Genomic DNA, 57,671 nt, shown 5'->3' with positions numbered 1-57,671 from the left:
ACGGGCGGAAGGCGCTCGCGCTTCCACCGGCGTGCGGGAAGCAGATCAAGCGATGCATCGATTTCCATTTCTGGGCAGCACTGAATTGCCCTTCGGGCCTCTTGGGAATGGTGCGTAATTCATTTTTCAGCGGTAGACTGGAGCCTCCAGTAAGGGAGGTTGATAGTTTCATGGAAAAGGCCAGGACATTTCCGATGCCCCGCGCCTGCCCTTTCTCGGCACCGACGGAATACGCCGATCTGCGCACCGAGGGGGCAGCTTCCCGCGTGGTGCTGCCGACCGGCAGGCACGCCTGGGTGGTCACCGGATACTCCGACGTTCGCGCGCTGCTGGCCGACCGGCGGGTCAGTGCGGACGTGCGGCACCCCAATTTCCCCGCGTTGACCGAGGGTGAGCAGGAGGTGGGCGCCCGAATCCGGCCGTTCATCCGGATGGATCCGCCGGAGCACACCGCCCACCGCAGGATGCTGTTGCCGGAGATGACCGTCCGCAAGGCTCGCGCGATGCGGCGGGCGGTGCAGCGCATCGCCGACGAGCGGGTGGACGAGTTGCTGCGGCACGGCCCGCCGGTCGACCTGTTGCCCCAGTATGCTCACACCGTCTCCAGCACGGTGATGTGCGAGATGATCGGGGTGCGCCGGGCCGATCCGTTCTTCCGCCGCATCACCGGAGCGCTGGGATCTCAGCAGATCGGTGGCGGCGCCAGTGACGCCAGCAGCGCGACCGAGGGCCTCGATGCATTGTTCGAGGTCTTCGACGACCTGGTCACCGAACGAGAACGCGACCTCGGTGACGACCTGCTCAGCCAGCTCATCGCCGATCAGCTGCACACTGGAGCGGTGACTCGCGACGATCTGCTCGCCACTGTGGCGATCACCGTCGTGGCCGGGCGGGAGACGACCACCAACATGATCGGTCTCAGTGTGCTGGCGTTGCTCGACGACGACCGGAGGCTGTGGAAGCAGCTCGACGCCAATCCCACCCTGATGCCGGCCGCTGTCGAGGAATTGCTGCGCGCCCTGTCGGTCGGTGACTCCATCGCGTTGCGGACCGTGACCGAGGACATCACGATCGGTGACGTCGTGATCCCGGCCGGCGACGGGGTGATACCGCTTCTGGCCGGCGCCAATCACGACCCGGCGGTGTTTCCCGAGCCGTCGGTCATCGATTTTCAACGCGAGGGCCGTACCCACATCGGCTTTGGATATGGCGTTCATCAGTGCGTAGGACAGAACCTCGCCCGGGTCGAGTTGCAGATCGCATTGGGCACGCTGATCGACCGCGTTCCCGGTATGCGCCTGGACACAGCGTTGTCCGACATCGCTTTCAAACACGACGGAATCGCCTACGGCCCGGTCCGGGTTCCGGTTACGTGGTGAGCGGGACACGCAGCACCGCGGCGTAGGGCAGGCCGTCGAGTGGCTCGCAGGTGAGGCCGGCCTCGGCCGCGACCTGCTCGACGGTCAAGGTGTGCCACAGGTACGAGTCACGGACCTCCCGCTGCATTTCGCCGTCCCGGAGAACTCGCCAGGCCGTGTCCAGCCGCATCCGGCCGGGGCCGGCCGGCTCGCCCGACATCCACCACTCGTACCGCTGCGCCCCGAGTATCCGGGTGGCCAGCCGCACCGGGGGCATGGTCACCGGCGTCGTGAGACCCATGAGCTCCACCACGATCGGTGCGCCGGGCGCCAGCCTCCTGCCCAGCGACAGCAGCAGCTCGCGCCGGGCGTCGGCGTCCAGGTGACCGAGCACGCCGCACAGCACCGCCGCCGACAGCCGGGGCGGTAGCGGCAACTCCTCGGCGCTCGCCGCGACCACCGTCACCCGTTCACGCAGAGCGGGAATGCCGTCGACGCGGCTGGTCAGCACGGCGCGCATAGCCGGGTCCGGCTCGCTCGCCAGAACGGTGGCCGCCGGAAAGGCACGCGCCACCGCCTCGGTGACCAACCCCGTGCCGGCTCCGATGTCGAGGATCGGGCCGTCGGCCGGGTCGATCGCGGCCAGGGCCGCGACCACCGCCGGCCCGCTGCGCCCGGCGTGGTCGCGGGCGGCCAGGTCGAAGAACTCCGCTGACGCGGTGTAGCCGGACGCCGCCGGCTCCGGATTGCCCAGCCGATCGGCGGTCAGCGGCACGGGCCTCGGTGGGCTGATCAGCTCGGGCGGCCCGAGCAGGGCGGCGAGGTCACGCCACCAGCCCGCCATGGCCAGGTCCGGTTGCCCGCCGCGCAGCGGGTCCGTGCCGGCCTCTACGGCCGCCGCGAACTCGGTGAGCGCCGACCCGATCGCGTCGGGCCACAGATGGTCGAATGCCTGCAGGTACGTCGGCTGCCGGGTCGCCCCGAGCACCGACGTGGTAGGCAGGTCCAGCGCCGGGTCGGTCACCACGAGTCGGCCGTGGGCGTCGCGCGGCGCGTGCAGGCGGGGACTCCACAACACCGGGCCGTGCGTATCGGCCAGGGTCAGCACCCCTCCGTCGCTGCCGAGCGAGATGCGGTGCCAGAACAAGGCGTGGTTGTCTCGATCGGCAGGGTCGAGCTGGTTCTGCACCCGCAGCGTGAGCGGAACCCCGGCCAGCTCACCATGCAGGGTGCGCAGCGGCGCCGAGTCTGACACCGGTGAGAACCTGCGGGGGCGGGCCGCGCCCAGCGCCCGTACGAGGATGTCGGCCAAGGGCTGCAGCACATGAACCGCCGAGGCGGCGTCGGCGAACAGCAGGCCGCGCTGCTCCCGCAACCGGGCGGCGGCACTCAGGAAGGTGCGCACGGCGGGCAGGTGCCGGTAGTGGGTGTTGACACGGTACTGCACCCCGCCGGCCCGCGCCGCTCGCAGGCAGGCCGCGATCTCGTCGGGATGCGCCGGGTGCTCCTGCAACACGTGTACGCCCCGGGCAAGGAGAGCCCGCGCGAGGTCGGTTCCCGGGCCTCCGCTCACCGCGCCCGGCACGACCACACATGCCACCTGGATGTTCTCCGGAAGCCGGTCGACAGCGGTGTACGACGGCACGCCCAGGGAACGCGCGTACTCCTTGGAGTACGCGCTCCCGGTGGACAGCACTCCGGCGAGTTCGAAGCCGGGGTGCTCGCGGATCGCCCGGATGTAGAACCGTCCGAAGTTCGTGCCGCACACGATGGTCCGCAGCCGCGTCACAGGACGCCCTCGTCGACATCGTCGAGGACGGCGATCTCTGCGGCACCGGTCCGGTTGATCTCCTCGACCGCCCAGCCGGGATCGAGGACGTCTCCGCCGAAGTGCAGTCCTGCGGGGAGCGCGCCGTCCATGACGGCCCGGACCGCCAGCACACCGACCGCGGCAGTGAGCCGGTAACTGGAATCGGCCGAGACGACGGCCGTGTGCCCACTGCCCGGCCCGCCGAGAGTGAACCTCATGCGGTAGTAGGGATCCCGTCCGGCCAGATCCACGTCACCCGCAGTGACGATCCGCTGGACCAGGTCGTCGCGTCCCTCGGCGGCCAGCAAGGGCAGCCGCGCGAACAGGGCCCGGACCCGCGGCCCGGGATACACATTGAAGAAGTCGAGTTCGTCGAGCCTCAGCATGACCGCCAGCCGCTCGGACTCGGCGGTCAGGATGGGCTGCAGCATCGCCCGGTCGGGGAAGTCGGGCAGCTCCTCGTCCTCCACGGTGCGCAGCGCCCGCAGCGCCCTCCGGCCGTTGCGCCATGCCGCCAGTGGCATGCCGAACGGTTCGCCGTGCGCCCCGCCCACGGACAGCGACAGCAGGATCTCCTCGGCCACCGTCGGGGTGCATTTCTCCAGTCCGCCGGCGTGACACACCAGACGGTCGCCGTCCGGCCACCGGGCCGCCAGCCATCGCGGGACCAGAGCCGACAATCCCGGCAGAGCGCCCGCCGAAAGCACCACCGTCGCGTCCCCGCGGACGGCCCCGGCCGCGGCCAGTCTCTCGTGTACCGGGTCGTCACCGCCCACGTCCACGTAGTGCGCGCCGGCGGCCAGGGCTGACAGCGCCATCCGCTCCTGCAGCGCGTACGTCGGCCCCGCGCAGTTGATCAACACGGTCAGCCCGGCACAGAATTCCTTCAGCGATCCGGCGTCGGTCACGTCGACCGTACGCACCTCACCATCGGCAGCGGACAACGACGAGGTACGCCGGGCGCCCAGACGCAGTGGGCCGGTGCCGCTGTTCCGCAACGCCCGCACCGCCTCCCGCCCCACCGCACCGGACGCACCCAGTACGCCGATCATGCGCGGTCCAGCCCGTCCACGAGCTGGGTCAGGTGGCCGAAGACCGTCGAGACGTGCGCGCCGGTCATGCAGGTGAAGTGCTGGCCGGGAATGTCGCGGCTGGACAGGTCACCCAGGCACAGTTTGGCCCAGTGCTCGGTGATGGTCGTCGCGCTGCCCGGGAACGGGTACGCGCCGTTGTGCCGCAGGAATGTGATGTCCCCGGCGTAGGGCTCGGTCCTGTGCCTGCTCAGCGCGAAGATGCTCTGCTGGTAGGTACGCAGGGTACGCAGCAGGCCCTCCGGCTCGTACGAGCCGGCCAGGTCCGGCGGCAACGCCTCGACCATCCGCGCCACCCGGCGCATGCGCGGCATGCTCTCCAGAGCCGCGAAGGCGGCGGCCACGTCAGCGAACTCCCCCTCCAGGTCGGCCAGGGAACCGTTGGCGATGGCGCCCGGTGAGGCAGCGAGCACCGCTCCGGCAGCCGCGCCGACCCGCTCGTCGTCGGTGGGAAACCCGATGGTCGCCAGGTCCATGCCCATCATCAGCGCGAAGCTGTACTCCGACAGCAGGTCGTCGTCGATGCGGAAGCTGGGGCTGTGACTGGAGATGACGGTCAGGCTGCGCACCGTGGCGCCCGACTCGGCCAGGCCGCGGGCCACCTCGGTGGCGATGATGCCACCGACGCAGTAGCCGACCACGTCGAACTCCCGCGCACCGGTGTCGAGCAGTGCCGTGGCGTACTGGGCGGCGAGCCGGTCGACGAGGCCGTCCGGGTCGGCGTTGAGGAACTCGTCCAGGGCCGGGATCTCCAGTCCCAGCAGCCCGTTGCGGCCGCCGGCACGGCGGATCTCGGTGATCAACGGCCGGTACGGCAGCAGGGTTCCGGTGCCGGCGTGGACCAGCACGGTCACCGGTCCGGACAGATCATCGATCAGCCGGACCACTGGGGACACCGTGTCCTGGCTGCCTGCCGTTCCGCTGGCCGCGTTGTCGCGCAGGTAGGCGGCCAGCCCTGCGACGGTCGGCGTGCGCAGCAGGTGGCGCAGCACGATCTCCCACTCGAGATCCCAGTCGCCGGGCAGGCCGTCGAGTCCCTCCCGTAGCTGCCCGACGAGACGGGCGACCAGTAGTGAATCGCCGCCCAGCGCGAACAGGTCGTCGTTACGGCCTACCCGCTCGATACCGAGTAGTTCCTGCCACAGCTGGGCGAGGCGGATCTCCAGCTCGTCCACCGGCTGTTCGTCCGCCTGTGGTGCGGCGCCGTCCGGGGCCAGCCAGGACAGCAGTGCGGCGCGGTCGATCTTGCCGTTGGCGGTCGTCGGCAGGGCGTCGACCACCTGCCACACCGCGGGCACCATGTACTCCGGCAGGCGTGCCGCGGCGTGGCGGGTGAGAGCGGCGAGGTCGACCGGCGACCGATCGGCCTTGAGGCGTACGGCGAACAGGCGCTGCCCGGCGCGGGCCAGCGGGCTTCCGTCTGCCGGCAGCTCGGCGACGACCTCACCACCCACGCCGTGCAACGCGTCGGTCCACTGACGAGGTTCGAGGAACGACTTGCCTGCGGCTGCGCGGGCGTCGGTGAACGGCCCGGCGTGCTCGGCCAGGAACTCGGTGGAGATTCGCACCGCCGGTGAGGCGTCGTCGGTGTTCTCCAGAATCAGCATCCATCCGCCCGGAGCCACCAGTTCCCGGAGCCGGGTCAGGGCCGCGTCGACGTCGGCGCTGTTGTTGAGCACCGAGGCGCAGATGACGACGTCCGCGGAGCCCGGCTGGAATCCCTGCTGACGCAATTCCCCGTCGAGGTCGAGAGTCGCGAACCGAGCGTCGTCACCGATGAGGTCTCGCGAGGCCGCCAGTCGCAGGGGTGAACTGTCGGTGCACAGATAGTCGACGTCGTGTCCGGCGAGCGCGGGCAGCAGATCGGCCGCCGCGCCACCGCTGCGGACACCGACCTCCACGATGCGCAGGGTTCCGGAGTGCGCGTCCGCCAGCGCCCGGACGGTGTCGGCCAAGGTGCCGTGGAGCACCCGGGAGACCGCGTTGCCGCGGTACGCGTCCTCGTGTGCCTCAGGCGACAGCAGAGCACCGACCTCGATCTCGGCGCGCAGCATCGGCAGAAGCTGCTCGGAGCAGGCGCGTACCGCGGCGAACAGGTCCTGGCTCCAGCCGCACTCCTTCTCCAGGGCTTCGGCCCGGTCCCACGCGGCGGCGAGATCACCGTCGGACGGTGCCGGACCGTCCGGAACGGACGCGACCCAGCGGTGCACCAGACGGCGGTGCCGATCGTGCACGCCGAGTTCGTCGCAGAGCTGGTCGGTGGAGCCGGTCCGGCCGGCCACGATCCGGGCCACCGACATCAGCGCGGCCCGGTGGAAGGCGTCGTAGAAGGCCACGAGGCGCTCGGTGTCACCCTCGGGCACCGTCAGCCGCAGCGCCGCCGTGACTGCCGCCGGCACCGGAGGGGGCGTGATCCGGGCCGGTTCGACGAAGGCGGCCAGCCGACGGAGCGCTGCCTGCGCGGCCGCGCCGGACTCGCCCTCGACCACGACCGCGCTCGCACCGACCGCCGGCACGGCGTCGAGGACCGCCTGGATCTCTCCGAGTTCGATGCGGTAACCACGGATCTTCACCTGGTGGTCGGCCCGACCGAGGAACTCGATGATCCCGTCCGGCCGGTACCGGCCCAGGTCACCGGTGCGGTAGAGCCGCCGTCCGTCCGGGTGCGTCACAAACCGCTCGGCGGTGCGCTGCGGATCACCGAGATACCCGTCGGCGAGTCCGAGACCACCGATGTACAGCTCGCCGACGACGTGGTCCGGGCAGGGGCGCATCGCGGAGTCCAGAACATCGAACGTCTGGTTGAGCAGCGGGGTGCCGTAGGGGATGCTCGCCCACCCGGGATTCACCGCACCGATCGGGAAGTGGATGGACCAGATCGACGCCTCGGTGGCGCCGCCCAGGGAGTGGACCTCCAGTCCGGGCAGAAGCGCCCGGATCTGGTCGGGCAGTTGCAACGGAATCCAGTCGCCGGACAGCATCGCCAGTCGCAGGCTCGGCAACCGATCCGGGGTGGTGCTCAGGTAGTCATGGAGCATCTGCAGCTGGCTGGGCACGGAATTCCAGAGCGTGACGCCCTCGGCGGCCACCGTCTCGGCCCACGCGGACGGATCGCCGCGCCGGGCCGGATCGGGCAGTACGACAGTGCCACCGGCAGCGAGCACACCGAAGATGTCGTACACGGACAGGTCGAATCCGAGCTGTGCCAGCGCGAGGATCCGGTCGCCGGACCCGACGGTGAAACGCTGGTTGATGTCGGCGACGGTGTTCAGCGCGGCACGATGGCTGATCATCACGCCCTTCGGCGTGCCGGTGGATCCGGAGGTGTAGATGACGTACGCCAGATCGGCCGGATCGGTGACCGGGGTGGGGATCGGGGCACCGGTCGGCGGCAGGGTGTCCACCGCGATCGGCTGGACTCCGGCAGGCAGCTCCAGTTCGGCGGTGAGCCAGCTCTGTGTCAGCGTGACACGGACCGCCGCGTCACTCAGGATCGCCTGCCGCCGCAGCGGTGGCTGGGTCAGATCCACCGGCAGGTACGCCCCGCCCGCGAGCAGGACACCGAGCACTCCGGCGACCTGTTCCCAGCCTTTCGCCATGGTCACCGCGACGAGTTCGCCGGAGCCGATGCCGTGTGCGTCAAGTGCCTGGGCCACGACCGCGGCGCGGTCCAGCAGTTCCCGGTAGGTCAACGACGCGTCGCCCGAGCGGACGGCGACCGCGTCCGGTGTTCGCGCTGCCGTGGCCACCACGGCGTCGGTGAGCAGCCCTGCCGGTGCCGGCGCCTCGGTCGCGTTGACCTTCGCACGCACCCGCGCGGTGCGCGCCGGCAGCCGGACCGTGGCCGGCGCCGTCCAGGTCTCCTCATCGGCGAGCGTTCTGACCAGGACGACGAACGCCTCGAACATGTCGCCGGCGGTGTCACCCGCGAGGACCCCGTCGCGCACGTCCCAGCTCAGTGACAGCCCGCCGGCACGTTCCATCACCTGGCAGTCCAGCCACACCTGCGGTGTGCGGCTGACGGCGTGCCGGACGGCAGCGCGGGTCTGCCGGGTGGTCGCCGAACCCAGAGTGCTGGTGAACACCACGGGCATCAGCACGGTCTCCGACTCGCTGCGCCGGGTCAGCTCGGCTAGCACGTCGCTGCCGGAGAACAACGGGTGCGCGAGGTCCTCCAGGAGGGTGCCGTTGATCTCGCGGACCCGGTCGGCGAACGGGCGAGACGTGGTCAGATCGACCTCCAGCAGCTCCACCGCGGTGAAGTCGCCGACGAGACGGCCGACGTCCGGATGCAGCGGCAGCCGGTCGAACACCGGCACATTAAGCAGGAACCGGGGGTTACGGCTCCACCGGCCGACCACCTCGGCGTACGCCGCGAGAACGGCCGACGACACCGACACTCCGTGTGCGGCCGCCCGGTTCTGGATGGCCGCCCAAGTCTGCGGGTCGATCGCCGCCGCCAGGTGCGCGAAGGTGGCCGGTCCGTACGGGTCGCCGGTGATCGGCAGGTCAGGCGCTCCGGGCAGGGCGTCGATGCGGCCCAGCCAGTAGTCACGGTCGCGGGCGTACGCGGGGGTCTGCCGCTGTCCGCGCCGCGCCAGGACGTAGTCACGGAAGGTCGCATCGAGGGCCGGCAGTTGCTCACCGTGGTACAGGTCCTCCACCTCGGCCAACACCCGCTGCAGGCTCGCGTAGTCGACGACGAGCAGGTCGACGGACAGGTGCAGGAGCAGTTCGGTGTCGGTGACGGTGACGTGTACCTCGTGCAGCGGCCAGCGGTCGGTGACCGCGACGTGCCCACTTAGTTCGCGACGCACCCTCTCGATGGCGGCACCGACCAGGGCGCTGTCCTGCCCGCGTAGGTCCGCGACGGGGATGTGCGGCGTGGTGGGATCGGCGAGGACCTGCTGATACCCGTCGCGGTGCACGATCGCGCGCAGCATGTCGTGGCGTTGCACGACGGCGTGCCATGCGGCGACGAGCCGTCCGGCGTCGGTGCCGGCCGGGAACGCCAACTCCACGTAGGTCTGGCACGGCACGTTGCCGTACGGGTACGCACCGGTGCGCCCCACCAGGTAGGCGCCCTGGATGTCGGTCAGCGGGAACGGATCGTGCCGGTTCTCCGGGTCCGGCGTCAGCACGGACCTGTTCCGCTGGTCGCGCAGCGCGGCGAGAACTGCTTCCTTGTTGGCGCGCAACAGTGCTTTGCGTTCGTCGGTCAGCGCGCCCTGCACGGCACGGAAACGCAGTTGACCGTCTTCTTCCCAGAGCCGGATGCCCTTCGCGGCGAAGTCGGCGATGAGAGTGCTGGCGTTCATATGGTCCCGGTCTCCAGAGGGGTCTCGGTGCGGGCGGTTGCGATGTGGGCGGCCAGGGCGGCCGTCGTCGGGGCGGAGAGGAACAGACGGACCGGGATGTCGACGGCGAAGGCCTCGTTGACTGCCGCCACCAGGCGCAGGGCGAGCAGGCTGTCGCCGCCAGCGGTGAAGAAGTTGGCGGTACGGTCGGTGACCGGCTCACCGACCTGGTCGGCCCAGAGCCGGGCGACCTCGGTCTCGATCGGCCCGTCCGGTGGGCGTACCGGCTCGGCGTCGCCGTCGGCCCGTGCGCTCAGCGCGGCCCGGTCGACCTTGCCGTTCGGGGTCAGTGGCAGCGCGTCTATCCGGACGATGCGGTGCGGGACGGCGTGCGCCGGCAGACGGTCGGCGAGATGTGCGGCGAGGCCGTCCAGCGGATCGTCGGCGACGACGAACGCGTGCAGCCGGCGTGTGCCCCGTCCGCCGGGAGCCAGCACCACCACGTCGGACACCGCGTCGTACGCGCGGAAGGCCGCTTCGATCTCGCCCAGTTCGACCCGGTGGCCACCGATCTTGACCTGGTGGTCGGCTCGGCCGAGGAACTCGAGCGTGCCGTCGCTCCAGTAGCGACCCCGGTCCCCGGTGCGGTACCAGCGGGTGCCGTCCGCCATGACGAACCGTTGTGCGGTGCGCTCCGGGTCGCCGTGGTAGCCGGCCGCCACCCCGGCTCCGCCGATCCACAACTCGCCGGGTGCCAGGTCGGGGCAGTCCTGTCCGAAGTCGTCGACCACGCGGTAGCGCTGGTTGGTCAGCGGCAGCCCGTACGGTATGGACGTCCAGTGCGCCGGCACCTGCTCGACCTCGCAAGCGTTGGACCAGATGGACGCCTCGGTGGCGCCGCCCAGCGCGGTGAACCGGCAGCCGGGCACCCGGTCGCGCAGCCGACCCGGCAGGTCGAGACCGACCCAGTCACCGGACACCAGCACGGCCCGAAGCCCGCTGATCCCCTTGTCCGGGGCATCCGGCTGCTCGGCCGCGGTGAGCAGCATGTCCAGCAGGACCGGCGCCGAGTTCCACAGCGTGACGGGATGCTCAGCGGCCAGGTCGAGCCAGGCGGCCGGATCCCGGCGGTCGGCGTCAGCCGGCAGCACCAGCGCTCCACCGGCGCCGAGCAGTCCGAAGATGTCGTACACGGACAGGTCGAAGTCGAGCGCGGAGACCGCGAGCACCCGGTCGCCCGGCCCGACCCGCCAGCGGGAGTTCACGTCAGCAACAGTGTTGAGCGCGGCCTCGTGGGTGATCGCCACCGCCTTGGGCTCACCGGTCGACCCCGACGTGAAGATCAGGTAGGCGAGTTCGCCGGATGCCCGCTCGACGGGCCGCGGCAGTGGGGTGTGTGCCCGCGCGGCGGTGACATCGACGTCGTCGCCTATCACCGCGCGCAGGCCGGCGACGTGGTGCATCCGTGCCCGGCGCAGCGCCGGCTGATCGACGCCGATCGGCACGTAGATCCCACCGGCGGCGAGTACGCCGAGCACAGCCGAGATCTGGTCGGGACCTTTGGGCAGGGTCACCCCGACGGTGTCACCGGGCCGCACGCCACGGTCGGCCAGTGCCGCGGCGATGCGCAGGGCCGCGTCGGCCAACTCGCCTCGGGAGAGGCGACCGCCGCGCCACAGCAGCGCCTCAGCCTCCGGTTCCCGCGCGGCCAGCGCGAAGAAGCGATCGTGCAGCAGGCCTGCCGGGAGGACGCCGGCGGTGCTGTTGACGGCGCGGCGCACCGCGGCCTGGCTCTCGGGCAGCACCGGCGGCGGTGGAGCGGTCCAGTCCGCGTCGGCCAGCCGGTCCACCAGCGAGGTGTAGGCGCCGAACATGGCGTCGAGAACCCCGGGAGCGAAGAGTTCCTCGACCGCGTCCCAGGAGATCTGAAGGCGGCCGTCCGCTTCGATGACCTGGTTGTCGAGCAACACCTGGGGTGACTGGGACACTCCCCGCACCTGCTCGCCGAAGGCCGGGGACAGCAGGGTACCGGCGTCGCCACCGACACCGATCGCGCTGGTGAAGACGACCGGGACGCCCGCGCCGACCGATCCGGTACGCCGGGCCAGCTCCCGCATCAGCCAGCCCGCCGTGACCGCTCGGTGGTCCAGGTCCTCGCCCATCGTGCGCTGGAGCCGCTCGGCCAGGTCCACAAAGGAGTCACCGTCCGCACGGCGGTGCCCGATCAGCGACAGTGAGGTGAAGTCGCCGATGACCCGGTCGATGTGCGGGTGCAGGGGCAGCCGGTTGAACAGGGTGAGGGTGACGGCGACGGCGGGCTGGCCGCTCCAGGCCCGCAGGATCTCGGTGTAGCAGGCCAGCAGAACGGTGGACGGGGTGACGCCGTGCCGGCGGGCGGCCTCGCGGACAGCCCGCCAGCGCTCACCGTCGAGCACATGCCGGCGGCGGGTGAACCGGGGCCGCAGCAACGTGGCCGGGTCGTCCGCGAGTGGGAGCGCCGGTGCGGGCGGCAGTTCGTCGAGCCGCCGGGACCAGTGGCTCCGCGACTGGTCCACGGCCTCCGGGCTGGGCTCGGCGGCCGGTACGTAGTCGCGGAACGACACGTCGATCGCGGGCAACCGCGTGCCCGGCTCGGTGTAGAGGGCGTCCAGCTCCCGGTAGAGAAGCATGATGGACAGGGCGTCGAACACGACGTAGTCGAGCCCGACCGCGATCCGGGTCCGCCGACGTCCGCCGGCCTGATAACGCACCGCCCGCACGTCGAACAACGGCCACCGGGTCACGTCGAGCCGCTGGTGCGACATGTCCTCGTACAGCCGTGCCAACTCGTCCGCGCCGTCGCCGGCGGCGTCCACCACGGTCACGGTGAACTCGGGCACGGACGGCAGGATCCGTTGCCGGCCGTCGTCGTCGAAGACCGCCCGCAGCATCTCGTGCCGGGCGATGAGAGTGCGCCAGGCGTTCTGGAAGCGCGCGAGGTCGACGTCGGCGCCGTCGAACTCGGTGTAGTGGTAGGTGCCGACGCCGCCCAGGGCCAGCCGGTCGTTGCGACCGATCAGGTAGGCGGTCTGCACGTCGGTGGCGGGGAACGGCTCGTACCGGTGCTCGAGGTCGGCGACCAGCCGACCGTCCTCGGCGGCGTCCTCGCCGGTCAGCGTGGCGACGAAGTCCCGCAGTACCGGAGCGGTGAACAGGGCCACGACCCGCGCGCCACCGATGCCCCGCTCCCGGAGCCGGCTCACCAGCCGAGTCGCCAGCAGAGAGTCACCGCCGAGAGCGAAGAAGGAGTCGTCGCGGCCGATCCTCTCGGTGCCCAGCAACTCGGCCCACACCTCGGCGACCAGACGTTCCCTGCCGTCCCGCGGCGGGTCGGCCGGTGCGGGCGCGGCCACCGTCGAGGCGAATGCGGCAGCCACCGCGGCCCGGTCGAGTTTGCCGTTGGCGGTCAGTGGCATGTCGTCGGCGATGATCAGGTGCTCGGGCACCATGTAGACCGCGAGCCGGTCGGCCAGCCATTGCCTGAGCGCCGCCGGCTCCAGCACGGTGCCGCCGGTCGCCACATAGAGGCCCAGTTGCCGGGTGGCGCCGGTGACCACGGTCGCCACGGCGTGCGTGACCACGGGATGGGTGTCGGCGGTGGCTTCGACCTCGCCGAGCTCGATGCGATGGCCGCGGATCTTCACCTGGTGGTCCGCGCGGCCGAGGAACTCGAGCAGGCCGTCGCCATGGAATCGGGCCCGGTCGCCGGTGCGGTACCAGCGCCGGCCGTCGTACTCGACGAACTTCTCCGCGGTACGCTCCGGGTCGTTCCGGTAGCCGTGCGCGACACCGGGGCCGCTGACCCACAGTTCGCCGGGAACGAAGTCGGGCCGGTCGCGCGACCGGTCGTCGGCCACCCGCAGGCGCATGTTGCGCAGCGGCACGCCGTACGGAATCGAGCGCCACGCCGGGTCGACGTCACCGACCTCGAAGACCGTGGAGTGGATGGCCGCCTCGGTCATGCCGCCCAGCGCGGCGAACCGGGCACCGGGAACGAGCGCCCGCAGCCGGGCGGGCTGGTCCAGGCCCACCCAGTCGCCGCCCAGCATCACCAGGCGCAGGCTAGGCGGCAGGCCCGCATCGGACGCCGCGGTCAACAGCATGTCGAGCAATGCCGGTACGCAGCTGACCACGGTGACCCGGTGGGCACGGATCAACTCGGCCCAGCGGTGCGCGTCACGGCGAGCCGCTTCATCCACGACGACGACCGAACCACCGGTTCCCAGCAGCGCGAACATGTCGTATGCCGAGAGGTCGAAGTCCAAGGAGGACAACGCGATCGTACGGTCGTCGCGCCCGACGTCGAACACGCCGGCGACAGCGTCGAGAGTGTTGACGACGGCGCGGTGCGGAACCTCCACTCCCTTGGGCTCGCCGGTCGACCCGGAGGTGAAGATGATGTACGCGCATGTCTCCGGGTCGACGCCGGTGATCTCGGCGGGCGTTTCCCCGCCGGCCCGGCGGACGTCCACCAGAGGCGGACCGCCGTCCAGGGGCCGGTGGGCGCTGTTGGTCAGCACGGCGGAGACAGCGGCGAGACTGTACAGCCGCTGCTGCCGGGCGGGGGGATGGTCGACGCCCACGGGTACATAGGTGGCGCCGGTCGCGAGTACGCCGAGCACCGCCACGATCTGGGCGTTGCCTTTGGGCAGAGTGACGGCGACGGTGTCGCCCGGTGTCACTCCGTGGCGGCGCAGCAGGGTGCTCACGCGGCGGGCGGCGGTGGCGAGTTGCCCGTACGTCATGTCGCCGTCATGTCCGCCGACCAGCGCGATGCGGTCGGGTTCCCGCTCGGCCCACGCGAAGAAGCGGGTGTGCAGGGTGTCGGCGGGTACGTCGTCGCCGGTGTCGTTGATGCGTTCCCGCATCGCGAGTTGCGTGGCCGGGACGAGTTGCCCGACCGGTTTCGTCCAGGCGTCCGGGTGACGGAGCAGGTCGTCGATCAGTGTCGTGTACGCCGTGAAGGCGGCCTCCACCACGCCGGGTTCGAACGCGTCGCGCCGGACGTCCCAGTTGAGCAGCAGGCCGCCGTCGAGTTCGGTCACCTGGGCGTCGAGCCAGACCTGCGGGCCTTGCGAGATGATCCAGACCGGTTTGCCGAAGCGGCTCTGAACCCGTTCGTCATAGATCTCGCCCAGCCCGAGCGCGCTGGTGTAGACGACGGGGGCGAGCACCGGGCTGCCGTCACCGAGTCGCGACAGGTCTCGCAACACCTCGACACCGGGGTAGGCGCCGTGGGCGATCGCCTGGCGCAGCGCGCCCTGCAGCCGGTGCGCCTGCTCGGCGAAGGGCAGCGCCTCGGTGAGGTCGGCGTCGAGCAGGACGGAGCTGCTGAAGTCGCCGACCAGACCCGCCGCACCGGGAATGCCGAGGTCGCGGTCGAACAGTGGCAGGTTGAGCAGAAAGCGTTGCTGTCCGCTCCAGACGGCGAGCACTTCGGCGAACACCGTGGCCAGCACGGCGGCGGGGGTGAGCGAGTGTTGCCGGGCCAGTTCGCTCAGCCGGGCACGTCCCGCGGGCGAGATGCTGTGGTGCCACCGTGTGGTGCGGTGGTACGCCGGGGTCGCGGATTCCGCCTGCAGTGCCGCGATCCTGGTGGGAAGCTCGGGTGCCCGGCTCATCTCCGGCAGTCGTCGGTGCCACCAGTCCCGAGCCGCCGCGCGCTCGCCGGCGCGCTGGGCAGTGCGACGTGCCAGGTATCCGGCGTAGCTGCCGACGATGGCCGGCAGCGCGGTGTCCGGTGAGTCGTAGAAGTGGCGGAGTTCGTTCATGAGCACCCGCAGGCTCGCCGCGTCTGCCGCGATCATGTCCAGGTCGATGTGCAGGCGGGTGGCACCGCCGGGCAGCAGGGACAGCTCGACGACGAGGACCTCACCGTCCTCGACCCGCATCCGCCGGTGGGTGCCGGTGTCACGCAGCCGGTCGAGCCGGATCCGCAGTTCGTCGTCGCCGAGAGTGCGCAGATCGTGCACGGCGAGGTCGGCGGTGATCTCGGAAGCCGGCCGGATGCGTTGGGTTCCGTCGTCGAGGATGAGCGTGCGCAGCATGGCGTGGCGCCGCCGCAGCAGGGTGAGAGCGGTACGCAACCGGTCGGGCTCCACCGCGTGGCCGTCGAACTCGACGTAGAAGTGCGCCCCGACGCCGCCCAGCGGCTGGCCGTCCTGGCGTCCGATCCAGTAGGCGTGCTGCATCAGACCGAGTGGGAAGCGTTCGTCGTCGACCGGCGGGGCGGACGACGGCTCAGTGGCCGACAGTGTGGTCGCTCCGGTGCTGAGCAGACGGTGCCAGGCGTCGATGGTCGGTGTCTCGGCGAGGGTGTCGAACCCGACCTCCAATCCGAGCCTGCGCCAGGCGGACGCGAGTTTGATCAATCGGAGGGAGTCCAGTCCGAGTTCGAAGAGGTCGTCGTCGAAGGCGATCTCCTCCGCGGGAAGGCCCAGTTCCGCTGCCGTGGCGGCACGGATGTCGGCCTCGGTCAGGGAGGTCGTTCGGAGTTGTGGTGCCTGCGGCACGATCCGGTTCACCCTTCCGTCGTTGCAAATGAACATCATTCTCGACTAGCGTCACTGTAAGGGTCGCGACGGTAGTTTCGCCACCCTCGGGCGGCGCTGAGGAGGATCGATGTCACAGGTGACTGTGGACTGGCCGGGCTGGCCTGCGGAAATCGCCGAGAGTTACCGGGCAGCGGGATGGTGGCGCGGCGAGACGTTCGGCCATCAGCTGTCCGGATGGGCGGAACACTTCGGCCCCCGCACCGCCCTGATCGACGGCGAAGACCGCATGACGTACGCCGAACTGGACGCGACCGCACACCGGCTCTCCCGCGCCCTGCACAAGCTCGGACTGCGCCGTGGCGACCGGGTCGTCGTCCAGTTGCCGAACCGGGCCGAGTTCGTGGTCCTGTGGTTCGCCCTCGTTCGCCTCGGCGTCGTCCCGGTGCACGCCATGCCCGGGCATCGGCGCTCCGAGGTGGGCCACCTGATAGCCCAGTCGCACGCCGTCGCGTACGTCGGCCCGGATCGGCATGCCCGCTTCGACCACCGGCAGCTCGCTGCCGAGTTGCAAGCGACGTTTCCGCACCTCGCGTACGTGGTCATCGACGGTGAAACTGGAGGCTGGGACGGTTTCCGGTCACTGCGTGAGCTGCTGCAGACGGAGGCGGCTCCCATCGACCACCCCGACCCTCCCACCGCCTCGGACATGGCCTTGCTGCTGCTCTCGGGCGGCACGACGGGGACACCCAAGCTCATCCCGCGTACGCACGACGACTACGCCTGCAACGCCCGGCTGGCCGCGGAGATCTGCGAGCTCGGGCCGGGCAGTGTCTATCTGGCGGTGCTGCCGATGCCGTTCAACTTCACCATGAGCTGCCCGGGGATTCTCGGAGTACTGCAGGCCGGCGGGACCGTCGTGGTCGCACGCGATCCCAGCCCCACCACGGCGTTCCGGCTGATCGAGCGGGAGCGGGTCACGATCACCGCACTCAACCCGCCGCTGGTGCCTCTGTGGCTGCAGGAGCGGACGGAGTCGGCAGCGGATCTGTCCAGCCTGGAACTGCTCCAGGTGGGCGCCGCACGGTTGAGCGACGACCTCGCCCGCCGCATCCGCCCCGAGCTGGGCTGCCGGCTGCAGCAGGTCTTCGGCATGGCGGAAGGACTGCTCAATCTCACCCGCTCCGAGGACAGCGAGGAACTCGTCTGCACGACGCAGGGACGGCCGATCTGCCCCGACGACGAGGTGCTGGTGGTGGACGAGGCCGGCGCCGAGGTGCCGGCCGGAGAGGTAGGCGAACTGCTGACCCGGGGGCCGTACACGATCCGGGGCTATTACCGGGCCGAGGAGGTGAACCGCACCGGCTTCACCCCGGACGGCTACTACCGCACCGGCGATCAGGTGCGCCGCCTGCCGTCCGGGCACCTGAGTGTCGTCGGCCGGATCAAGGACCAGATCAACCGGGGCGGCGAGAAGATCGACGCGACCGAGGTGGAAGGACACCTCGCCGCCTACCCGGGGGTGCTGGCCGCCGCGCTGGTCGGCGCACCCGATCGTGACCTGGGTGAACGACCGGTCGCCTTTCTCGTCTGCGCCGGGGAGCCTCCCACGGTTCGCGCGATCGGCGCTTTCCTCCGCGATCGGGGGGTCGCGGCGTACAAGCACCCCGACCGGATCGGCGCCGTTCCGGCGACGCCTCTCACCGCGGTCGGAAAGATCGACAAAAGGGCACTCGTAGGTCTACTCTGATCGATCCTTGTTGAGAATGACAACGATTTCCGTCTAGGCTGCCGACAACACCGGCGCCGGTCCGGACTTGCCGAGGAGCAGACCGATGCGGGTCACCGCGAATGCCGACATCTGCGTTGGTGCGGGGCAGTGCGTGCTCGCCGCACCGACGGTCTTCGACCAGTCCGAAAAGGACGGCCGAGTCCAAGTGATCACTGCCGACGTCACCGACGAGCACGCCGAGGCCGTGCGGACCGCCGCCGACTGGTGCCCGTCCGGCGCTGTCGTACTGCTCTCCCGGTGATCCCGCCCGGGGAAAGTTCCCACACCCTGAGGAGCCCTTGCGTGTCCACACCCCCGACTGCCCCGAGCCGGCAGGTGCTGTTCGACGGCGACCGCTTCGTGGCGGCTGCCGCGCTCGCGGCCACCGCCTGGGAGCCGTACGTGGCATACGAATACCCCGAGGCGATGTGCTTCGCCGAGGGCGAGCAGGCGAGCATCACCGTGTCCGGCGGGATGACGACCCTGACCACAGACGAAGGACAGCGAACCTTCCCGGCGGGTTCCGGCCTGTTCGACGGTGTACGACAGGCGATCGAGGCACTACCGGGTGGCGCACGGCGTGTCTACGGCTGGGCCTCATTCGAGCTGATCGGCGAACCGGAAGCCGGCGAGGTCGTGCATCTGATGGTGCCGCGCCGAGAGATCCGGATCTACAACGGATGCGCCCTTCTGGCAGCGGAGACCGAGGTCGCACTGGACGAACTGAGCGATCGCCTGACGACGGCGGGCACCGCCACCGGGCAGGTCGTGCCACCGCGACGTGTCGAGGTCGAGCTGGCCGGGGAAGAAGCGGTGCTCTACCGCAAAGCGGTCACCGAGGCGATCGAGTCGATCCATGAGGGCGCCCTGGAGAAAGTGATCCTCTCGCGTGTCGTTGCCGTGCGGGACGAGATCGATCTTCCCGCAACCTATCTCGCGGGCCGCCGAGGCAACCGCCCCGCACGTTCCTTCCTCTTCGACCTGGGCGGCTGGGAGGCGGCGGGCTTCAGCCCGGAGATCGTCGCCCGGGTCACGGCGGACCGAACCGTCGTCACCCAGCCTCTGGCCGGCACCAGGGCGCTGGGCGGCAGCGCCGTCCACGACGCGGCCCGGCGCGAGGAGCTCTACCGCGACGCCAAAGAGGTGTTCGAGCACGCCATCTCCGTGCGTCTCGCCGCAACCGAGATGACCCGGGTCTGCACCCCGGGCACCGTCGGGGTCCGCGACTTCATGTCCGTCAAGGAACGCGGCAGCGTACAGCACCTGGCCTCCGAAGTCGTCGGCAGGCTGGCGGACGGCGTCTCCGCTTGGGACGCGTTGTCGGAGCTCTTTCCGGCCATCACCGCCTCCGGCGTCCCGAAGGCACCGGCCTGCGACCTGATCCGCACCGTCGAGCCCGAACGGGGCCTCTACAGCGGGGCGATCCTGACGGCCGACGCGGACGGCACCCTCGACGCGGCTCTTGTTCTGCGCAGTGTGTTCCGGCACGGCGGACGGACCTGGCTACGCGCCGGGGCCGGCATCGTCGCCCGGTCGAATCCGGAACGGGAGCTTGAGGAGACCCGGGAGAAGCTGCTCAGCGTGTCGCGATTCCTGGTCCCGGCCGGCGCGACGCCGGCAGAAGCCGCCTGAGGCTCTCGCCGGCCGCCCCGACCGGGCGCCCTGGTCCTGGAACCAGGGCGCCGACGTGCTCGACAACATCATCTTCCTGCGGCGGCAACCGTCCGGGGCCGACCCGAATCAGAAGCGCTGACCGGCGGAGATCAGTTTCCGGTAGAGCCCCGGGACGTCCTTCAACTCCTCATGCGTGCCGCGCTGGACCAGGCGCCCACGCTCGAGGACCAGGATCTGATCCGCGCCGGCGATCGTTTCCAGGTTGTGGGCGATGACCAGGACACTGCCCCGCTCCGCCAGCAGCCGGGCGGCGTCGAGCACCAGTCGGCTGTTCTCCGGGTCGAGGGCGGAGGTGGCTTCGTCGAGCAACGTCAGCCGGGCTCGTTTCAGCAGGGCCCGGGCGACGCAGACCCGTTGCCGCTGCCCCCCGGACAACCGGCTCCCGCCGGGGCCGACGGGATGGTCGAGGCCACCTGGAAGTGCAGCCACCATCGCTTCCAGGCCGGCGGCGCGGACGGCCTCGGTGACCTCCGCAGCGGTCGCGCCGGGCCGGGCGGTGCGAATGTTCTCCCCGATCGTCGTGTCCAGCAGGTAATCGTCCTGAAGAACAGTCGCCAGTTGCGCATAGAGCTGCTCGGCCGACATCGATCTCAGATCACGGCCGTCCAGTTCGACGCGCCCGACGGTGGGATCCCAGAACCGGGCCAGGAGCCGGGCGACAGTGGTCTTGCCGGAGCCGGACGGGCCGACGAGAGCGGTGAGACCGCGGTCCGGCAGCGTGAACGAGACATCGTCGAGCACGAGAGCACCGTCGTCATAGCGGAATCCCAGATCATGCACGGTGATCCCGGAACAATCGACGGGGTCCTGTCGCCCGGCGGGTCGTCCGGTCGTCAGCGGCTCGGCGTCGAGGACTTCGGCGATCCGATCAAGTGTGGCGCGCTGCAGGCGCAGCCCGGCGGCGAGCTCGGCACCGGTGGAGCCCACCGCGGTCAGCCGGGCAGCGACCACCAGAACACCGACCAGGACGTCGGCGGTGAGTGTCGCCTGGGCCAGCCACATGACGCCCAGGCCCGCGAGACAGGCGAAGAGCACGTTCATCGTGAAGCCGAACAGCAGCAGGCCGGGCAGCACCGTGCCGGCCGACCTTCGGGATGCAGCGGCGACCTCGTCGAGGGCACGGCTCAGGTCACCGGCGTCATCCGGGCGCTGGTCGGTGCGGATCACCGGCTGCCGGGTCGCGTACTCCATGATGCGGCTGGTCGCTTCGACCTCGACGGCATGCCGACGGGCGTCGACGGTGCGGGCGAGCCGGCCGCTGAACCGGCTGGTGTACCAGCCGATCGCGGTGGCGGCGAGGAGTGCGAGCGAGTAGCGCCAGTCGAGCAACGCGATGGTGAGGGCGGCGGCGAGCGGGGTCACCACGGCGGTGATCGTGGGGCGTAGCAGCAACGCGGGATAGGACATGATCTGCGGTACGCCGGTGGTGGCCAGGTCGACGACCTTCGCCTGCCGGATCGGTGTGAACCACCCGAGGGGCAGCCCGGCGAGATGGTCACCCATGCGGACGTGCAGGGCCCGCGCGGTCTCGCTGCCGACCCGGAAAGCGATCATCTGGGCGATCCACTGCACGACGAGGAACACCGCGACCGCGGCCAGGAGCGCGCTCAACCACGGCAGGATCCCCGTCGTGTCGGCGAGGAAGGCAGTGATCGTGGCGCCGGTGAGCCCGAGAGCGACACCGTGCAGGACCGCAGCGAGAGCCAGCCAGCAGGTCAGCAGGATCAGCTGGCGGGCCTCCCGGCGGGGCAGCAGCCGGTACAGCGTACGCAACATCAGTGACGTCCTTCGGCATGGGCGGTGCTGTCGCCGGTGAGGGCCTGGTAGGCCGGGCAGGTCATCGACAATTCAGCGGCGGTGCCGTCTCCGGCGAGCCGGCCGTCGGCGAGGACGAGGACCCGGTCGGCCCGGGCTGCGATGTCGAGCTGATGAGTGATCAGCAGAACGGACCGGTGCTCGGCCTGTGCCTCGAGCATGTCCAGCAGCACACTTCGGGAGGCCGCATCGACCGCGGAGAGCGCCTCGTCGAGCACCAGCAGACGGGGGGAACGCACCAGCGCGCGGGCCAGGCAGAGGCGCTGGATCTGCCCGCCGGACAGCTCGGTGTCGACGCCGAGTACGGTGTCGTAGCCGTGGGCAAGGGCGGTTATCTCGTCATGGATCGCGGCATCGCGGGCCGCGCCGGCCATTTCCTCGTCGGTGACTGCCCGCCCGCCGGTGAGGTTGTCCCGGACGCTCGCACGGCGCATCCCGGTGTCCTGGAACACGAAGGCGGTGTGGTCGTACAGAGCTTTCTCGGTGAGATCCGGTAGCGCGGTCCCGCCGATCAGAATCCGCCCCGAGGTGGGGTCGGCGAACCGCGCGAGCAGCGCGGCAAGGGTGCTCTTGCCGCTGCCGGAGGCCCCGACCACAGCGACCAGCCCGGTGGGAGGCAGGTCGAACGACACGTCGTCGAGGGCGAGCCGGTCGCCGTCGTAACGGTGGCTGATCCGCTCCAGCCGGACGGACCCCGCCGGCGCCGAGCCGCGCGTGCCGAACCGGAGCGCGGGCTGCTCGAGGAATTCCCGGATCGAGCTGAGCGCCGAAAGACCGGTGCGGATCGCCTGCAGACGCGGGCCGGCCACTGCGACCGGGGCGCTGATCGCCGGTCCGAGCAGCACACCCGCGACCATCGCCGACGGTGTCAACCACCCGGCGGTGACTCCGATCACGCCGAGGACGGTCAGACCTGTTGCGGTCAACCCCGGGGTGACGACGAGCCAGGACGCGGTCGTGACCACGGCGGTGCCGGACGACCACGCCCGGAAGAAGTCGTGGAAACCGGTCGCCGCGCTCAGGAAACGGGTTCGCGCACCGCCGGGCCCGCCGTAGACCTTCGCGACGGGTAGGCCCCGGACATAGTCGACGACGGCGGCGTTGATGCGCTGCTGCGCGACGGCGTACTCGGCGAACTGCGCACCCGACCCCCGCATCGCGCGTGCGTAGAACAGAACACCGGCCACCAGTGGTACCAGACTGCAGAGGGCGAGCCGCCAGTCGAAGGCGGCGAGGACGGCGAAACCGGCGATCGGGACCACCACGAGAGCCACTACATCGAGCAACGTATGCGCGACGAGATAGTGCAGAGCTCCGGTGTCGTCCTGCACGACCTTCTTGATGCGGGCGGCGCCCTGCCCCTGGACTGCCGGCACCGGCGCGTGACGGATCGTCTCGGCGAGCCGGCGCTGCAGGTGAAGGCTCAGGTCGGCGTCGGCTCGATGAGTGATCCAGGTGGCCGCTGCGGCGGCCAGGGCAGCGCCGACGGTACCGGCGACGGCCGTGACCACGATCGTAGTGCCCGGCAAGGCGTCGCCGGAGGCCCAGGCGCCGGCGAACCGGGCCAGCGCGAGCAGCGGGAGCAGCGCCGACACCCCGGCCAGCGCCTGGAGGACGGCGGCCGGCACGAGCCGGCCCAGCACGGGCCGGAGCAGTTCTGGCGAGGTCATCGCAGCTGTCCTTCGTGAATGGTCAGGACCCGGTCCGCTCGGGCCGCGACGCGATCGGAGTGGGTGACGAGCAGGATCGCGGTTCCGTCGCGCCGGAGGCCGTCGAGAGTCTTGAGAACGCGGGTCTCAGTGTCGTGGTCGAGAGACGCTGTTGACTCGTCGCAGACCACCACAGCGGGGGCCGCGGCGACCGCTCGGGCCAGCGCGGCGCGGTGGCGTTGACCACCGCTGAGCCGCTCGGGCGTCCGGTCGAGCAGCTCGGGTGCCAGCGCGAACCGGTCAGCGATCTCCTCGACCGACCAGGTTCCGCCGGACCGGCCCCGCCGGACCGCCGCGCCGAGCGAACGGGCGAGCGCACGGCGGACCGTCTCGCGCGGGTTGAGCGCCGTCCGGGCGTCCTGCCCGACATAGGCGAGGTACGGCTGTCCGGCCCGTACCCGCGCGGCCGCATCCCAGCTGACGGGCGCGCCGTGCACCAGCAGGCGCCCGGCGGCCGGCGGGGCCAGGCCGCAGAGCGCTCGCGCGAGCGATGTCTTTCCGCTGCCGGATGCTCCTCTGATGCCGACCATCTCGCCGGCGGCGACCTGTCCGGAGACGCTACGCAGCACGTACAACGGGCCGTGGCGAACGGTGACGTCCTCGAATGACAACGCCCCGGTGCCATCGCCGTTCGGGGACGGCCCGCCGGTCGGGGACGGTACGGGGACGGCGATTGCACGGCCGGAACCGGACAGCCGCCCGCGGTCCATCGACTGGGTCACATCGGCGACGCGATCGACGAGGGCGATGTCGTGGCTGATCAGCAGCACTGCGGGCTGCCACGTGAGCGTGGTGAACCGTTCACCGATCCGGTACGCGGTGTCCGCGTCCAGGCCGCTGGTGGGTTCGTCGAGGACGATCAGCTCCGGCCGGGTGACCAGCGTCCAGGCCAGCACCGCCCGCTGAGCCTGTCCACCGGACAGCTGCCCCGGATAGCGGCGTAACAGGGCCAGGTCGAGAGCGGCGTCGCGGGCGGCCTGTTCGACCCGTGTGCGCCGGGCGGCACGGTCCTCATGCGGCCGGGCGATGCGCGCCGCAGTGTCCAGTTGGGCCGCGAGCTGCCGGCGCGGATCGAGCGCGCTGTGCGGATCCTGCGGAAGGTACCCCGTTACCCGGCCGCGCAGGCGCCGCCGGACGGCGGGCTGAAAGGGATCGGCGCCCGTCACCTCGACTGTCCCAGCCGTGCGGCGCAGCCCGCGACCGAGGTGGCCGAGCAGGCACAGCGCAAGCGTGGTCTTGCCGGATCCGGAGGGTCCGACGAGGCCGGTGACCCTGCCGCGGACCAGCTCCAAGCCGACGGCGTCCAGCACCGCGCTGCCGTCCGCGGCGGTGACGGTGAGCCCACGGACTTCGGCGACGACGGTCATCGGGCCACTCCCACCATGTCGGGTCCGACCCGATCTCGTTCACCCAGGAGCGGTCCGGTGATGTGGTCGAGAAGGAAGGTGACCCCGACGGCGAGAACGACGAGCAGGGCCGCCGGGACCAGCACCGGCAGCGGGTTGACGGTGATGCCCGCGCTGTTCTCCTGAACCATGCGCCCCCAGTTGGCCGTCGGCGCGCTGGCTCCGAGGCCGAGGAAGCCCGCGGTCGCCGCCACTTGGACCGCCGCCACCAAGCGGATCCCGGCCTCGGCGAGCGCGGCCGGGGCGAGCGCGGGTAGGACGTCGTATCTGAGTCGAACCGTCAGTGCGTCACCCCTGGCCAGCGCCGATCGGGCATGGTCGGTGGCGACGATCGCGGTGGCGCGCTCCCTGATCACCCGGACCGAGAACGGCACGCTCACCAGGACACTCGCCGCCACGACCGCCGCCCCGCCTCCAGGCAGTCCTGCGGCGAGTACGAGGAGCAGCAGCATCGCCGGAAAGACGGCGAGGGCGTCGACACCCAGGACCGCGAACCGGGCAGCTGTGCGCCGTCGGGTCATCGAGACCCACAGGCCCACAGTCAGGCCGATCATGCTCCCCAGCACGGTCGCCACGGCGGCCTGCGTGATCAGCGCACGACCGCCGACGAGCACGCGGGCCAGGGTGTCCCGGCCCAGCACGTCCGTGCCGAGCAGGTGCACGCCGGATGACGTTTCGAACGGTCCGGCGACCGGAGTATCCGGGTCGACCGCTGACAGCCACGGACCGCAGACTGCGATGATCAGAACGAGCGACGACATCATCAGGACCGGCAGGCGTCGCAGAGTCATCAGGCAACCCCCGGTGGATGCGCCTGATGCCGTCCGAGCATCGCGGCGCACAGATCACCGGCCAGCAGGATCGTCAGTGTCGCGGCGCCGAGGGTCAGGCTGAGGCCCTGCACCAGTGGCACGTCCCGCTCCGCCACTGCCTGCGAGAGCTCGAAGCCGATCCCGGGTACGTTGAACAACGTCTCCACGACGATGCTCCCGCCGAGCAGGCCGGCGAGCACGATGGAGAGTCCGTGCAGGGCCGATGGGGCGGCATTCGCCACCACCATCCAGACGTAACGGACGCCTCGGACTCCGTTGAGCCGGGCGAACTCGGCGAAGCCGGTATCCGCCGTCTGTGCGACGGAGGCGCGCAGTAACCGCATGGCCGCGCCGAACCCGCCGAGGGCCAGCGCGATCGCCGGTAACGCCACGAGATCCGGGTGCTCCCAGAGTTCCTCTCCGGCAGGCACCAGCGCCACCGCCGGAAGCACCGGCCACCATGCGGTGAACACTACGAGGAGGGCCGTGGCCAGCAGGAAGTCCGACGAACCGACCAGGCCGAGCGTGATCGCGCTCAGTGCACGATCCCACCGGCCGCCGACCCGCAGGCCTGCGGCGGCGCCCAGACCAACGGCGAGAACCACGATCACCACCGCAGCCGGGAGCAGTACGGCAGCGCTCGTCGACAGCCGGTCACCGATGATCTCGCCGACGTCTCGGCCGGTGAGAAGCGATTCGCCGAGGTCACCTCGCATGGCCTGTCCGATCCATTCGAGGTAACGCTCGCCCGCCGGGCGGTCGAGTCCGAGGGAGACGCGGATCGCGGCCCTCTCGGCGTCCGTGGCGTTCGGGCCCGCCGACGTGCCCACCGCATCGCCGGGAAGCACCTCGGTCGCCCAGAAAACGACGGCGGAGAGAGCGATGAGGGTCGCCGCCGCGGCGGCGACCCTCATCGTCAGCCAACCGGCCAATCGCACCGGTCAGTTCCGCAGGGTGACGCGGGACAGGTCGGGGAACTGGAGTTCCCGCACGCCGTCCACACGATCGGAGGCGGCGTTGATCGTCGGCACGAACACCGGAGCGATCTGGTTGCCCTTCTCCCACAGCAACTTCTGCGCCTGGTGCGACGCGGTGAGCCGCTCCTGGCCGGTCACGGCGCTCCGGGCGGTCAGCACCAGAGCGTCGACGTCCGGGAAGGTGCCCGGGGTGTGGTTGATCTCGAAGTACGCCGGCGGGGTGTAGCCCGCTTTGAACGGCCAGGACAGATAGGCCGGGTAGTCGGCGAACAACTGTCCGGCGGGCAGCTCCCGCAGCGTGGCCTGGACACCGATCGCCTTGAGATCCTCGATGATCAGCGTGGCGGTCTCCACCATGCCGGGCATCTCCGGGCCGGCGGTCAGCTCGACCTTGATCCCAGCTGCCCCGGCCTCGGTCAGCAGTTGCTTTGCTCGCTCGGGATCATGGCCGCGCTGGGCCAGAGCGGTGTTGTAGGAGGGGAAGCCGAGGGCGGGAATGTCGTTGCCCACGAAAGCTCGCCCGTAATAGACGTTCTGCACGATCCGTTCCCGATCGACCGCCAGCCGGAAGGCTTCCCGGACCCGGGGATCATCGAACGGTTTGGCCTTGATGTTCATCGTGTACTGCAGGTAGGAGGCGTACGGCAGCTCACTGTTCGTGACCTTGAGGCCGTCGGCGGTCTCCAGGGTCTTCGCCTCGGCGGGACCGACCGCGCTGATGAAGTCGACCTGACCCTGCCGGAGCGCGTTCACACGTGCTGAGCCGTCTGGGATCGAGCGCAGCTCGATCTTCTCCAGCGCCGGCGCCTGCCCGTAATAGCTGTCGTTGCGCTTGAGCAGCGTGGACTGCCCCGGCTCGAAGGACTCGATGGTGAACGGGCCGGACGACGGTGTGCTCGTGGTGAACTCCGTCGTCTTGTCCGGGATCGCGAGCGTCGTCTGGCAGATCACCTCCCGTCCGTCGGCGATCGGCGACTTTGCCGGGAGGATCACCGTCGATGCATCCGGGGCGGAGGCCGCATCCATGTCGAAGTTCCGGGAGATGAGCATCGTGAAGGGAAGGCCCTTCAACAGCATCGGCGCACGCAACGAATACAGCACATCCGCCGAGGTCAGCAACTTACCGTCAGTGAACTTGACGCCGTCACGGACGCGGAGGGTGTAGGTCTTCAGATCCTCGGAGGCCGTGATCGTCTCGACCACGCCGTACGACACGCCGTCCGGCGCCTTCGGGTCCAGCTCGCACAGCGGGGCGTGCACGAGCTTCGCCCGGACGAAGTCGAGGGCGGTGGGACCGGCCAGGTAATTGAGCGTCTCACTCGATCCGCCGCCCGCGAATGCCGCGCGCAGGGTCCTCTCGGCGGACTTCGAGCTGCCCGCCGGATCGCCTTCGGAGCACCCCGCTGCGGCAAGGAGTGCCCCCACGGTGACGGCCGCGGCCAGGTTACGTGCCGTGGTCGATTTCATCCAATATCATCACTTTCTGCCATCAGGGCATTCAATCGTGTCGTAGGTTTACTACGTATACCACTTCTTGAAAACGATTGTCACCTCCTACTGGTCGGGAGTGCGATGAAAACTCCGGCGCCGTTGACCCGCGACGCGATCGTGGGCAAGGCACTCGACATCGCCCACCGCGAAGGTCTGGGCGCCGTGACCATGCGCGCCGTAGCCGGCAGCCTCGGGGTCACTGCCATGGCGCTCTATCGCCATGTGACGGACCACGAGCAGCTCGTGCGACTGGTTGCCGACCGCATCGGTGGGCTGGTTCGGCCGCGTTCGGCTGCGGACGCCTCGTGGGAGCAGCGCGCCCGGGCCTGGGCGCAGACACAGCGCGAAACACTCCGGCAGTACCCCGGCGTGGCGGCGTGGCTGATCAACAACGGTCCGGCCGGCCCAGAGGCCTACCGTCTACTCGACAACCTGCTTGAGACACTCCACGACGCCGGATTCGACGACGCGACAGCCATCAGCGGCGCCGCGACGATCATGAGCTGGACGTTCACGCGGGTCGCGATCGAGGACTCCGCGGATGACCGCGTTCGTCGCCGTTCACCGGTGCGCACCGCAGCGTTCTTGGACGGCCTGTCCGGCGTCGACGCCGCCGTACATCCGTTCGCCACCGGGATGGGACCCACATTCTTCACCCTGCCGCCGCCTGAGATCTTCGACACCGGCCTCGACTGGATCCTGACCGGATTCGGCCAGAGCTTGAATTAGAGCTGACGGCTTCCCGACTCGGCATGCGCGCAGCCGATCGCGACACGGCAGGACTACGCCGTCGACAGCACCAACCGCTCGTTCTGTGCGCCCACGCCCACGTCGACGTCACCGCCGCGCTGGCAAGAGGAGGCGCCGAATCCGATGCCGGCCCGACTCCCCTCACCCTCGGCCGAACCCTTCAGACGCGGGCCAGCACAGGCCACCGCCGAAACAGGCGAGCACCAACGTCCCACCAAGCCGGACCGACGACCAGGAGGATGGGAGAGAAGAAGGCCGCGACCCCGGTTCTAGTGTTCTGTCTCAGTTCTGACTAGCCGTTTGCTGGAGGGCGGCTCGTCCATGTCGGACCTTGGCCAGGATCGACTCGGCGGTGGCGGTCCACACGAACGGCTTCGGGTTGCAGTGCGAAGGTGCAGACGACACCATCGCCCACCGACTGACCGGCGTGTCCGGGGTGCGCTACATCGCGGGGGAGGCAAGCTGCACCCTCCGAACTCACGGCGCCCGTGGAGCCGATGCCCACTCCGCGCCCGGCGCGGGTCACGGGACCAGCAGTAACTTCCCTGCGGCGCGGCGTGCCTGCAATTCCTCGTGCAGTGACCCTTTCGCCAAGCATTCGGTCAGGAGCCTCCTGCGGTGGAAGCCGCAGGAGGCTCGCCGGTGGGCGGTTCGACGAGCAGGAGGCGGAACGCTACCTGCCGGCGCGACCGATCATGCGGATGGGTGCGTGAAGTAGTGGCCCTGCTCGAGGTCCTCGATGAGCCCCGGCTGGACCGGCCGCCACCCGAGCAGCTCGCGGGTGAACGCGCTGGATGCCGGCTGATCGCCCGCGAGGACCATCCCGAGAAAGCCGTAATCCTCGGCCGGGACGGAGGCCGTCGGCAGGTCAAGGTGGCGACCGATCACTGCGGCGATGTCGCGGATCGGCACGCCCTCGTCGGCGACCGCATGCAACGTCGATCCCGCCGGGGCCTGCTCCAGCGCCAGGCGAAACAGGTGCGCGGCATCGAGCCGGTGCACGGCGGGCCAGCGGTGCGACCCATCGCCGACGTAGCCGGAGACGCCCTTGTCGCGGGCGATACCAACCAGCATCGCGATGAAGCCGGGATCTCCTTCGCCGTGCACTGTCCGGGGCAGCCCCACGACGGACGAGCGAACGCCGCGTGCCGCCATGCCGAGGGCCAACTCGGCGTTCGCGGCCCGGCCCGCTGCCGGACCGGCGGAAGCGTGCTTGTCGCGCTCGGTCGCCACGCGTCCGGGCACTGCAGGCGTCCCGGAGGCGATGACGAGGGGCTTGCCGGTGCCCACGAGCGCGGCGCCCAGTGTCTCGATGGCGCGCGCATCGGCCTGCACCGAGGCCTCGAACTGGGTGAAGTCGTGGATGAAGGCGAGGTGGATGACCCCGTCGGAGCTGGCGGCCCCGGCGCGCAGGGTGTCCAAGTCGTCCAGGTCGCCGCGTAGCACCTCGGCTGCAGTGGCGGCGATAGCGGCGGCCGAGGAATCCGAGCGAGCGAGCCCCACAACCTGATGACCCGCGCCGATGAGCTCGGGAACGACCGCGGAGCCGATCCAGCCGGACGCGCCGGTGACAAACACACGCATGAGAAGACCTCCAGGTGACCGACTTCGCTGGCGCCGGGCTTGCGCCGAGACTGTCGATGTCAGTTGCTGTCATCAGCGTATCACCTGATGTCAGTCTCTGTCATCAAGTAGGATCGGGGGCATGGGGCGATGGGAGCCAAACGCGCGCGGCCGACTGGAGCAGGCCGCACTGGAGCTCTACATCGAGCGCGGGTTCGAACAGACCACGGTCGCGGAGATCGCCAAGCGGGCGGGGCTTGCGGAGCGAACCTTCTTCCGGCACTTCGCCGACAAGCGCGAGGTTCTGTTCGGGGGCGCGGGCACACTGCAGGAGTTCCTCGTGAGTGCCCTCGCCGACGCATCCGATGCCGCCACTCCGATCGACGCGGTCGCGGCGGCCTTCGAGGCCGCCGGCACCCTGCTCCAGGAGCGTCGCGAGACCGCCCGACAGCGCCAGGCGGTCATTGCCGCGAACGCAGAGCTTCGAGAGCGTGAGTTGATCAAGCTCGCATCGCTCGCCTCGGCACTCGCCGACGCATTACGCCAGCGCGGCGTGACAGACTCAGCCGCGAGCCTGGCCGCTGAGGCAGGGAGCGCCATCTTCAGGATCGCGTTCGAGCGCTGGATCAACGAAGCCGGCCAGCCAGACTTGCCGCACCTCATCCGAGAGTCGCTCGACGAACTCAAAGCCCTGACCGCGGGCAAATAACGGCAGGCCCAAGCGCTGGCTCGCTCGCGCAGCGGGTGCCGTCCGCGTTCGTCCGTGTCGGTCGCCGTTCGCGGTGCGTCTTTCCGGGGCTGGGTACCGGTGATTCCGTTCGGGTTCACGCTGTCGCCGGTCTGGGTCCGCACCGGGCACACCGCCGGTGGCGGTCGCATCGTGGTTCATCAGCGTTCGCCGCTGGTCTCGGGGGCGAAGTGCTGTACCGCGAACGCGATGGCCGCGGCGATGTCGTCGTCGCTGGTTCCCCAGGCGGCCTGGATGGCGGCAGCCCAGGCGTGGCAGCTACGGGTGGCGAACTCCTTCGCGTCGGGAGTGTCCTGCCAGCTGGCGGGGTCGAACGTCATGCGGTGCAGGATGAGGTCGAGGCCGAGCAGCGCCAGGTCCCAGCCGCCGCCGATTCCGATCGTGCCTCCGGGACCGTAGGTGCGTACCAACTCGTCGACGATCTCGGCGGGTGAGGTGTGCTCCAGCTCGAAGACGGTGTGGTCGCTGTCGCCGGGCGCCAGGCGTACCACGACCTCGGTCGGCATCCCCTCGCCGAAGACCCAGGTCACCTTGATCAGGTGGGGTTTCTCGCAGCGTAGGATGTCGCCGCCGGCGTTGTCCTTGAGCTGGAACGTGCCGCCGGGCCGCAGGTCGCCCTCGATCGGGCCCAGCCAGCGACTGAGCCGCTGCGGGTCGGTGCAGGCGCTCCACACGTCCTCGATCGGGGCGTCGTAGACCCGCCGCAGCAGCAGCGACCGCCCTGCGCCGGTGGCGAGCGCCTGGTTGCCGATCTCCCGGTGGGTGGCGTTGATTTGGTTGACGATGTCGATCACGTTGATTCCTCGCTATCCGACTCGGCTGCCTGACGACGATCGGGTGTCTCGGCAGTGTTTCCACGGCTGTCGTGCTGCTCGCGGTGTTGGCGTTCGCCACGGGCGAGTTCGGTGGCCAACGCGTCCAGGCGCTGGTTCCAGAACTGCCGGAAGCGCTCCAGCCAGATGTCGACCTCCCGCAGGGGCGCTGCGTCGACGGCGTAGAGGCGGCGCGTACCGGCCGGGCGGACGGTGACGAAACCCGACTCCCTCAGCACTCGCAGGTGCTGCGAGACCGCGGGTGCTGAGATGCCGAACTCTGCGCGGATGACCTCGGTGACGGCGCCAGCGGCCTGTTCGCCGTCGGCGAGTACTTCCAGTACCCGGCGTCTGACTGGGTCGCCGAGGATGTCGAACGCATGCACCCAGGAACTATCCCAGTACCCGCTTAATTAAGTCAACGCTTATTCATGGGGACGCTGATCGCTGTCCACCGGGAAGCGCAGGACCCTCGGCGCGAACCCAGGGAACGGGCGTGGCGTCGGTACTCGGGTGGGGGGTTGTTCAGTCGGGCCCGATGCTCGGGTCTGGCGCCCTGCCAGGAAATTCGCGGTCGTGGTCCGGCCCTGATACCGCGCTGAGGCTGCCGACGGCAGCTGCGCCGTCGAGGGCACCGATGCGGTCCGGGCATCGTCCATACTGAGTGGCTTGGCCAGCCGCGCGGGTCGCCCATGGCGGCATGCATCCGGGCCCGCATGTCCAACGACCGTGGCTCGATGTTCATTGACTCAATCTCCATCGACTCAATGCCGCCCCTGATCCTGCGCGAGGAAAGGGTCGCCGAGTGCGACACGGGTCGGCTGGCTGGACGGACGGGACGCCAACGTGCTTACATCATGCCGTGGTGATATCATCGGGACCTGATGTGATCAGGCTGCTGGCGGACCCGTTGCGGGCGCAGATCGTTGCGCTCCTCGCCCAGGGCCCCGCCTGCACCTGCCACCTGGTGGAGGACACCGGGGCGAAGCAGCCGAACATCTCCAACCACCTTCGACTGCTGCGTGAGGCTGGCGTGGTGGTCACCGAACCGCACGGGCGGTTCACCTACTACCGCCTGGTGCCCGAGACGCTCGAAGCCGCCGCCGGGCACCTGACCGACATGGCGAGCCAGGCTCGCGCCCGATCCGAGGCTCGCAGGGAGTGCCCATGACCCACACCGACCAGCGCGGGGCAGAGACGTCCGCCGTGGTGGCCCGCTTGTCCCGCCTGGACCAGTTCCTCCCGATCTGGATCGGCCTGGCGATGGTGGCCGGCATTCTCCTCGGCCGTCTCATCCCTGGCCTGAACAGCGCCCTGGAAGCGGTGAAGATCGGCGGTATCTCCCTGCCGATCGCCCTCGGCCTGCTGATCATGATGTATCCGGTGCTGGCCAAGGTGCGCTACGACCGGCTCGACACCGTCACCGGCGACCGACGGCTGTTGTTCTCCTCGCTGCTGCTCAACTGGATCGTCGGCCCGGCGCTGATGTTCGCCCTGGCGTGGATCTTCCTGGCCGACCAGCCGGAGTACCGCACCGGTCTGATCATCGTCGGCCTGGCCCGCTGCATCGCCATGGTCATCATCTGGAACGACTTGGCCTGCGGCGACCGGGAAGCCGCCGCCGTCCTCGTCGCGCTCAACTCGGTCTTCCAGGTCCTCGCCTTCGGTCTGCTCGGCTGGTTCTACCTAACCCTGCTGCCGCAGTGGCTCGACCTGCCCGGCGCCGAGCTGACCGTCTCCGGCTGGGATATCGCCGTCAACGTCCTGATCTTCCTCGGTATCCCGCTGCTCGCCGGTTTCCTCACCCGCCGGCTGGGAGAGCGGGCCAAGGGCCGCCAGTGGTACGAGGCGAGTTTCCTGCCGAAGATCGGTCCGGTCGCCCTCTACGGCCTGCTGTTCACCATCGTCATCCTGTTCGCCCTGCAGGGCGACGCCATCACCTCCCGGCCCTGGGACGTGGCGCTGATCGCGGTGCCGCTGCTGGCGTACTTCGCCATCATGTGGGCCGGGTCCTATGCCCTGGGTCGGGCCATCGGTCTGAACTACGAGCGCACCACCACCCTGGCGTTCACCGCCGCCGGCAACAACTTCGAACTGGCCATCGCCGTGGCGATCGGCACGTTCGGGGTAACCAGCGGGCAGGCCCTCGCCGGGGTGGTCGGCCCGCTGATCGAGGTGCCGGTGCTGGTCGCGCTGGTCTACGTCAGCCTCGGCCTGCGACGTCGACTGTTCCCCACCGTCACCGCACCGGCGGCGCTGCGATGAACTGCCTCGACTGCGGCACCGCCGCAGTGCGCCACCTGCAACGCCGCATACCTCGCCGCCACCGCATGACCCACGAATAAAGGAGTGCCGACATGTCCGACAAGCCCAGCGTGCTGTTCGTCTGTGTCCACAACGCCGGCCGCTCCCAGATGGCCGCCGGGTGGCTGCGTCACCTCGCCGGCGACACCGTCGAGGTCCGCTCCGCAGGCTCGGCCCCCGCCGAGACCGTCAACCCCGCCGCCGTCGAGGCCATGCGCGAGGTCGGCATCGACATCACCGACCAGACCCCCAAACTACTGGAGTACGCCGCCGCCGAGTCCTCCGACGTCATCGTCACCATGGGCTGCGGCGACGCCTGCCCGGTCTTCCCCGGCAAGCGCTACGAGGACTGGAAGCTCGACGACCCCGCCGGCAAGGGCCTCGAGACGGTTCGTCCCATCCGCGACGACATCCGCGACCGGGTGCAGCAGCTACTCGGCGAGCTTGTCCCCGGCGGCGCGGACCGGGCGTGACCGGCTGCTGATCATCGGCGGCAGTGACGCCAGGATCTCCGCGCGGGACCACGGGCCCGGGAGATGGGCGCTCGCGTCACCGCTGCCGGTGGTCGCCGGCTCGTACCCTAATCAGTTGATCTCGCATCATGTAGCACATCTCCGGCGACGTGCCCGACTGGCACGACCTGGCCCACCGCTCGCGGGCTGACCTGGAGGAGGCGGGCCGGCGACTGATCCTGGACACCCCCGTCCACCTCGGCTACCGCGACACCGCCGTGTCACACGCCCGGCCTAACGCCGCACCGGACCTGCCGGCCCGCGCCGCAGCGGGTACCTTGCTGTGCATGGCTGGTCCGGCGATTTCGGCATGCGAGGACACCGCGCTGGTGGTCGCCCGGTCAACCCGTCTGCCCACTCATCGGCCGAGGCGGACGGAAGGGACGCGATGAGCCGGGACAGCTACGGCGAACAGCTCGACCGGCTCACCGGGCTCCTCGCGACGATGAGCCGTGATGCGGCGGCGGCCATCCGGGGCGCCAGCAGCGGCATCCTGGAGGTCGACCGCGCCGCCGCGGAGGCGGTACTGCACGGCGACGCCCTGCTCGACGCTCAGCGCGCCGACGTCGAGGCGAGGATCCCGCTGCTGCTGGCACGACATCAGCCTGTCGCCTCGGACCTGCGGCTGGTGCTGTGCGCGATGCGTATCGCCGGCGACCTCGAACGCATGGGCGACCTGGCCGTGCATGTGGCCAAGGTCGCGCTGATGCGTCATCCCGTCACCGTGGTGCCGCCGCTGGCCACGGACGTGCTCACCACCCTGGCGGATGCGGCCGCGCGGATCGCGGACAAGGCAACTGTGGTCCTGGCGACCCGGGACCCTCTGGACGCGATGCAGCTGGGTCTGGACGACGATGAGGTCGACGCCGCCCATGCGAGCCTGCTGTCACTGCTCGTGTCGGCCTGGCCCTATGGCATCGAGTCGGCGATCGATCTCGCGCTCGTGGGCCGTTATTACGAGCGTTACGCCGACCATGCGGTCAACGTCGCGCGGCAAGTCGTGTACCTCGTGACCGGCGACATCCGGCTCTGACCGGCTCATCTTCGGACATCCAGGCATAGCCCCGTCGTCACGACACATTTCTGTAGCGGCCGGCCACGTTATGCGCTGGGGAGTTCATTTTTCGTTCACCTACGGCCGGTGGGCCGGCTACCTGGCCCTTCTACCTTGGCTGGCGTACGGCCCGCACGGGCCGATACACCCCCATAGAGAGGCTTACCTGGTGAACCGCAACGTGCTTTCGCGGCGCGTCCTCGCCGGCGTCGCGCTCGCCGCGCTCGCGCTTACCGGCTGCAGCAACAACCCGGAGAACGGCGAGAACACCGCCGCTGGCGGCGGCGAGAAGCTGTCGGGTCAGGTCATGGTTGACGGGTCGAGCACCGTGGCCCCGCTGAGCGAGGCCGCGGCCTCCATCTACCAGGCCGACGGTGGCCAGCCCGGCGTGAACGTTTCGGTCGGCACCTCCGGCACCGGTGGCGGCTTCGAGAGGTTCTGCAAGGGCGAGACCGACATCTCCAACGCCTCCCGCCCGATCAAGGACTCCGAGAAGCAGGCCTGCGAGGCCGCGGGCATCAAGTACAAGGAACTGATCGTCGCCAACGACGCACTCACCGTGGTCGTCAGCAAGGACAACACCTGGGCCGACTGCCTCACGGTCGACCAGCTGAAGAAGATCTGGGAGCCGGGCTCGAAGGTCGCCAACTGGAACCAGGTGGACCCGAAGTTCCCGAGTGAGCCGCTGAAGCTCTTCGGTGCCGGTACCGACTCGGGCACCTTCGACTACTTCACCGCCGAGATCAACGGTGAGGAGGGTGCCAGCCGCACCGACTACACCGCCTCGGAGAACGACAATGTGACCGTGCAGGGTGTCGCCGGCACCAAGGGCGGCCTGGGCTACTTCGGCTTCACCTACTTCGAGGAGAACGCCGACAAGCTCAAGGCGCTGAAGGTCGACGGTGGCGCCGGCTGCGTCGAACCGAGCCTGCAGACTGCGCAGGACAACACCTACAAGCCGCTGTCCCGCCCGCTGTTCATCTACGTCAGCGACGCCGGGGCCAAGAAGCCGCACGTCGAGAACTTCGTCACCTTCTACATCGAGTCGATCGACGACATCGTCAAGGAGGCGAAGTTCGTTCCTCTGACCGAGCAGCAGAAGGGCACGCTCAAGAGCGAGTTCGACGCCCTGAAGGCCGCGGCCTGACGTGACCACCAGCACCCGGAGCGCCGGTTCCGCCGCAGGGAACACCCTGCGGCGGGGCCGGCGCCGCCCCGTGGAGAGCATCGTCCAGGTGCTCCTCGTCGCTGCCGCGCTCGTGTCGATCGTGACCACGGTCGGCATCATCATCGCCCTCGCCAACCCCACGATCGAGTTCTTCCAGCAGGTCAGCATCGTCGAGTTCTTCACCGGCACCAGCTGGACCCCCACCTTCCTGCAGAAGGCGTACGGGGTGCTGCCGCTGGTGTCGGCGACCATCGTGGTGACGGTCATCGCCCTGGTCATCGCGGTGCCGATCGGTCTCGGGTCAGCGATCTACCTGGCTGAGTACGCCAAGCCGGGCACCCGCAAGGTGCTCAAGCCGGTCGTCGAGCTACTGGCCGGCGTGCCGACTGTGGTGTACGGCTTCGTCGCCCTGTTCGCGCTCAACCCGCTGCTGCAGAAGTGGTGGCCCACCGAGAACGGTCCCGGTTTCCAGAACCTACTCATCGCGGGTATCGCGATGGGCATCATGATCGTTCCGACGATCGCCAGCATCTCCGAGGACGCGATGTCCTCGGTACCGCGCAGCCTGCGCGAGGGCGCGTACGCGCTGGCCTCGACGAAGATGCAGGTGTCGACCCGGGTGGTGGTCCCCGCCGCCATCTCCGGCATCGTCGCAGCGGTCGTGCTGGGCATCTCCCGCGCGGTGGGCGAGACGATGATCGTCACCATCGCCGGTGGTCTGACCTCCGACCGGGTGGTGTTCAACCCGCTGGAGGGCGCGGCCACGATGACCGCCTTCATCGCCAACATCTCATCCGGCGACATCCCGGTCGGATCGCTCGACTACGACTCGGTCTTCGCCGTCGGCGCACTGCTGTTCCTGATCACCTTCGCGCTCAACGCCGTGTCGATCCGGATGGTCCGCCGTTTCAGGGAGGTCTACGAGTGAGCACCCCGACCCTCACCCCCACCCGGCCGGATCCCTCCGCGCCGGGTGCGGCGCTCACCCAGCGCCGCAGCCGCCCCGGCGAGCTGGCCTTCCGTGTGGCGATGCAGTCCTGCCTGGCCGTCGCCTTCGGTGTGCTCGCCAGCCTGCTGGGCTGGGTTCTGATCAAGGGTTGGAACCGGCTGGACTCGCGACTGTGGACCGAGATGCCCACCGGACTGACGAGCCGGTTGGACACCGCTGGTGTCCAGTCCGCCTTGGTCGGCACCGTGTGGATCATCTCGCTGGTCGCGGTGATCTGTCTGCCCATCGGCGTCCTCTCCGCCATCTACCTGGAGGAGTACGCCAACAACACCCGCTGGTACAACCGGCTGCTGGAGCTGAACATCCAGAACCTGGCCGGTGTGCCGTCGATCATCTTCGGCATCCTCGGCCTGGGCATCATCGCCCGCACCCTCGGGCTCGGTTTCACCGTCATCACCGCGGCGATCGTGCTGTCGCTGCTGGTGCTTCCGGTGGTCATCATCGCCTCCCGGGAGGCCATCCGGGCGGTGCCGCAGTCGATCCGGCAGGCCTCGTACGCGCTCGGCGCCACCAAGTGGCAGACCGTCTCCCGGCAGGTCCTTCCGTCGGCGGTGCCGGGCATCGCAACCGGGTCGATCCTGGCCCTGTCACGGGCGATCGGTGAGGCCGCGCCACTGCTGGTCCTCGGCGCCGTCACCTTCATCACCTTCAACCCGGACGGTTTGGACAGCGCCTACACCGCACTGCCGATCCAAATCTTCACGTTCATCGCGAGGTCCCAGTCCGAGTACACCGAACTGGCGGCCGGGGCGATCGTCCTGCTGTTGACGATCGTGCTGGCGATGAACTCCATCGCCATCTTCGTGCGGAACCGGTTCGAGAAGCGCTGGTGAGCATCCGTGACGTATCAGCCGCTGCATCGCCGCCCGAGAACGAGTCTGAGGTGACCACCGTGAATCCCGATACCACCAGCCGCCCCGCGGTCAACATCGCCGGCGTCCAGCCGGCCGCCGGGCACCAGCCCCGCCCGACCACGCCGGTAATGGAACTGTCCGGCGTCAGCGTGTACTACGGCGCCTACGAGGCCGTGCGCGGCACGTCGATGCCGATCCAGGAGAAGCAGATCACCGCGATGATCGGCCCCTCCGGCTGCGGCAAGTCCACCATCCTGCGGTCGCTGAACCGGATGAACGACCTCATCCCCGGTGCCCGCGTCACCGGATCGGTGACCTATCACGGTCAGGACCTGTACGCCAAGGAGGTCGACCCGATCGAGGTCCGCCGCCGCATCGGCATGGTCTTCCAGAAGCCGAACCCGTTCCCGAAGTCGATCTACGACAACGTCGCCTACGGACCTCGGGTGACCGGCATGAAGGTCGCCAACATGGACGATCTGGTCGAGAAGGCGCTGCGTGACGCCGCACTCTGGGATGAGGTCAAGGACAAGCTGAAGACCAGCGGCCTGTCCCTGTCCGGAGGTCAGCAGCAGCGCCTGTGCATCGCCCGGACCATCGCGGTCAAGCCGGAGATCATCCTGATGGACGAGCCGTGCTCGGCGCTCGACCCGATCGCCACGGCCAAGATCGAAGACCTGATGTTCGAGCTGTCGAACGACTACACGATCGTCATCGTGACGCACAACATGCAGCAGGCCGCCCGGGTCAGCCACTACACCTCCTTCTTCACCGCCGAGGTCGACGAGAAGCAGGAGCGCCACGGTCGACTGGTGGAGTTCAGCCCCACGGGCAAGCTGTTCACCAACCCGACCGACAAGCGCACCGAGGACTACATCACCGGCCGGTTCGGCTGACAGACGCGCCAAGGTGCCCGTGGCCGCAGGACTCACCGCGGAGGTGCAGTCGGCAGATCGTCTCCTCGCGTGGGGCTTCGCAGGTGTGGCGAAGCCCCACTATCGAGGCCCGAGACCTGCACGATGGGCTCACGGGCCGTTGTGTCATGCCGTGCGCGCGGGCCGCAGCACGGCCAACGTCCTCAAGCCCACCGCGAGCCGGTCTGAGGGCATGAGCTGAACCGGAGAGCCGGGTACCGATGAACAACCTCGTCGAGGCCACCGCCGGCGACCGACGCCACGACGGTCGACTCGTGCTGCTCGTGGTCGATGACGACGATGTGCTCGGCGCGGAGCTGGTCGACCAGCTGACCGCCCACCGGATCCGCGGGCACCACTTCCCGCACCCCGCGGAGGCGCTGCTCGGCGCGGGCACCTTGCAACCGGACGCCGCGCTGGTCGCCGCCGGACTGACCACCATGAGCAGCACCGACCTGGTGCGGCTGCTCGCCGGCCGGGCCGGCATCCCGACGGTCGTCGGCATCGGCGACGACGACGGGCCGCGGGCCGCCGCCGTACTCAGGGAAGGCGCCACGGCCTGCGTACGGCGCCCCTACCGCACCGACGAGATCATTCCGATCCTCCGGGCCATCCGCCCGGACAGCGCCAGTTCCCTCGACCCGCCCGTCGAGATCGGCGGGCTCCGCGCCGACCCCGCCACACTGGAGGTGCACCTGCACGGGCGCCTCGTGGCGCTGCCGATGAAGGAGTTCCGCCTGTTGTACTTCTTCATGACCAACGCCGACCGCACCGTCACCCGCGAGCAACTGCTCTCAGCGGTGTGGCACGGACCGTCCGGGGACACGTCCAACACCCTCACCGTGCACATCAAACGCCTGCGCAAGCGACTGGGCCTGGACAACGGCCAGCCGCCGATGATCGTGACCGTCCGCGGGCTGGGCTACCGGTTCATCCCTCCCGCCATGACGACGTCGGCCTACCCGCCCCTGTCATGACCACCGCCGACGAACCAACCGAGCCGACGGTGCCGATCACACCGACGGCACCGGCAGAGGCGACGGAGTCGGTCGTCGAGAAGGCGCGTTCGTCGACGCAGCGCGCCTCTGACGTGGTGCTGGTCGCCGTGCCCGTCGCCTACGTCCCGCACGTCGCGCGGCTGCTCGCCGGACTCGACGCCGAGTCCAAGCCGCGCCCGGCGCCACGAGGACCGCTGCGCCCCAGAACGGAACCGCAGGCCACGCCTTGGCCGGTCGAGGAACTTCGCCGACTCAGCAACGGACGCAGCCTGACCCACCGGACAGTGGTCCGGGTGCTGGACGCGCTCGCGCGCCGCCCGGGAGAACTGTTGAGCGGCCAGGAGCTGGCAGGTGCGGCCGGCACCACCCGGGAGAAGCTCGTCGGGGCTTTCGCCGGGCTGACACGCCTGCTCAAGGCGCACTACGACTTCCCCAGCCTCGGCATGCCGTTCACACGCGTTCCGGGTGGTCCCGAGGGACGGCCGCCAGAGATGTACTACCGCATCGACGACGAACAGGCGAGGCGGTGGAGGCGGGCACGCGGCCACGCCGCTGATTGAGCCTCCGTGCGACGACCCGTCCGCACGTGCACGGGGACATCCCCCGTTCATCGGGCGGATTTATTTCTGCCACTTCCTGTCGTGGTTGCGGTCCACCTCGCCTGCCTAGCGTCCCGGATGACAACACTTCAGACCTGCTCAGGAGAGACCCCATGACGGAGTTCCGGCCCGCACACCTGCTGCCGGTCCTGGCCGGCCACGGCGGACGCAGCGCGATGACCTGCCAGTACCGCTGCGGTAACGCCTGTTCCCACCCGGCGCCCAACACCTCGGACAACCCGTACTTCGGTGACATCGCCGGCGAGGTGTCTCGCCGCGGCCTGCTGCGCGCCGGCGCGCTCGGCGCCCTCGTCGTCGGTGCCGCCGGCACCATCGGCGCGACGGCCGGCGGCGAGGCCGCCCAGGCCGCCCAGGCCGCTGCGCCGGCTGTTCCCGAGGCCGCCCGGGCCACCGTTCCGGCCGGCTCGGGAGCGCTGACGTTCAAGCCGATCCCGCCGAACACTCTGGACACGGTGATCGTGCCCAACGGCTACGACCACTCGGTCCTGCTGGCGTGGGGTGACGAGGTCGTGCCCGGCGCCCCGGCGTGGCGGGCGGACCGGCAGAGCTCGGCGGCGCAGGCCAGGCAGTTCGGGTTCAACAACGACTGGCTGGTCACCCTGCCGCTGGACCGGCGCGGCCGGCGGGCGCTGCTGGTGGTCAACCACGAGTACACCAACGAGAACCTGATGTTCCCCGGCTTCACCACCCTCGACGCGCTCACCGTCGAGCAGATCAAGATCGCGATGGCCGCCCACGGTCTCAGCGTCGTCGAGGTCGAGCGCGTCGGCGACACCGGCGAATGGCGCCCCGTCGACAAGGGCGCCCGCCGCCTCAACCGGCGGATCACCGCTTCCACGAAGATGCGGTTCACCGGCCCCGCCGCCGGCAGCCCGCTGCTGCGCACCGCTGCCGACCCCCGCGGCCTGACCGTGCGCGGGTCGCTGAACAACTGCGCCGGCGGTCTCACCCCGTGGGGCACCATCCTGTCCGGTGAGGAGAACTTCAACCAGTACTTCGTCGGCGGCGACGGCGTCCCGGCCGAGGCCAAGTCGGCGCTGGCCCGCTACGGCATCGACACCGTCAACCGGTACCCGTCGGGTTCCCGCAAGTGGGAGCGGGCCGACGAGCGGTTCGACCTGACCCTCAACCCCAACGAGGCCAACCGATTTGGCTGGATCCTGGAACTCGACCCCTACGACCCGAACTCCACCCCGCGCAAGCACACCGCGCTGGGCCGGTTCAAGCACGAGGGCGCCGAGATCATCCTGTCCAAGGACGGCCGCGTCGTGGCGTACATGGGTGACGACGAGCGGTTCGACTACCTGTACAAGTTCGTCTCGGACAAGAAGATGCGCCGCGGCGACGGCCCCGCCGAGCGCGCCCACAACATGACCCTGCTGGAGTCCGGCACCCTGTACGTCGCGCAGTTCGACGCCACCTCCGCCAGTGAGATCGACGGCAGCGGCAAACTGCCCACCGACGGGGCGTTCAACGGCACCGGCCGTTGGATCCCCCTGGCCCGGGGCAACAAGTCGCTGGTGCCGGGGATGACCATCGACCAGGTCCTCGTGCACACCCGGCTCGCCGCCGACAAGGTCGGCCCGACCAAGATGGACCGCCCCGAGGACGTCGCGCCGAACCCGCGCACCGGCAAGGTCTACGCCGCGCTGACCAACAACACCCGCCGCGGCGCCGCCGGGCAGCCCGCCGCCGACGAGGCGAACCCGCGCGCCAACAACAAGCACGGCCACATCCTGGAGATCACCGAGAACCGCGGCGACAACGCCGCCGAGACGTTCACCTGGAACATCCCGATCGTCTGCGGTGACCCGGCCGACCCGTCGACCTTCTTCGCCGGCTACGACAAGACCAAGGTCTCCCCGATCTCCTGCCCGGACAACCTCGACTTCGACGCGCACGGCAACCTGTGGATCTCCACCGACGGCAACGCGCTGGGCTCCAACGACGGCCTGTTCGCCGTCCCGGTCGAGGGCCCGGAGCGCGGGCACGTCAAGCAGTTCCTCACCGTGCCGCCCGGCGCCGAGCAGGCCTCGGCCTACCTCGAGCCGGACAACCGCACCGCCTTCGTCTCCGTGCAACACCCCGGTGAGATCGACGGCGCCAGCATCGACAACCCCGCCTCCACCTGGCCGCACGGGGACTTCGCCCGCCCGGCCGTGATCACCGTCTGGCGACTGGACGGCCGCCAGATCGGCGCCTGACCCCACACCCACCGAGAGGAGGTGCCCTTCCCGCCAGGAAGGGCACCTCCTCTCCCTGTTTCCCCCCGCACCGCCGCCTCAGCAGCAGGTCAGCAGGTACGACCGAAATAGGGTCAGCCGACAGCTTCCACGTGTCCACCAGATGCGGCTCCAGGCCGAACGCCCGCCAGATCCGCGAAACCGCCGCCTGTGACAAGCCCGTCTCGCGCGCCATCGACCGGGTCGACCAGTGACTGTCCTGATTGGCCGGCTGCCGCTCGAGGGTCTTGACGATCACCTTATCGACCCGGTCGTCAGTGATCCGAAGCGGCGCCCCGGGCCGCGGCTCGTCGACGAGACCTTCCAACCGGCGCGCGAGAAACCGGCCACGCCACTTGCCCACCATGTCCCGCGGCACCCCAAGCCGCTGCGCGACGATTACCTGCTCGGCGATCTTGCCGTGCTCCGAAACCGCCTTATACCGAAGCTATTCAAACGACCTCAGAACGAACCGCGTCGGCGGTTCGAGGCTGAGCCAACCCTCGCACCTAGGCAGCCACAATATCAATGGGGGCGGTTCCTCACCTGCAGGTGAGGAACCGCCCCCATTGATATGGGTATCGACACCAAGGGTTAGGCATCTCGGCTTAACGCACCCAAAGCTCCCAGCTGTAGGCGGTGCGCCGGCATTGCCAGCCAGAGTAAAATCCGTCCTGGACGAGCGAGATGCCTCGGTACTGGCACGAATTGTAGTCGTTGAAGTGGGTGTAGAACCTCCAATCGGCAGCGGCGGCAGTGCCGGACTCAGCCGGCTTAGTCACCGCCACACCTGCTGCTGATACCGGAGTTCCGGCCAACACCAAGGCCGAGATTGCCATGGCTGCGATCGCCAGACTGGATGCCAACCTACGCATGACTAAGAATCCTTTCGTAGCGTTCGCGCTGTTTTAAGTCGCGCGGTCACTTTCAATAATTGACCGTAGTCGACGACTTGATGGCAAGACAAGGACTTGTTCTGCGAACGGGAGGCCAACAAGCTGTTTACTAGTTGATTCAATAACTTCAGGGTGATTAACTAGCTTGCAGAAGACGCCGATCGCGGCTAGGGAGCATCCCATGTCGGGCACGGTGATGGTCACGGGATCGACTTGATCAGATGCTGTGCGATAGCTATCAGTTCCCGGCGTCCGAGCGCCATGATCGCCGTGCGTACGCAACCCGCGCCGTCACGCACCTCGCCCTGCACGGGCAGGAGATGAACACGGCGGCCGGCAGAGTCACATCGAAAGCTCGCACTCACGCCTCGAACACATTAACGGCCAACTGCCAGTGCCACCGATAGCTATTGCTCCCGCCAGCTTCTGTACCGCGACGCACCGCACTCACTCCGACTTGACTGGCTCGACCTGCGGGCCCTCGGAAGAAGTCGTTAAGTGACACCGGGGAGGGTCAGCGTCCGGCCGCTGTCGTGGGTGTGATGCCGATCGGCGGCGGCGATATTTGTGGTCCCGGCGAGGCGGAGGGCACTGATGGCAGCGTTGCGTAGGGCGGCCATGGCCTGCGGTCCAGTGCCGGTACGGATCTGGCTGCGGTCTTCGTCGCAGGTGACGTCGCGGACCCAGCGGACTTTGATCGCGATGGACCAGTAGGACCACGCCGGTATGTCTGATCCAGGCGGCCATCCGTGATCGGTGGCGGTGACGACGGCGTCACCTGGCCCGACGGCACGGCACGTCCCACCCTGTCTTCGCCCCCGGCTACCCCACGCACCTCGGCTACCTCTACACCCTGCCCGGCGCCGTCGTGGCCAACGGCTTCCCCGGCAGACAGGCGGCGTCTCCACAACAAAATCCCGGGCTGGTCTATCTGGGGCTGGAGTTCCAGCGCTTGTTCGCGTCGAACACACTGCGCAGCGTCGGCCGCGACGCCGCGCACGTCGTCGCCGCCCTGGCCAAGCGCGGGTCGGCGCGCAAGCCTCACGCAGGCGTCGACTCGACGGTGAGCAGTGCCGCGAGCTGGCGCAGGACCGCCGGTCGGGCCCGGTAGTACACCCACGTGCCGCGCCGCTCGGCGTCGACGAGGCCGGCCTCGCGCAGCGCTTTGAGGTGGTGCGAGATCGTCGGACCGGTCAGCTCGAACGCCGGGGTCAGGTCGCAGACGCACGCCTCCCCTCCCTCGGCGGAGGCGATCATCGACAACAGCTGCAGCCGCACCGGGTCACCGAGGGCCTTGAACGCCGGCGCGAGCACCGCGGCGGTCTCCGCCGGTACCCGCCGTTGTGCCAGCGGCGCGCAGCAGGGGGCGTCGGCGCCCAGCTCGACGAGCGCGAGAGGTGACACTTGCTTCGACATGCCTCTAGGTTGACATCCCTCTAACCAGTGTGCAACCCTCTACTTCGACGGACATCAAGACAGTGTCCGGGGAAAGGGCAGCAGCATGTTCCACGTCACGGGCCGGCCGAAGACGCGCACCGCGGGTGTCCGGTTCTGCGATTCCTGCGACGAGGCCACGACGACGGGCAGTGGTCGCAGCGCCGCTACGACCACGGGCGATGGAAGGGTGAAGAAGTGGGCGAGCTGTTGGATCGGGCGACCACGCAGACGTACGCGTGGTTCCGGGCCCTGGCAGACCCGACCCGGGTGCAGATCGTCGAGCTTCCGGCCCGCCACGCCCGGCCGATGAGCGTGGGTGAGATCGTCGCCGCCGTCGGCCTGGCGCAGTCCACCGCCTCCCCGCACCTGAAGATCCTCACCGAGGTGCGGTTCGTCCTCGTCGAGCCGGTCGGGACCGCCCGGCACCACCGCGTCAACGACGCCTTCGTCGGCTGTTTCCCCTCCGCCGCCGACGTCGTCATGGGTCGATCCGCCCCGAGTCCGAACGGAGTCTGCTGATGCCCGACGTCACCGTCCGCCCGATGACAGCCGGCGACTCCGGGCGGGTCCTGGCCATCTACCAGGCCGGCCTCGACGGCGGTCACGCCAGCTTCGAGACCACCGCACCCACCTGGGCGGCGTTCGACGCCAGCCGGCTGCCCGACCACCGTTCCGTCGCGGTCGACGCGCGCGGCCGGGTGGTCGGCTGGGTCGCCGTCACGCCGACATCGACCCGCGCCGTGTACGCCGGCGTGCTGGAACACTCCGTCTACGTCGATCCCGCCGCCCGCGGTCGTGGCGTCGCCGGGCTGCTGCTGGATGCCCTGATCGCCTCCACCGAGACAGCGGGGATCTGGACCATCCAGTCCGGCGTGTTCCCCGAGAACCTGGCCAGCATGACCCTTCACAAGCGGGCCGGCTTCCGGGTCATAGGCGTCCGCGAACGGGTCGCTCGCCATCACGGCCGCTGGCGCGACGTGGCCCTGATCGAGCGGCGCAGCCCCGTGATCGCCTGACCGACCCTCGGCCCCAGGCAGCGGGCCGCCGTCCACCTGTTTGATTCGACAGTTATCGAAGCAGAGGAGTTACCTATGAGCGCCCTGGACAACCTTCCGGTCGTGGTGATCGGTGCCGGTCCGGTCGGGCTGGCCGCCGCCGCGCACCTGCACGAGCGTGGCCTGGCATTTCTGGTCCTGGAGGCCGGTGACAGCGCCGGCGCCGCGGTGCGGCAGTGGGGACACGTGCGGGTGTTCTCTCCGTGGCGGTACGACGTCGACCCGGCCGCCCGCCGGATCCTGGACGACGCCGGCTGGGTCGCCCCCGACCCGGAGGCCCTGCCCACCGGCGCCGAACTGGCCGACGGCTACCTCCAGCCCCTGGCGGAGCTTCCGGCGATCAAGTCGCACCTGCGATACGGCACCCGGGTCGAGGCGATCAGCCGCCTCGGCCTGGACCGGCTGCGCACCGCCGGACGCGAGACCACCCCGTTCCTGATCCGTCTCACCGGAGGCGAGGAACTGCTCGCCCGCGCGGTGATCGACGCCTCCGGCACCTGGGGCACCCCGAACGTCCTCGGCGCGTCCGGCCTGCCCGCCCGGGGCGAGGCCGACGTCACGGCGTACCTTGAGCACGCGCTGCCCGACGTACTCGGCCAGGCCCGGCCCCGGTTCGCCGGCCGGCACACCCTGGTCGTCGGTGCCGGCCACTCCGCCGCCAACACCCTGCTCTCCCTGGCCGAACTGGCCGAGTCCACGCCGGGCACCGAGGTGACCTGGGCGATCCGCTCCGCCTCGCCGTCGCGCACCTACGGCGGCGGCGACGCCGACGCCCTCCCGGCGCGCGGCGCCCTCGGCTCACGGCTGCGGGCACACGTCGACGCCGGCCGGATCCGGCTGCTCACCGGCTTCTCCGTGCACGCCCTCACCCCCACCGACGGTCGCGTCACCGTCGTCGTGCGGCACGGCGACGGCAGCGACGAGCAGGTCACCGTGGACCGCATCGTCGCGGCCACCGGCTTCCGCCCCGACCACTCCATCACCGCCGAGCTGCGCCTGGACCTCGACCCGGTCATGGACGCCACCCGGGCGCTCGCCCCGCTGATCGACCCCAACGAGCACTCCTGCGGCACCGTGCCACCACACGGCGTGGACGAGCTCACCCACCCGGAGACCGGCTACTACGCCGTGGGCATGAAGAGCTACGGCCGCGCGCCGACGTTCCTCATGGCCACCGGCTACGAACAGGTCCGCTCCGTCGTCGCCGCCCTCGCCGGCGACTGGAACGCCGCCCGCGACGTCCAGCTCGACCTGCCGGAGACCGGTGTGTGCAACAGCAACCCCGACGACTCCGCCACCGACGAGAGCTGCTGCGGACCGACGCCGGCCACCGAGCCGACCGGACGGGGGCTCGCCACCGGAATCTCCGGAGGGCTGCTCGCCGCGCCGTTGAACCCGGTCACGCTCGACGCCGCCCCCGCCGACGGGCAGACCGGCGGCTGCTGCGGCAGCTGATTCACCACCACGACGGTGCCCGCCGACCCCGCCGTCGGCGGGCACCACGGGTGGCGGATCGTCGCCGCCCTCGCCGTCACCTCGACCATCGGCTACGGCGTCCTGCACTACGCCTACCCGGTCCTGCTGACACCCATGGCCGCCAGTCTTGGTGCGTCCCCCCACCGCAGTCACCGGCGCGCCCACCGCCTCCGTCCTGGCGGCGCACTCGTGGCGATCCCGGTCGGCCGGTGGCTCGACCCACCACGGCGGTCGCGCGCTGATGACCGTCGGCTCGATCACCACCACCGCCCTGCTGATCGCCTGGTCGCAGGTGCAGACCATCGGCCAGCTCCATGCTCGCCGCGACCTTCGCCGGCACCGCCGCCGGCCTGCTCGGTGTCCTGTCCGTCACCGGCAGGCTCGTCCTCACCGCCACCGGCATGCTCCTGCGCGCTACCGCAGCGTGCGGGCGCGCGCCCCCGTTCGGCGGCCGCAGATTCCGGGCAGCGCGGGTCTCGCCGTACCGATCGCTACGACGTCTCCGGCGGCTCGGCGGCGGGGTGCGGCGTCGCGACGGTGATCCGGACAGCGGTGGTCAAGGTCAGGCCGCCGCCGGGTCGGTTGGCGGGTTCAAGCGCGCGGGCGGCGTCGGTGGTCGCGGCCTCCAGTCGGTGGGCGGGAATGTGCCGTAGCAGGGCGCGTCCGCCGTGGGACCACATCCACTCCATCCAGTGGTCCACGTCGCGGAAGCGGCTGTCCACCCGGTGCTCGTTGATCGCGGTGACGGTGAGGCCGGCCGCCGCCATGGTCGCGGTGATCGCCGCGTCGTCGGCGAACGGGTCGGCCGCCGGCGCGGGTCGAGGACGGTCGGCCGGCAGATGCCCGGCGAGGGCATCCAGGGCGGCGACGAATGCCGGGTCCTGGGCGGCGAATGTGCTGACCGCCAGCCGGCCCGCCGGCCGGAGCAGCCGCGCGTACGCCCGGAGGGCCTGCCCGGGGTCGGGGAGCAGGAAGACGACCAGCCCGGCCAGGACCGCGTCGAAGCTGCCTTCCGGGAAGCCCGGCTGCTGGGCATCGCCCACCCGCACGTCGACGTGGGTCAGCCCGGCACGGGTGACGTCCTCGGCGGTGAGTGCCACCATGGCCGGCGCCAGGTCGATGCCGGTGACCTGACCGGTCGGCCCGGTCGCCTGCGCCGCCGGAAACAGGACCGCTCCTCGGCCGCAGCCGACGTCCAAGACCTGCTCTCCCGGCCGGATACCGGCGCGACGGACCAGTTCCGCGCCGAAGGGCCCGAAGAAGGACACCCCGGTCCGGTCGTAGCTCGTCGCGGCCTGTTCGAACACCTCGACGGTCCCATTCGACGGTCCATCACTGCTCATCGTCACTGCTTCCGTTCTCGCGTCACATCCGGCTTCCTGCCCGTCGCCACGCGCCGTCGTCAGCGCGACGGCAGCACCCCTGGCCGAGACTCCGCCCGCCACTGATCACAATGATCACACTTCGTCAGGTCTCGGGACGTCCGCCTTCCGGATGAGGCCGACCACCGCATCGATGTGCTGGCGCTCCTCGGCGGGACCGATCAGCATGCCGCGCCGGCCGATCGGATCGGAACCGGTGAGCAGGAGCAGGGCGGGTGCGCGGTGGCAGGCGCCGAGGCACTCCGTCCGGATCAGGACACCGCCGTGGCTGGCGCGGACCGCCTGCCCGAGAATCTCGACGAGGTCCACCGGCTCGTCGGGCGCCGGCGGAAAGGCGCGGTGGCGTAGCGCGCGACATCGGTGGCCGTCGCAGTAGGCCACGGTCACTTGGACACCACGTGGTGACGGCGGGCTCATCGGCGGAAAGCCATCAGTGCATGATCGGCGTACTGGCACGGGACCGTCGCATCGGTGAACCCGGCACGCCGGGCCGCCTCGCCGTGCCAGTCGGTCGACGCGACGAACTCCGCCGGATTCAAGCCGCTGAGCGCCACCGCTCGCTCGGTCAGCAGCGGCGCCATCGACGGCTGCGCGGACAGGGCGGCCCACCACGCGGCCCACGGGTCTACACCACCGCTGCGCGGCTTCGCGGGGACGGGCGCGTCGGGCATGGCGTCGGCGTCCAGAAGCATCAGGCGGGTCAGCAGCGCCTCCACCGTCGCGAGGTCCTCCGCGCCGACCATGTCGGTCTTGTTGACCACCAGCACGTCGGCGAACTCGATCTGGTCGACCAGCAGGTCGGCGACACCCCGGTCGTCCCCCTCGTACGCGGCCAGCCCCCGCGCCTGAAGGCTCTCCCCCGCCTCGATCAGGCCCCGCAGGCCCGCCGCGTCCACCACCGTGACAGTGGTGTCCAGCCGGGCCACCTCGTCCAGCAGATCGTCGCGCAGCGTGCAGCAGATGCAGGTCACGGCTGATCCACTACCTGACGCCCCTTGTACAGACCGCAGTGGGTGCAGGCCCGGTGCGGCACCACCATCTCCTTGCGGGGACACGGGCAGGGCGTCAGCGGCGGCACGGCCGCCTTCCACTGCGCCCGCCGGTGCCGGGTGTTCGACCGCGACATCTTCCGCTTCGGTACGGCCATGAGATCTCCTCCGTCGAAGGGTAGGGGCCAGTCTATCGGAAGTGATTTTCGTTTTCTCATACACCTTCGCCGGTGTTCGCGATCACTGAACAGATGCGCACTACTGCATGTATCGTCGGGGTGAAACGATCTCAGGAGGACCAGATGAGCACCGACACCATGCACTCCACCCATGCCGCCCAGCACCGCCACACCCACGGGCCGGAGTGCGGGCACCCGAGCGTGCAGCACCTCGGGCACGTCGACTTCCTGCACGACGGACACCTGCACCACGCCCACGACGGGCACTACGACGAGTGCAGCACCGAGGGACACCGCCCCGCCGAGCAGCACGAACACCACCACGGGGACGGATGCGGGCACGTCGCGGTCGCGCACGAAGGGCACACCGACTACCTCCACGACGGGCACGTGCACCAGGCACACGACGACCACTACGACGAGTGCGCCTCCGGTGAGCACGTCGTCGCCGAAGAGCACGACCACGTCCACGGAGACGGCTGCGGCCACTCACCGGTGCTGCACGGCGACCACCTCGACTACATCCACCACGGCCACCGGCACGCGGCACACGCCGGCCACTATGACGAGCACTGAGCCCCGCCCCCAAGGCGGGTCGTCGGCCCATGTCCGTCGCCGGGGACGGGCCGCCCTGCAGAACGCACTAACGGAAACCGTTGCCACTATGGTGGCGGGGTGAGCGACGAGTACGCGATCTCCGGGGAGTACCTGCACCTGCTCAGCGAACGGCCTGGCTGGAGTCAATGTTCCGCACGGGGCACCCACCCGGACCCACCACCGGATCCCATCGATCAGGACTCGCCGCCCGGCAAGCCAATCATGATCGAACCAGGCGGACGCCACTGCGCCCACCGGACGGGACCGGACGTAGGGCGCGCTCGTCGCACGAGCACCAACCGAGCACCCAGCCGACCAGAAGAGACAGATGCAATGAGGGGCCTGACTGCCGTTATCGCAGTTCAGGCCCCTCATGATCTTGTTCGCCCGAAGGGACTCGAACCCCTAACCTTCTGATCCGTAGTCCGAACCCATCAGATGCTCTCTACGTTGCGTAACCGCCGCTCCACGTGTGCCGCCGAGTGGTGCTGCGTGCCGAAACAAGCGGCTGAGTATCTGCTGGTCCGGGCGCTGCAGCGGATGAAGGGTCAAGATCAGGCGTAAAATGGTCCGGGAGCGAGGCGTCCGTTGCCGATCCCGATCAGTTCGTGCTGATCACGTACCGGACATCCGAGCACCAACGGAGCGCCATCACGGCAGGTGATTGTGAACTCGCGCCAGGCGGGGCCGCTAGACCTGCCCGTGGACAACGAGGCATGTGCGGCAACTGCTCCGAATCCGCGTTCACGCCATCGTCGGCATGATATCGTGATATCACGCCCCTACGGGAGGTGCTACATGCCCAACATCCTCGTCCGTGATCTCAGTCAAGAAGCCGTGGACCGCATCGACGCCGCCGCCGCCAGCCTCGGACTGTCCCGCAACGAGTACCTACGCCGCAAGTTCGAGGAGAACATCAGCCCCGCCGGCGACCGGACGGTCACCGCCGAGGACTGGCAACGGTCCGCAGACGCCTTCGCCGACCTCGCCGACCCTGCGGTGATGGAGGCCGCGTGGCGGTGACGAACTGGCTGATCGACAAGTCCGCCTACGTACGCCTCCAACTTGGTCACACGGCGAACCGCGACGAGTGGAGCGCGCGCATCAGCCGAGGCCTCGTCCGGCTCTCCACCATCACGCGCCTCGAGCTCGGCTACTCGGCGCGCTCCGGAGAAGCGGGACGCCGGCAGTTCGCTGCCCCACCGTTGTCACTGATGCCGGTCGAACACCTCACACCCGCAATCGAGGACCGGGCGCTGGAAGTGCAGATGCTGCTCGCCGACCGCGGCCAACACCGCGCCCCGTCAATCCCCGACCTGCTGATCGCCGCAACCGCCGAAAAGACCGGACTAACCGTCCTGGCCGTCGACAAGGACTTCGACCTCATCGCCACGCTCACCGGCCAACCGATCGAAACCCTGCCCAGTTAAGAGGTCGCGCAGATTGGTCAAGGTCATGGTCGGCGGGTGGGGCGGGAGTCCCATCGGTAGAGGGTCCATGCCTGCCGGATGAGGCTGCGTAGGGTGATGATGGTGTCGACGAGGCGTCCGCCTGGTGCGGAGCAACCGGATGATCCCGGTCAGAACGCACTGCGGTATCCACTGGAGACCTGACTCGGTGTGGCATGTTCGACGTGCTCCCAAGCATGTTTTGTTCATGCCAGGCCGTCCCGGTGCCGAGCGCGTCTCGTCTGCCAACTCACCGCGATCAGCAGCGAAGCCACCGCTACCAACAGGGACATCGCGGCCCAGGCGACAGCTCCTCGCCGGCTGTCCCACGCGGGCAGTGCCTGCACAGCGGCCAGGCCGAACCTCGGACCGAGCAGCAGCACCGGCCCGAGTAGCAGGATCGCTGGCCACCAGGCGCGCCGGTCTCGCCGGGCCGTGAGGACCGCACCAGTGACGATGAGTGCCAGGAACAGCAACGCGCCGAGAATTGCCTCGTACCGCACGTCATAGCGCGGCCCGATCAGCACCGTCGCCACCCCGGTCGCGAGGACGAAAGCGGTGATGACCGCGGTGACTCGGTAGCTGTGACGGCGGGGCATCACCAGCGCCACCAGGCCGAGCGCGAGTTGAGGCACGAGCACGAACAAGTTCGGCTGGTGGAGCGAGGTCAACTCCGTCGAGGGGACGACCGCTACGGCCACAGCCACCCCGATCGTCACGGCGGTCGCGATCGCGACCGCCCATCGTCCGTATCCGGCGGCACCTGCCGGCAGCACAAGCAACCAGGTAATCCACCCCAGGGCACCAAGGGTGTGGAACGGCCCCAGCATAGGGGCCCCGACGTCGTACTGACCGGGATCCGGGAACACTTCCGTGAGGATCAGGCCCATCGCGGCAAGCACGGTTCCCGCGACCAAGGCGATAGTGCCGGCGAGCGGCAGGGCATCGGCGAGTCCGACGGCGTTGCGGGCCCGCAGGCGTTGGCGCAGCCCGCCGGCCGCCAGGTCGGCGACGTCCGCGAGTTGCGGCCAGCGCTGCCCGGCGGGGGCGAGGTCCATGTACGTATCGACGATCTCGACGCCCCGGTCGGTCCGGTCGGCGGCGGGGTACCAGCGCAGGAGTTTGGTGTAGCGCTGACGCAGCACGCGCGTCATGCGATACCACCGGCGAAACGCGCACTGTGGGACGCAATCAAGGGCTGCGTCGCCCCACGACCAGCGAGGCGGCTGGTCGCCGCCTCGACCGCCCGGCGCATGCGATCCGTCTCGGTACGCAGCAACCTGGCCCCCTCGTCGGTGAGGCGGTAGTACTTCCGGGCGCGGCCGTCGACGATCTCGTTCCGGTCCACTGTCACCAGTCCGTCGTCGGCCAGCCGGTCGAGGGAGCCGTACAGCGTGCCAGGCCGGAGGGACAGTCGACCCTGCGACAACTCCGTCACCTCGAGGATCAGCCCATAGCCGTGCATAGGTCCTTCCGCCAGAGCGGTCAGGATCAGGAACGTGGGCTCCTGCAGCGGGGTCTTCGGAACCTATCGCGGCAAGCATATCTTCGCAACGAAGTGTTCGTGGAGGATCGACTGAGATGCCCGGAGACACCACGCCACCCTGCGCGCCGCCCTCGACCGCGCGCACCATGATCGCCTCATCACCGACCACCCGGCTCGGGGTATGGAATTACCACCTCGGGAACGTCGTGCCGCGCCACCGCGACCAGGCCACCTATGGGGTGGACTTGCGCTCAACGAGCACCATCTCGTCCAGGTCCAGACCTTGATGCCCGGCATTGGCGTCAAGATCGGACGCCCAGCTGCCCCTGTTCCTGGGACCATCTGATCGTAAATCAGGTGGCCGAGCTGCCAGGGTCTCCTCCGGTGAGGAACAAGCCAAGGCCGCTACCTGCGGAATCAGGCGCACCGCTTCCCATTGTCGCAACCCAAGAATCCAAGATGGTGGATCGTGCTGCTCCGTGGCTGCTCGGCGGTCGGGAGCCGCCCGAGGGGGTGCAACCGCCGATAAAACCGCCCCTGACCTGCGCAAACGTGTGTCACAACCGTGTCCCACACGTGACCCATACGAAAGCAGGGAATATAGCCGACTGGCTATATTCCTTGCTCAAGTGGTGCACCCGAAGGGACTCGAACCCCTCACGTTCTGATCCGTGGGGCGGCTTTGGCGAATACGCCTTGCACTGGGCCGACCTGCGTATCAGCTAAATCGATCCTCGAATGGAGGCGGAGTCGGGCGTGGAGCCGGCGGTGTGGGTGAGGGTGGCTTCGGCGGCAGCGTCGGACCGCCGGTGACGCAACTCGGCCGGTGCCACCGCAAGTGCGATTACCGCGCCGAGCAAGCCCGTCGCGGCGAAGCCCCAGGCCGGTGCGGAGGCATCGATCACCGCCCCGGCCAGCGGGGTGCCGAGGGCCAGCCCCACCACCATCGCCGAGCCGTGTAACCCCATCGCCTCACCCCGTACGCTTGCCGGCACCAGCCGGCTCACCGCGTCGGCGGTGGCGGCTACGGTCGGCGCGGTGAGCGCCCCGGACGGCAGCAGCACCAGGGCCAGCAGCCACCACTCGCCGCTGCCCAAACCGACCGGAATAGTGACCAGACCGAGCAGCAGGGCAAGGCTCAGCGATGGCACCGGGCGGGACAGCGCTCCGTAGGTGAAGCCGCCGACCAACGAGTACGAGGCCCAGAATGCCAGTACCACGCCAGTCCATTCGACCTGGCCGGCGTCACGCAGCACCGCCACCACCGCCACTTCGGTGCCGGCGATCACCAGCGTTCCCGCCGCGCCACCGGCGAGCAGCCCGATCAACCGTGGGGTCAGCCACTCCCGGCGGGGCAGCGGCTGCGCCGGCGTCGTCACCTCGTCCCGGGCCCGGGTCGGCGGATTGAGCACCAGCAGGGTGAGTCCGGCTAGCACTATGCCGCCGCCGACGGCGTACATGGTCAGGGTAGGCGAGACACTGGTGGAAAGGGCCACCGCCGCCGCCGGACCGATCATGAAGCTGAGTTCGACCGACATCGAGTCCAGCGCGTACGCCTGACGGCGCCGGGTCGGCGGGACCAGCGCGGCGATTGACTGCCGGACCACGGAGAAGACGGGGAGTGTGAGCAGCCCGCCGACGAGCGCGGCACCGAGCAGCACCGGGTACGGCAGGACCGGCGCCGTGCCCCAGAACAGCGCCGAGATTGCCGTGGTCAGCAGCAGCATTGGCCGCAGGCCACGCTTGTCGACCAGCCGGCCGAGCAATGGTGCGCCGAGCGCCGAACCGACCGTCAGCACGGCCCCGACCAGCCCGGCAGCGAAATACCCGTGACCCAGATCGAGTACGTGCAGCGTCATCGCCACTGCGGTGGCCGCCACCGGGACCCGGGCGAGGATCGCAACCAGCAGCAGGGGCCGCAATCCCGGCAGCGCGAGTGTGTCCCTGTAAGGCTTCACATCCAACCTGACCCATACCTCCCAGGGTGACCTGCTAGTACGAATGATTCCTGTGTCGTTTGCTGACGTGGCATGAAAGAGAGATGTAATGGCTCACCCGCCCGACGATCATCCGGATTCGAGGAGCGTTCGCAGCCAGAGTTCTTTGCTGACCGATTGAGGTTTAATAGCCACCCGGCGAGCGCTACGGCGATAGTCACCGGATGAGGGTGATCGAGTGAAGTCCTACTGGACCACGGTCGGTGTCACGAATGCCCTTTGGGGACGCCACCTGTGCGTTCGCTATTGACTGCTGAGGCGAGGTACCCGCAGGGCAAGGGGAATGTGGACAAGGTCAGCTTCAGTGCAGCCCTCAGACCGAAGCCGCCCTCGTGCACGCCGGAACCCCATTCGCCGCGACACTCGACGAAGGCTGCGCACCAGCCCTGCGGTCGGCAGTAACAACTCCGGCATGCGGATGACGGTATTACCTGCTCGGCGGATCGGCCAGCCGCCTATGCGCAACGCCAACAGCGCTCAGAGGCCGATCCTGCGCAATGGTTGCCGCCTCCTACAAGAGTTAGAGGCGGAGGCCCTGCCCCGCTTCAGCGCCACACCAGGATCCTCAATGACGGCCTCCAGCAAGAGGAGGACGTCAGACAGGAACCAATTCAGGACTACCGCATTGTGATCTGCGCCACACTAGTACGGCAGCCGCCATGGCGGTCTGACCTGGCGGGATGCGTTGGTGGGGGTGTGCGAAGTGGACGCAGCGGCCTGTTGATCATGTGTTGTGAGAACGACAAGATCGAAGGCGGCTGCTGCGGTCGTGTTTCGTGCGGACGCAGACGTGGCAGCACGCGGGCCGGTACGTGTCGGCGCTGGTCAGCCAGATGCCGGAGCGCAACGGGTGGAGCATCGCCGAGCAGGTCGGGGACGTCACGCCGGACCGTACGCAGCGGCTGTTGAACCGGGCGGTCTGGGACACGACGGCCGCGATGGGCCAAGTCCGACGGTTCGCCGCTGCCGGGCTGGACGCGGCAGCCGCGCGTCGGCGCTGCGCGACTCGGCGGCGCCCGGATCTGCTTTGATAAGCCGATGAGCGGGCATGTTGGGTGTTCTTCGAAAGGTTCGGCAACGACACCGTGTCTTCGGACGCCGAGTCAGCCGTTCTCGGAAGTCGCCTATTAATGCGAGGGCCGTGCCATCGGGACACGGCCCTCCCTAACCTCGGCCCTTCGTTAAGGGCTGTCCAAGGAGTGGACCGGAAACGAGGAAGTGCCTTCTGATCAGGGAAAATAGGACTTGCTGAGGGTCCGATGTTCCTGTCACGGAAGGCACTTGCTGGATGAAGGCTACCGCAATACGTCCGAAGATCATGGTGACCGGAGACGGGCGGGGCATCGTCGGGCACGCTGGTGCCCGGCTGCTCGCTGATCTGGCTGATGCGACCGGCCTGACCAGCGCGTTCAGCCACGCCCTTGCGGGTCTGCGGCAGCGGCAGCGCGGGCACGACCCGG

General features: G+C 69.5%; 47 protein-coding genes and 2 pseudogenes (1 of these 49 running past the window's edge). 26 read left to right on the top strand and 23 right to left on the bottom strand.

All coding sequences use genetic code 11. The annotated features are described in order from the left end of the window. Positions 1-304 carry the beginning of a thioesterase II family protein gene (locus C569_RS0122810; protein WP_196806759.1) on the bottom strand. 665 nt of this gene lie to the left of the window's left edge, so only the first 304 of its 969 coding nucleotides appear in the window; it begins with the start codon at positions 302-304; its stop codon lies beyond the left edge, outside the window. On the opposite strand from C569_RS0122810, the gene C569_RS0122805 reads away from it, so the two are divergent. Beyond that, the gene (locus C569_RS0122805; protein WP_018788064.1) at positions 267-1,379 is read left to right on the top strand and encodes a cytochrome P450; all 1,113 of its coding nucleotides are present in this window, start codon (positions 267-269) and stop codon (positions 1,377-1,379) included. The genes C569_RS0122810 and C569_RS0122805 overlap by 38 nt on opposite strands. Here C569_RS0122805 and C569_RS30825 read toward each other — a convergent pair. Genes C569_RS30825 through C569_RS0122785 form a run of 4 tightly spaced genes read right to left on the bottom strand, consistent with a single transcriptional unit; the run spans position 1,369 to position 16,119 of the window. Next, positions 1,369-3,147 carry a Gfo/Idh/MocA family oxidoreductase gene (locus C569_RS30825; protein ID WP_018788063.1) on the bottom strand — a complete coding sequence of 593 codons (1,779 nt, stop codon included), beginning with the start codon at positions 3,145-3,147 and terminating at the stop codon, positions 1,369-1,371. The genes C569_RS0122805 and C569_RS30825 overlap by 11 nt on opposite strands. Continuing rightward, positions 3,144-4,220: a saccharopine dehydrogenase NADP-binding domain-containing protein gene (locus C569_RS0122795; protein ID WP_018788062.1), complete on the bottom strand. Its 1,077-nt coding sequence runs from the start codon at positions 4,218-4,220 to the stop codon at positions 3,144-3,146. Before C569_RS0122795 ends, C569_RS30825 begins: the two co-directional genes overlap by 4 nt. Further along, positions 4,217-9,577, bottom strand: a complete 5,361-nt coding sequence (locus C569_RS0122790) for a non-ribosomal peptide synthetase (RefSeq protein ID WP_018788061.1) — start codon at positions 9,575-9,577, stop codon at positions 4,217-4,219. The genes C569_RS0122795 and C569_RS0122790 overlap by 4 nt, the downstream gene beginning before the upstream one ends. Then, on the bottom strand, positions 9,574-16,119 hold the full coding sequence (locus C569_RS0122785; RefSeq protein ID WP_018788060.1) for a non-ribosomal peptide synthetase: 6,546 nt from the start codon (positions 16,117-16,119) through the stop codon (positions 9,574-9,576). The genes C569_RS0122790 and C569_RS0122785 overlap by 4 nt, the downstream gene beginning before the upstream one ends. A gap of 97 nt (positions 16,120-16,216) precedes the next feature. Here C569_RS0122785 and C569_RS0122780 point away from each other — a divergent pair, with 97 nt between their 5' ends. The 3 genes from C569_RS0122780 (at position 16,217) to C569_RS0122770 (ending at position 19,489) form a co-directional block, all read left to right on the top strand. Further along, positions 16,217-17,836 (top strand): (2,3-dihydroxybenzoyl)adenylate synthase, encoded by a 1,620-nt coding sequence (locus tag C569_RS0122780; protein ID WP_026268529.1) that lies wholly within the window; start codon positions 16,217-16,219, stop codon positions 17,834-17,836. An 85-nt stretch (positions 17,837-17,921) separates the two neighbouring features. Beyond that, complete coding sequence (locus C569_RS0122775) at positions 17,922-18,119, top strand: ferredoxin (RefSeq protein ID WP_018788058.1); 198 nt, start codon at positions 17,922-17,924, stop codon at positions 18,117-18,119. 74 nt (positions 18,120-18,193) lie between these two features. Then, positions 18,194-19,489 carry a salicylate synthase gene (locus C569_RS0122770; RefSeq protein WP_018788057.1) on the top strand — a complete coding sequence of 432 codons (1,296 nt, stop codon included), beginning with the start codon at positions 18,194-18,196 and terminating at the stop codon, positions 19,487-19,489. Positions 19,490-19,597: 108 nt separating this feature from the next. On the opposite strand, the gene C569_RS0122765 is transcribed toward C569_RS0122770, so the two are convergent. Genes C569_RS0122765 through C569_RS0122740 form a run of 6 tightly spaced genes read right to left on the bottom strand, consistent with a single transcriptional unit; the run spans position 19,598 to position 27,453 of the window. Next, entirely contained in the window at positions 19,598-21,307 is a 1,710-nt protein-coding gene (locus C569_RS0122765; RefSeq protein WP_018788056.1) for an ABC transporter ATP-binding protein, read from the bottom strand. Next, the gene (locus tag C569_RS30820) at positions 21,307-23,016 is read right to left on the bottom strand and encodes an ABC transporter ATP-binding protein (RefSeq protein WP_018788055.1); all 1,710 of its coding nucleotides are present in this window, start codon (positions 23,014-23,016) and stop codon (positions 21,307-21,309) included. The genes C569_RS0122765 and C569_RS30820 overlap by 1 nt, the downstream gene beginning before the upstream one ends. Continuing rightward, on the bottom strand, positions 23,013-24,422 hold the full coding sequence (locus C569_RS30815) for an ABC transporter ATP-binding protein (RefSeq protein WP_018788054.1): 1,410 nt from the start codon (positions 24,420-24,422) through the stop codon (positions 23,013-23,015). Before C569_RS30815 ends, C569_RS30820 begins: the two co-directional genes overlap by 4 nt. Continuing rightward, on the bottom strand, positions 24,419-25,252 hold the full coding sequence (locus C569_RS0122750) for an ABC transporter permease subunit (protein WP_018788053.1): 834 nt from the start codon (positions 25,250-25,252) through the stop codon (positions 24,419-24,421). The genes C569_RS30815 and C569_RS0122750 overlap by 4 nt, the downstream gene beginning before the upstream one ends. Continuing rightward, positions 25,252-26,187 (bottom strand): ABC transporter permease, encoded by a 936-nt coding sequence (locus tag C569_RS0122745; RefSeq protein WP_036346633.1) that lies wholly within the window; start codon positions 26,185-26,187, stop codon positions 25,252-25,254. The genes C569_RS0122750 and C569_RS0122745 overlap by 1 nt, the downstream gene beginning before the upstream one ends. A gap of 27 nt (positions 26,188-26,214) precedes the next feature. Next, positions 26,215-27,453 carry an ABC transporter substrate-binding protein gene (locus C569_RS0122740; RefSeq protein WP_196806758.1) on the bottom strand — a complete coding sequence of 413 codons (1,239 nt, stop codon included), beginning with the start codon at positions 27,451-27,453 and terminating at the stop codon, positions 26,215-26,217. A gap of 369 nt (positions 27,454-27,822) precedes the next feature. Between C569_RS0122740 and C569_RS31795 the strand changes: the two genes are divergently transcribed. Next, the gene (locus C569_RS31795; protein ID WP_081636001.1) at positions 27,823-28,470 is read left to right on the top strand and encodes a TetR/AcrR family transcriptional regulator; all 648 of its coding nucleotides are present in this window, start codon (positions 27,823-27,825) and stop codon (positions 28,468-28,470) included. Between the two features lie 714 nt (positions 28,471-29,184). Here the strand turns inward: C569_RS31795 and C569_RS0122730 are convergent. Continuing rightward, a complete protein-coding gene (locus C569_RS0122730; protein ID WP_018788049.1) occupies positions 29,185-30,075 on the bottom strand; it encodes an SDR family oxidoreductase in 891 nt (296 codons plus the stop codon). Between the two features lie 121 nt (positions 30,076-30,196). Between C569_RS0122730 and C569_RS0122725 the strand changes: the two genes are divergently transcribed. Then, entirely contained in the window at positions 30,197-30,763 is a 567-nt protein-coding gene (locus C569_RS0122725; protein WP_018788048.1) for a TetR/AcrR family transcriptional regulator, read from the top strand. Between the two features lie 179 nt (positions 30,764-30,942). Here the strand turns inward: C569_RS0122725 and C569_RS0122720 are convergent, their stop codons facing one another. Further along, the gene (locus C569_RS0122720; RefSeq protein ID WP_018788047.1) at positions 30,943-31,596 is read right to left on the bottom strand and encodes an SRPBCC domain-containing protein; all 654 of its coding nucleotides are present in this window, start codon (positions 31,594-31,596) and stop codon (positions 30,943-30,945) included. Next, entirely contained in the window at positions 31,593-32,000 is a 408-nt protein-coding gene (locus tag C569_RS30805; protein WP_018788046.1) for a helix-turn-helix transcriptional regulator, read from the bottom strand. The genes C569_RS0122720 and C569_RS30805 overlap by 4 nt, the downstream gene beginning before the upstream one ends. A 500-nt stretch (positions 32,001-32,500) precedes the next feature. Here C569_RS30805 and C569_RS0122705 point away from each other — a divergent pair, with 500 nt between their 5' ends. The 11 genes from C569_RS0122705 (at position 32,501) to C569_RS0122655 (ending at position 43,251) form a co-directional block, all read left to right on the top strand. Then, entirely contained in the window at positions 32,501-32,785 is a 285-nt protein-coding gene (locus tag C569_RS0122705; protein ID WP_018788045.1) for a helix-turn-helix transcriptional regulator, read from the top strand. After that, positions 32,782-33,879, top strand: coding sequence for an ACR3 family arsenite efflux transporter (arsB, locus tag C569_RS0122700; protein ID WP_018788044.1), 1,098 nt, complete (start codon positions 32,782-32,784; stop codon positions 33,877-33,879). Before C569_RS0122705 ends, arsB begins: the two co-directional genes overlap by 4 nt. Positions 33,880-33,971: 92 nt before the next feature. Then, positions 33,972-34,391 carry an arsenate reductase ArsC gene (locus C569_RS0122695; RefSeq protein ID WP_018788043.1) on the top strand — a complete coding sequence of 140 codons (420 nt, stop codon included), beginning with the start codon at positions 33,972-33,974 and terminating at the stop codon, positions 34,389-34,391. Positions 34,392-34,818: 427 nt separating this feature from the next. After that, the gene (gene phoU / locus C569_RS0122690) at positions 34,819-35,463 is read left to right on the top strand and encodes a phosphate signaling complex protein PhoU (RefSeq protein ID WP_018788042.1); all 645 of its coding nucleotides are present in this window, start codon (positions 34,819-34,821) and stop codon (positions 35,461-35,463) included. Positions 35,464-35,653: 190 nt separating this feature from the next. Next, the gene (locus C569_RS0122685; RefSeq protein WP_018788041.1) at positions 35,654-36,631 is read left to right on the top strand and encodes a PstS family phosphate ABC transporter substrate-binding protein; all 978 of its coding nucleotides are present in this window, start codon (positions 35,654-35,656) and stop codon (positions 36,629-36,631) included. A gap of 1 nt (position 36,632) precedes the next feature. Further along, on the top strand, positions 36,633-37,580 hold the full coding sequence (pstC, locus tag C569_RS0122680; protein ID WP_018788040.1) for a phosphate ABC transporter permease subunit PstC: 948 nt from the start codon (positions 36,633-36,635) through the stop codon (positions 37,578-37,580). Continuing rightward, positions 37,577-38,494, top strand: a complete 918-nt coding sequence (gene pstA / locus C569_RS0122675; RefSeq protein WP_018788039.1) for a phosphate ABC transporter permease PstA — start codon at positions 37,577-37,579, stop codon at positions 38,492-38,494. Before pstC ends, pstA begins: the two co-directional genes overlap by 4 nt. 59 nt (positions 38,495-38,553) lie before the next feature. Then, positions 38,554-39,411: a phosphate ABC transporter ATP-binding protein PstB gene (gene pstB, locus C569_RS0122670; protein ID WP_026268525.1), complete on the top strand. Its 858-nt coding sequence runs from the start codon at positions 38,554-38,556 to the stop codon at positions 39,409-39,411. A 239-nt stretch (positions 39,412-39,650) separates the two neighbouring features. Beyond that, positions 39,651-40,406 carry a response regulator transcription factor gene (locus C569_RS0122665; RefSeq protein WP_018788037.1) on the top strand — a complete coding sequence of 252 codons (756 nt, stop codon included), beginning with the start codon at positions 39,651-39,653 and terminating at the stop codon, positions 40,404-40,406. Beyond that, a complete protein-coding gene (locus C569_RS0122660) occupies positions 40,403-40,987 on the top strand; it encodes a hypothetical protein (RefSeq protein WP_018788036.1) in 585 nt (194 codons plus the stop codon). The genes C569_RS0122665 and C569_RS0122660 overlap by 4 nt, the downstream gene beginning before the upstream one ends. A 152-nt stretch (positions 40,988-41,139) precedes the next feature. After that, on the top strand, positions 41,140-43,251 hold the full coding sequence (locus C569_RS0122655) for a PhoX family phosphatase (protein ID WP_018788035.1): 2,112 nt from the start codon (positions 41,140-41,142) through the stop codon (positions 43,249-43,251). On the opposite strand, the gene C569_RS34505 is transcribed toward C569_RS0122655, so the two are convergent. Next, positions 43,211-43,597, bottom strand: a complete 387-nt coding sequence (locus tag C569_RS34505) for a helix-turn-helix domain-containing protein (RefSeq protein ID WP_231394869.1) — start codon at positions 43,595-43,597, stop codon at positions 43,211-43,213. The two genes, C569_RS0122655 and C569_RS34505, sit on opposite strands and share 41 nt — an antisense overlap. Between C569_RS34505 and C569_RS34500 the strand changes: the two genes are divergently transcribed. Then, a complete protein-coding gene (locus C569_RS34500; protein WP_231394871.1) occupies positions 43,481-43,825 on the top strand; it encodes a hypothetical protein in 345 nt (114 codons plus the stop codon). The genes C569_RS34505 and C569_RS34500 overlap by 117 nt on opposite strands. Positions 43,826-45,206: 1,381 nt before the next feature. Here C569_RS34500 and C569_RS0122645 read toward each other — a convergent pair. After that, complete coding sequence (locus C569_RS0122645) at positions 45,207-45,581, bottom strand: metalloregulator ArsR/SmtB family transcription factor (protein WP_026268523.1); 375 nt, start codon at positions 45,579-45,581, stop codon at positions 45,207-45,209. Between the two features lie 216 nt (positions 45,582-45,797). Here C569_RS0122645 and C569_RS0122640 point away from each other — a divergent pair, with 216 nt between their 5' ends. From C569_RS0122640 to C569_RS0122630, 3 genes are all read left to right on the top strand, one after another. Beyond that, positions 45,798-46,121, top strand: coding sequence for a helix-turn-helix transcriptional regulator (locus C569_RS0122640; RefSeq protein WP_018788033.1), 324 nt, complete (start codon positions 45,798-45,800; stop codon positions 46,119-46,121). Further along, positions 46,121-46,618, top strand: a complete 498-nt coding sequence (locus C569_RS0122635) for a GNAT family N-acetyltransferase (protein WP_018788032.1) — start codon at positions 46,121-46,123, stop codon at positions 46,616-46,618. The genes C569_RS0122640 and C569_RS0122635 overlap by 1 nt, the downstream gene beginning before the upstream one ends. A gap of 75 nt (positions 46,619-46,693) precedes the next feature. Beyond that, positions 46,694-48,112, top strand: a complete 1,419-nt coding sequence (locus C569_RS0122630; protein WP_018788031.1) for an FAD-dependent oxidoreductase — start codon at positions 46,694-46,696, stop codon at positions 48,110-48,112. A gap of 512 nt (positions 48,113-48,624) precedes the next feature. On the opposite strand, the gene C569_RS0122625 is transcribed toward C569_RS0122630, so the two are convergent. The 4 genes and pseudogenes from C569_RS0122625 to rpmF all read right to left on the bottom strand — a co-directional run bounded on the left by C569_RS0122625 (position 48,625) and on the right by rpmF (position 50,662). After that, positions 48,625-49,476: a class I SAM-dependent methyltransferase gene (locus C569_RS0122625; protein ID WP_026268522.1), complete on the bottom strand. Its 852-nt coding sequence runs from the start codon at positions 49,474-49,476 to the stop codon at positions 48,625-48,627. 114 nt (positions 49,477-49,590) lie between these two features. Further along, the gene (locus C569_RS0122620; RefSeq protein ID WP_155945592.1) at positions 49,591-49,824 is read right to left on the bottom strand and encodes a hypothetical protein; all 234 of its coding nucleotides are present in this window, start codon (positions 49,822-49,824) and stop codon (positions 49,591-49,593) included. Between the two features lie 383 nt (positions 49,825-50,207). Further along, positions 50,208-50,480, bottom strand: a pseudogene (locus tag C569_RS32560) (GTP-binding protein); the annotation flags it as partial. Positions 50,481-50,482: 2 nt separating this feature from the next. Beyond that, positions 50,483-50,662: a 50S ribosomal protein L32 gene (gene rpmF / locus C569_RS0122610; protein WP_018788028.1), complete on the bottom strand. Its 180-nt coding sequence runs from the start codon at positions 50,660-50,662 to the stop codon at positions 50,483-50,485. Between the two features lie 144 nt (positions 50,663-50,806). On the opposite strand from rpmF, the gene C569_RS0122605 reads away from it, so the two are divergent. The 3 genes from C569_RS0122605 (at position 50,807) to C569_RS0122595 (ending at position 52,710) form a co-directional block, all read left to right on the top strand. Further along, a complete protein-coding gene (locus C569_RS0122605; protein WP_018788027.1) occupies positions 50,807-51,259 on the top strand; it encodes a hypothetical protein in 453 nt (150 codons plus the stop codon). Positions 51,260-52,078: 819 nt separating this feature from the next. Next, entirely contained in the window at positions 52,079-52,303 is a 225-nt protein-coding gene (locus C569_RS0122600; RefSeq protein WP_026268520.1) for a hypothetical protein, read from the top strand. Continuing rightward, a complete protein-coding gene (locus C569_RS0122595) occupies positions 52,294-52,710 on the top strand; it encodes a PIN domain nuclease (protein ID WP_018788025.1) in 417 nt (138 codons plus the stop codon). Before C569_RS0122600 ends, C569_RS0122595 begins: the two co-directional genes overlap by 10 nt. Before the next feature lie 224 nt (positions 52,711-52,934). Here the strand turns inward: C569_RS0122595 and C569_RS31790 are convergent, their stop codons facing one another. The 3 genes from C569_RS31790 to C569_RS30790 all read right to left on the bottom strand — a co-directional run bounded on the left by C569_RS31790 (position 52,935) and on the right by C569_RS30790 (position 56,178). After that, the gene (locus C569_RS31790) at positions 52,935-53,882 is read right to left on the bottom strand and encodes a hypothetical protein (RefSeq protein ID WP_018788024.1); all 948 of its coding nucleotides are present in this window, start codon (positions 53,880-53,882) and stop codon (positions 52,935-52,937) included. After that, the gene (locus C569_RS30795; protein ID WP_036346612.1) at positions 53,879-54,241 is read right to left on the bottom strand and encodes a PadR family transcriptional regulator; all 363 of its coding nucleotides are present in this window, start codon (positions 54,239-54,241) and stop codon (positions 53,879-53,881) included. The genes C569_RS31790 and C569_RS30795 overlap by 4 nt, the downstream gene beginning before the upstream one ends. Before the next feature lie 695 nt (positions 54,242-54,936). Then, the gene (locus C569_RS30790; RefSeq protein WP_155945591.1) at positions 54,937-56,178 is read right to left on the bottom strand and encodes an MFS transporter; all 1,242 of its coding nucleotides are present in this window, start codon (positions 56,176-56,178) and stop codon (positions 54,937-54,939) included. Between the two features lie 809 nt (positions 56,179-56,987). Here C569_RS30790 and C569_RS0122575 point away from each other — a divergent pair. After that, entirely contained in the window at positions 56,988-57,242 is a 255-nt protein-coding gene (locus C569_RS0122575; protein ID WP_018788021.1) for a hypothetical protein, read from the top strand. Between the two features lie 257 nt (positions 57,243-57,499). Next, positions 57,500-57,671 (top strand): annotated as a pseudogene (locus C569_RS33345) (IS1380 family transposase); the annotation flags it as partial.

Origin of the sequence: Micromonospora sp. CNB394, assembly GCF_000374985.1 — a bacterium.
Taxonomy (GTDB): domain Bacteria; phylum Actinomycetota; class Actinomycetes; order Mycobacteriales; family Micromonosporaceae; genus Micromonospora; species Micromonospora marina.
Note: the sequence above shows the minus strand (reverse complement) of the source record. Positions and strands in the feature narration are given on the sequence as shown.

What these genes read in the sequence shown, in the direction of transcription:
- C569_RS0122795 (WP_018788062.1), bottom strand. Translation starts at nt 4,220, where the DNA reads ATGATCGGCGTACTGGGTGCGTCCGGTGCGGTGGGGCGGGAGGCGGTG.
- C569_RS0122790 (WP_018788061.1), bottom strand. Translation starts at nt 9,577, where the DNA reads ATGAACGCCAGCACTCTCATCGCCGACTTCGCCGCGAAGGGCATCCGG.
- C569_RS0122780 (WP_026268529.1), top strand. Translation starts at nt 16,217, where the DNA reads ATGTCACAGGTGACTGTGGACTGGCCGGGCTGGCCTGCGGAAATCGCC.
- C569_RS0122775 (WP_018788058.1), top strand. Translation starts at nt 17,922, where the DNA reads ATGCGGGTCACCGCGAATGCCGACATCTGCGTTGGTGCGGGGCAGTGC.
- C569_RS0122765 (WP_018788056.1), bottom strand. Translation starts at nt 21,307, where the DNA reads ATGTTGCGTACGCTGTACCGGCTGCTGCCCCGCCGGGAGGCCCGCCAG.
- C569_RS30820 (WP_018788055.1), bottom strand. Translation starts at nt 23,016, where the DNA reads ATGACCTCGCCAGAACTGCTCCGGCCCGTGCTGGGCCGGCTCGTGCCG.
- C569_RS30815 (WP_018788054.1), bottom strand. Translation starts at nt 24,422, where the DNA reads ATGACCGTCGTCGCCGAAGTCCGTGGGCTCACCGTCACCGCCGCGGAC.
- C569_RS0122750 (WP_018788053.1), bottom strand. Translation starts at nt 25,252, where the DNA reads ATGACTCTGCGACGCCTGCCGGTCCTGATGATGTCGTCGCTCGTTCTG.
- C569_RS0122745 (WP_036346633.1), bottom strand. Translation starts at nt 26,187, where the DNA reads ATGAGGGTCGCCGCCGCGGCGGCGACCCTCATCGCTCTCTCCGCCGTC.
- C569_RS31795 (WP_081636001.1), top strand. Translation starts at nt 27,823, where the DNA reads ATGAAAACTCCGGCGCCGTTGACCCGCGACGCGATCGTGGGCAAGGCA.
- C569_RS0122730 (WP_018788049.1), bottom strand. Translation starts at nt 30,075, where the DNA reads ATGCGTGTGTTTGTCACCGGCGCGTCCGGCTGGATCGGCTCCGCGGTC.
- C569_RS0122725 (WP_018788048.1), top strand. Translation starts at nt 30,197, where the DNA reads ATGGGGCGATGGGAGCCAAACGCGCGCGGCCGACTGGAGCAGGCCGCA.
- arsB (WP_018788044.1), top strand. Translation starts at nt 32,782, where the DNA reads ATGACCCACACCGACCAGCGCGGGGCAGAGACGTCCGCCGTGGTGGCC.
- C569_RS0122695 (WP_018788043.1), top strand. Translation starts at nt 33,972, where the DNA reads ATGTCCGACAAGCCCAGCGTGCTGTTCGTCTGTGTCCACAACGCCGGC.
- phoU (WP_018788042.1), top strand. Translation starts at nt 34,819, where the DNA reads ATGAGCCGGGACAGCTACGGCGAACAGCTCGACCGGCTCACCGGGCTC.
- C569_RS0122665 (WP_018788037.1), top strand. Translation starts at nt 39,651, where the DNA reads ATGAACAACCTCGTCGAGGCCACCGCCGGCGACCGACGCCACGACGGT.
- C569_RS0122660 (WP_018788036.1), top strand. Translation starts at nt 40,403, where the DNA reads ATGACCACCGCCGACGAACCAACCGAGCCGACGGTGCCGATCACACCG.
- C569_RS0122655 (WP_018788035.1), top strand. Translation starts at nt 41,140, where the DNA reads ATGACGGAGTTCCGGCCCGCACACCTGCTGCCGGTCCTGGCCGGCCAC.
- C569_RS0122645 (WP_026268523.1), bottom strand. Translation starts at nt 45,581, where the DNA reads ATGTCGAAGCAAGTGTCACCTCTCGCGCTCGTCGAGCTGGGCGCCGAC.
- C569_RS0122635 (WP_018788032.1), top strand. Translation starts at nt 46,121, where the DNA reads ATGCCCGACGTCACCGTCCGCCCGATGACAGCCGGCGACTCCGGGCGG.
- C569_RS0122630 (WP_018788031.1), top strand. Translation starts at nt 46,694, where the DNA reads ATGAGCGCCCTGGACAACCTTCCGGTCGTGGTGATCGGTGCCGGTCCG.
- C569_RS0122625 (WP_026268522.1), bottom strand. Translation starts at nt 49,476, where the DNA reads ATGAGCAGTGATGGACCGTCGAATGGGACCGTCGAGGTGTTCGAACAG.
- rpmF (WP_018788028.1), bottom strand. Translation starts at nt 50,662, where the DNA reads ATGGCCGTACCGAAGCGGAAGATGTCGCGGTCGAACACCCGGCACCGG.
- C569_RS0122605 (WP_018788027.1), top strand. Translation starts at nt 50,807, where the DNA reads ATGAGCACCGACACCATGCACTCCACCCATGCCGCCCAGCACCGCCAC.
- C569_RS0122600 (WP_026268520.1), top strand. Translation starts at nt 52,079, where the DNA reads ATGCCCAACATCCTCGTCCGTGATCTCAGTCAAGAAGCCGTGGACCGC.
- C569_RS31790 (WP_018788024.1), bottom strand. Translation starts at nt 53,882, where the DNA reads ATGACGCGCGTGCTGCGTCAGCGCTACACCAAACTCCTGCGCTGGTAC.